General features: G+C 60.1%; 48 protein-coding genes and 1 pseudogene (1 of these 49 only partly in view). 18 read left to right on the plus strand and 31 right to left on the minus strand.

From position 1 onward, the window contains the following. From C4J93_RS04870 to C4J93_RS04890, 5 genes are all read right to left on the minus strand, one after another. Positions 1-89: the 5' end (the start) of an OprD family porin gene (locus C4J93_RS04870; protein ID WP_124428718.1), read on the minus strand. Its footprint begins 1,234 nt before the window's first position; only the first 89 of its 1,323 coding nucleotides appear in the window; the start codon lies at positions 87-89; its stop codon lies off the left edge, out of view. Between the two features lie 385 nt (positions 90-474). Continuing rightward, positions 475-1,839 (minus strand): heavy metal sensor histidine kinase, encoded by a 1,365-nt coding sequence (locus tag C4J93_RS04875; RefSeq protein ID WP_124428719.1) that lies wholly within the window; start codon positions 1,837-1,839, stop codon positions 475-477. Then, positions 1,829-2,506, minus strand: coding sequence for a heavy metal response regulator transcription factor (locus tag C4J93_RS04880; RefSeq protein ID WP_124361366.1), 678 nt, complete (start codon positions 2,504-2,506; stop codon positions 1,829-1,831). Before C4J93_RS04880 ends, C4J93_RS04875 begins: the two co-directional genes overlap by 11 nt. Before the next feature lie 31 nt (positions 2,507-2,537). Continuing rightward, positions 2,538-5,633, minus strand: coding sequence for a multidrug efflux RND transporter permease subunit (locus tag C4J93_RS04885; RefSeq protein ID WP_124428720.1), 3,096 nt, complete (start codon positions 5,631-5,633; stop codon positions 2,538-2,540). Next, positions 5,630-6,796: an efflux RND transporter periplasmic adaptor subunit gene (locus C4J93_RS04890; protein ID WP_124428721.1), complete on the minus strand. Its 1,167-nt coding sequence runs from the start codon at positions 6,794-6,796 to the stop codon at positions 5,630-5,632. Before C4J93_RS04890 ends, C4J93_RS04885 begins: the two co-directional genes overlap by 4 nt. Before the next feature lie 214 nt (positions 6,797-7,010). Between C4J93_RS04890 and C4J93_RS04895 the strand changes: the two genes are divergently transcribed. Continuing rightward, on the plus strand, positions 7,011-7,244 hold the full coding sequence (locus tag C4J93_RS04895) for a hypothetical protein (protein ID WP_124369695.1): 234 nt from the start codon (positions 7,011-7,013) through the stop codon (positions 7,242-7,244). A 165-nt stretch (positions 7,245-7,409) separates the two neighbouring features. Next, on the plus strand, positions 7,410-8,219 hold the full coding sequence (locus tag C4J93_RS04900) for a transporter substrate-binding domain-containing protein (protein ID WP_124365885.1): 810 nt from the start codon (positions 7,410-7,412) through the stop codon (positions 8,217-8,219). Here the strand turns inward: C4J93_RS04900 and C4J93_RS04905 are convergent. The 5 genes from C4J93_RS04905 to C4J93_RS04925 all read right to left on the minus strand — a co-directional run bounded on the left by C4J93_RS04905 (position 8,197) and on the right by C4J93_RS04925 (position 12,696). Then, complete coding sequence (locus C4J93_RS04905; RefSeq protein WP_124428722.1) at positions 8,197-8,940, minus strand: YkgJ family cysteine cluster protein; 744 nt, start codon at positions 8,938-8,940, stop codon at positions 8,197-8,199. The genes C4J93_RS04900 and C4J93_RS04905 overlap by 23 nt on opposite strands. 107 nt (positions 8,941-9,047) lie before the next feature. Then, the gene (locus tag C4J93_RS04910; RefSeq protein ID WP_124428723.1) at positions 9,048-9,527 is read right to left on the minus strand and encodes an N-acetyltransferase; all 480 of its coding nucleotides are present in this window, start codon (positions 9,525-9,527) and stop codon (positions 9,048-9,050) included. A 3-nt stretch (positions 9,528-9,530) separates the two neighbouring features. Continuing rightward, entirely contained in the window at positions 9,531-10,433 is a 903-nt protein-coding gene (locus C4J93_RS04915; RefSeq protein WP_124361373.1) for a chemotaxis protein CheV, read from the minus strand. A 198-nt stretch (positions 10,434-10,631) separates the two neighbouring features. Beyond that, positions 10,632-11,606 carry a D-glycerate dehydrogenase gene (locus C4J93_RS04920; protein ID WP_124409084.1) on the minus strand — a complete coding sequence of 325 codons (975 nt, stop codon included), beginning with the start codon at positions 11,604-11,606 and terminating at the stop codon, positions 10,632-10,634. A gap of 121 nt (positions 11,607-11,727) precedes the next feature. Beyond that, positions 11,728-12,696: a LysR family transcriptional regulator gene (locus C4J93_RS04925; protein ID WP_124361375.1), complete on the minus strand. Its 969-nt coding sequence runs from the start codon at positions 12,694-12,696 to the stop codon at positions 11,728-11,730. A 182-nt stretch (positions 12,697-12,878) separates the two neighbouring features. Between C4J93_RS04925 and C4J93_RS04930 the strand changes: the two genes are divergently transcribed. Genes C4J93_RS04930 through C4J93_RS04945 form a run of 4 tightly spaced genes read left to right on the plus strand, consistent with a single transcriptional unit; the run spans position 12,879 to position 17,639 of the window. After that, positions 12,879-14,390, plus strand: a complete 1,512-nt coding sequence (locus tag C4J93_RS04930) for an efflux transporter outer membrane subunit (RefSeq protein ID WP_124428724.1) — start codon at positions 12,879-12,881, stop codon at positions 14,388-14,390. A gap of 10 nt (positions 14,391-14,400) precedes the next feature. Then, positions 14,401-16,578: an FUSC family protein gene (locus tag C4J93_RS04935; RefSeq protein ID WP_124428725.1), complete on the plus strand. Its 2,178-nt coding sequence runs from the start codon at positions 14,401-14,403 to the stop codon at positions 16,576-16,578. Continuing rightward, on the plus strand, positions 16,568-16,768 hold the full coding sequence (locus tag C4J93_RS04940; protein WP_124361378.1) for a DUF1656 domain-containing protein: 201 nt from the start codon (positions 16,568-16,570) through the stop codon (positions 16,766-16,768). Before C4J93_RS04935 ends, C4J93_RS04940 begins: the two co-directional genes overlap by 11 nt. 10 nt (positions 16,769-16,778) lie before the next feature. Further along, the gene (locus C4J93_RS04945) at positions 16,779-17,639 is read left to right on the plus strand and encodes an HlyD family secretion protein (protein ID WP_124428726.1); all 861 of its coding nucleotides are present in this window, start codon (positions 16,779-16,781) and stop codon (positions 17,637-17,639) included. A 104-nt stretch (positions 17,640-17,743) separates the two neighbouring features. Here C4J93_RS04945 and C4J93_RS04950 read toward each other — a convergent pair whose 3' ends face one another. From C4J93_RS04950 to C4J93_RS04960, 3 genes are read right to left on the minus strand one after another with little or no spacing between them, the layout of a single operon-like run. After that, positions 17,744-18,145: a DUF4440 domain-containing protein gene (locus C4J93_RS04950; RefSeq protein WP_124428727.1), complete on the minus strand. Its 402-nt coding sequence runs from the start codon at positions 18,143-18,145 to the stop codon at positions 17,744-17,746. Continuing rightward, positions 18,146-18,958 carry an SDR family oxidoreductase gene (locus C4J93_RS04955; protein WP_124428728.1) on the minus strand — a complete coding sequence of 271 codons (813 nt, stop codon included), beginning with the start codon at positions 18,956-18,958 and terminating at the stop codon, positions 18,146-18,148. It abuts the gene before it with no gap. A gap of 14 nt (positions 18,959-18,972) precedes the next feature. Continuing rightward, the gene (locus tag C4J93_RS04960) at positions 18,973-19,437 is read right to left on the minus strand and encodes a multidrug transporter (protein WP_124428729.1); all 465 of its coding nucleotides are present in this window, start codon (positions 19,435-19,437) and stop codon (positions 18,973-18,975) included. Between the two features lie 207 nt (positions 19,438-19,644). Here C4J93_RS04960 and C4J93_RS04965 point away from each other — a divergent pair, with 207 nt between their 5' ends. Next, positions 19,645-20,100 (plus strand): hypothetical protein, encoded by a 456-nt coding sequence (locus tag C4J93_RS04965; protein ID WP_124403141.1) that lies wholly within the window; start codon positions 19,645-19,647, stop codon positions 20,098-20,100. Between the two features lie 188 nt (positions 20,101-20,288). On the opposite strand, the gene C4J93_RS04970 is transcribed toward C4J93_RS04965, so the two are convergent. From C4J93_RS04970 to yaaA, 14 genes and pseudogenes are all read right to left on the minus strand, one after another. Continuing rightward, on the minus strand, positions 20,289-21,740 hold the full coding sequence (locus C4J93_RS04970) for a mannose-1-phosphate guanylyltransferase/mannose-6-phosphate isomerase (protein ID WP_124406321.1): 1,452 nt from the start codon (positions 21,738-21,740) through the stop codon (positions 20,289-20,291). 94 nt (positions 21,741-21,834) lie between these two features. Continuing rightward, positions 21,835-21,921, minus strand: a pseudogene (locus C4J93_RS27295) (outer membrane lipoprotein carrier protein LolA); the annotation flags it as partial. Between the two features lie 40 nt (positions 21,922-21,961). Further along, positions 21,962-22,618: an alginate O-acetyltransferase AlgF gene (locus C4J93_RS04975; protein ID WP_043049782.1), complete on the minus strand. Its 657-nt coding sequence runs from the start codon at positions 22,616-22,618 to the stop codon at positions 21,962-21,964. A gap of 16 nt (positions 22,619-22,634) precedes the next feature. Continuing rightward, on the minus strand, positions 22,635-23,822 hold the full coding sequence (locus tag C4J93_RS04980) for an alginate O-acetyltransferase (protein ID WP_124428730.1): 1,188 nt from the start codon (positions 23,820-23,822) through the stop codon (positions 22,635-22,637). Positions 23,823-23,833: 11 nt separating this feature from the next. Continuing rightward, on the minus strand, positions 23,834-25,366 hold the full coding sequence (locus tag C4J93_RS04985; RefSeq protein ID WP_124361386.1) for an MBOAT family protein: 1,533 nt from the start codon (positions 25,364-25,366) through the stop codon (positions 23,834-23,836). Between the two features lie 213 nt (positions 25,367-25,579). Next, on the minus strand, positions 25,580-26,689 hold the full coding sequence (locus C4J93_RS04990; RefSeq protein ID WP_124361387.1) for a mannuronate-specific alginate lyase: 1,110 nt from the start codon (positions 26,687-26,689) through the stop codon (positions 25,580-25,582). Positions 26,690-26,697: 8 nt separating this feature from the next. Beyond that, positions 26,698-28,146, minus strand: a complete 1,449-nt coding sequence (locus C4J93_RS04995) for an alginate O-acetyltransferase (protein WP_124430841.1) — start codon at positions 28,144-28,146, stop codon at positions 26,698-26,700. An 11-nt stretch (positions 28,147-28,157) separates the two neighbouring features. Continuing rightward, entirely contained in the window at positions 28,158-29,726 is a 1,569-nt protein-coding gene (gene algG, locus C4J93_RS05000; RefSeq protein WP_124428731.1) for a mannuronan 5-epimerase AlgG, read from the minus strand. Next, the gene (locus C4J93_RS05005; RefSeq protein WP_124428732.1) at positions 29,726-31,213 is read right to left on the minus strand and encodes an alginate export family protein; all 1,488 of its coding nucleotides are present in this window, start codon (positions 31,211-31,213) and stop codon (positions 29,726-29,728) included. Before C4J93_RS05005 ends, algG begins: the two co-directional genes overlap by 1 nt. Continuing rightward, the gene (algK, locus tag C4J93_RS05010) at positions 31,210-32,589 is read right to left on the minus strand and encodes an alginate biosynthesis TPR repeat lipoprotein AlgK (RefSeq protein ID WP_124365904.1); all 1,380 of its coding nucleotides are present in this window, start codon (positions 32,587-32,589) and stop codon (positions 31,210-31,212) included. Before algK ends, C4J93_RS05005 begins: the two co-directional genes overlap by 4 nt. Positions 32,590-32,759: 170 nt before the next feature. Further along, a complete protein-coding gene (locus C4J93_RS05015; protein WP_124365905.1) occupies positions 32,760-33,926 on the minus strand; it encodes an alginate biosynthesis protein Alg44 in 1,167 nt (388 codons plus the stop codon). Between the two features lie 37 nt (positions 33,927-33,963). Then, on the minus strand, positions 33,964-35,433 hold the full coding sequence (alg8, locus tag C4J93_RS05025) for a mannuronan synthase (RefSeq protein ID WP_124428733.1): 1,470 nt from the start codon (positions 35,431-35,433) through the stop codon (positions 33,964-33,966). 104 nt (positions 35,434-35,537) lie between these two features. Continuing rightward, positions 35,538-36,854, minus strand: coding sequence for a nucleotide sugar dehydrogenase (locus C4J93_RS05030; protein WP_124361395.1), 1,317 nt, complete (start codon positions 36,852-36,854; stop codon positions 35,538-35,540). Positions 36,855-37,731: 877 nt separating this feature from the next. Beyond that, entirely contained in the window at positions 37,732-38,511 is a 780-nt protein-coding gene (yaaA, locus tag C4J93_RS05035) for a peroxide stress protein YaaA (protein WP_124428734.1), read from the minus strand. A gap of 132 nt (positions 38,512-38,643) precedes the next feature. Here yaaA and C4J93_RS05040 point away from each other — a divergent pair, with 132 nt between their 5' ends. The 7 genes from C4J93_RS05040 (at position 38,644) to C4J93_RS05075 (ending at position 49,950) form a co-directional block, all read left to right on the plus strand. Then, positions 38,644-39,768, plus strand: a complete 1,125-nt coding sequence (locus tag C4J93_RS05040; RefSeq protein ID WP_124428735.1) for a polysaccharide deacetylase family protein — start codon at positions 38,644-38,646, stop codon at positions 39,766-39,768. Between the two features lie 341 nt (positions 39,769-40,109). Next, positions 40,110-41,504: a PhoH family protein gene (locus C4J93_RS05045; RefSeq protein ID WP_057724660.1), complete on the plus strand. Its 1,395-nt coding sequence runs from the start codon at positions 40,110-40,112 to the stop codon at positions 41,502-41,504. 144 nt (positions 41,505-41,648) lie between these two features. Beyond that, positions 41,649-42,122 (plus strand): cyclic pyranopterin monophosphate synthase MoaC, encoded by a 474-nt coding sequence (gene moaC / locus C4J93_RS05055; RefSeq protein ID WP_124428736.1) that lies wholly within the window; start codon positions 41,649-41,651, stop codon positions 42,120-42,122. Further along, entirely contained in the window at positions 42,119-42,361 is a 243-nt protein-coding gene (gene moaD, locus C4J93_RS05060; RefSeq protein ID WP_124403149.1) for a molybdopterin converting factor subunit 1, read from the plus strand. Before moaC ends, moaD begins: the two co-directional genes overlap by 4 nt. A gap of 2 nt (positions 42,362-42,363) precedes the next feature. Beyond that, the gene (gene moaE / locus C4J93_RS05065; RefSeq protein ID WP_124428737.1) at positions 42,364-42,816 is read left to right on the plus strand and encodes a molybdopterin synthase catalytic subunit MoaE; all 453 of its coding nucleotides are present in this window, start codon (positions 42,364-42,366) and stop codon (positions 42,814-42,816) included. 237 nt (positions 42,817-43,053) lie between these two features. After that, the gene (locus C4J93_RS05070) at positions 43,054-45,021 is read left to right on the plus strand and encodes a hypothetical protein (RefSeq protein ID WP_124369717.1); all 1,968 of its coding nucleotides are present in this window, start codon (positions 43,054-43,056) and stop codon (positions 45,019-45,021) included. Between the two features lie 39 nt (positions 45,022-45,060). Continuing rightward, the gene (locus C4J93_RS05075) at positions 45,061-49,950 is read left to right on the plus strand and encodes an RHS repeat-associated core domain-containing protein (RefSeq protein WP_124428738.1); all 4,890 of its coding nucleotides are present in this window, start codon (positions 45,061-45,063) and stop codon (positions 49,948-49,950) included. A gap of 61 nt (positions 49,951-50,011) precedes the next feature. Here C4J93_RS05075 and rhlB read toward each other — a convergent pair whose 3' ends face one another. Next, positions 50,012-51,478 carry an ATP-dependent RNA helicase RhlB gene (gene rhlB / locus C4J93_RS05080; protein WP_124428739.1) on the minus strand — a complete coding sequence of 489 codons (1,467 nt, stop codon included), beginning with the start codon at positions 51,476-51,478 and terminating at the stop codon, positions 50,012-50,014. Between the two features lie 95 nt (positions 51,479-51,573). Continuing rightward, entirely contained in the window at positions 51,574-52,230 is a 657-nt protein-coding gene (locus C4J93_RS05085) for an alpha/beta hydrolase (RefSeq protein ID WP_124428740.1), read from the minus strand. Between the two features lie 345 nt (positions 52,231-52,575). Between C4J93_RS05085 and C4J93_RS05090 the strand changes: the two genes are divergently transcribed. The 4 genes from C4J93_RS05090 (at position 52,576) to C4J93_RS05105 (ending at position 56,745) form a co-directional block, all read left to right on the plus strand. After that, positions 52,576-53,607, plus strand: coding sequence for an amino acid ABC transporter substrate-binding protein (locus C4J93_RS05090; protein ID WP_048723770.1), 1,032 nt, complete (start codon positions 52,576-52,578; stop codon positions 53,605-53,607). A 72-nt stretch (positions 53,608-53,679) separates the two neighbouring features. Next, the gene (locus C4J93_RS05095) at positions 53,680-54,861 is read left to right on the plus strand and encodes an amino acid ABC transporter permease (RefSeq protein WP_124361405.1); all 1,182 of its coding nucleotides are present in this window, start codon (positions 53,680-53,682) and stop codon (positions 54,859-54,861) included. 10 nt (positions 54,862-54,871) lie between these two features. Then, complete coding sequence (locus C4J93_RS05100) at positions 54,872-55,969, plus strand: amino acid ABC transporter permease (RefSeq protein ID WP_124361406.1); 1,098 nt, start codon at positions 54,872-54,874, stop codon at positions 55,967-55,969. A gap of 11 nt (positions 55,970-55,980) precedes the next feature. Next, positions 55,981-56,745 carry an amino acid ABC transporter ATP-binding protein gene (locus tag C4J93_RS05105; RefSeq protein ID WP_003171943.1) on the plus strand — a complete coding sequence of 255 codons (765 nt, stop codon included), beginning with the start codon at positions 55,981-55,983 and terminating at the stop codon, positions 56,743-56,745. 50 nt (positions 56,746-56,795) lie between these two features. Here the strand turns inward: C4J93_RS05105 and C4J93_RS05110 are convergent, their stop codons facing one another. Next, entirely contained in the window at positions 56,796-57,278 is a 483-nt protein-coding gene (locus tag C4J93_RS05110) for a type II toxin-antitoxin system MqsA family antitoxin (RefSeq protein WP_124428741.1), read from the minus strand. Then, on the minus strand, positions 57,275-57,586 hold the full coding sequence (locus C4J93_RS05115) for a type II toxin-antitoxin system MqsR family toxin (protein ID WP_124428742.1): 312 nt from the start codon (positions 57,584-57,586) through the stop codon (positions 57,275-57,277). Before C4J93_RS05115 ends, C4J93_RS05110 begins: the two co-directional genes overlap by 4 nt. Positions 57,587-57,671 lie beyond the last annotated feature (85 nt).

The raw sequence follows: 57,671 nt of genomic DNA on the forward strand, positions 1-57,671 counted from the left end.
TTGGGCGTGGCGTCTGCCCCATGGGCAAGGGGAGTGATCGTTGCTGCGATGGCGAGGAATAACGGGGTAAATGTCAGCGTGTTCTTCACCGGTGGAGCTCCTTTGGTCAATCATGAACGGCCAGTGTCGTGGGGTGTGCCTGGCCTTTTTTACGGCAAAAAAAAAGCCGCTGAAGTCAGCGGCTTTAAGACAGATTCCCAGTGTAGAGCCCTGGAAATAAGTCGAGGGAAATTCGGGTGAGGGTTCGGCTGTCTTTACCGTCGCGCTCATCGATGCGTCAAAGTAACGCAGGCGAGCGGTGCGATACAGAGTGTAACAAGATAATGACTGTTGCCCAAATCGTAACAGTTGGCTGCCGGTGGTACCCATTGTGGGAGGGGGCTTGCTCCCGATAGCGGTGGGTCAGTCGGCTCATCTGTAGCTGACCCGCCGCCATCGGGAGCAAGCCCCCTCCCACATTTTGATCGCGGCGTGTTAGACGGGCAGGGTGATGCCGAAGGTATTTTCGCCGCCTTCGCTGCGCACGAACACATCCCCTCCATGCATCAACGCAATCGCCTTGACGATAGCCAGCCCCAACCCGTGATTGGCCCCGCTGTTGCTGCGCGACGCATCCACCCGATAGAAACGTTCGAACAGTCGAGGCAGGTGCTCGCTGGCAATCACCTCGCCGGGGTTGGTCACGCCGATCGTTACCTGATGCTCCAGCATATCGATGTTCACGTCGATGACCTGCCCAGGCGCGGTGTGCTGCACCGCATTGCTCAACAGGTTGATCAGTGCGCGGCGCAGGTGGGCTTTTTCGATATGCACCTGGGCGTCGCCCTGTACCCGCACCTGAACCTGGGCATCTTCGAAGATAAAATCCAGGTAGTCGAGGGTGGTGGCGACTTCATCGGCCAGGGAGCTTTCAATCAGCTTGGTAGCCTTGCTGCCCTGGTCGGCACTGGCGAGGAACAGCATGTCGTTGATAATCGAGCGCAGCCGTTCCAACTCTTCCAGGTTCGATTGCAGCACCTCGAAATAATGCTCGGCCGAACGCCCGCGGGTCAGCGCGACCTGGGTCTGGCCGATCAGGTTGGTCAGCGGCGAGCGCAGTTCATGGGCCACGTCGGCATTGAAGGATTCGAGGCGCGAGTAGGCGAGTTCGACGCGGTCGAGGGTGGCGTTGAACGAGTTGACGAACTGGCTCAGTTCCGGCGGCAGCGGTGACAGTTGCAGGCGCCCGGAGAGTTTGGGCGGCGCGAGTTTCTGTGCTTCGTCCGAAAGTTTTTCCAGTGGCTTGAGGCCGATGCGCGACACCCAGAAGCCCAGCAACGAGGCCATCACCACGCCGACCAGCGCCAGGCTGATCAGCGCTACCAGCAGATGATGCTGGGTGGCGCGGAAATTCTCGGTGTCGATGGCGATCATGAAGCGCAGCGGTGGGCGTTGGTCCTTGGCGGCGAACTGGCTCACCAGCACCTTGAACGGGTAATCGTGGCCGGGCAGGTGCAGGTCGCGTTTACCGGTCGGGCCCTGGGCAAAGGCGCGAATCTGCGCATCCGGTTCACCGTATTCGTAACTTGGATCGCTGCTGACCACCCAGAAGCGAATGCGCTTGTCTTCCTCCCCCAGCAGCTTGAGCTTGGCCTTGATCTTGACCCAATGCTCGGGCGTGCCGAAGCGGTTCACCGAGGATTCGAGCACGCTGTAGCGCGCATCCAGCTCGGCCCCCGGCAACAACCCCAGGCCGCGATCCACTTGCTGGTACAGCGCGCCGCCGATCAGCACGAAGATCAGCAGCGCCACCAGGGTGAACATCCCGCTCAGGCGCAGGGCGATGGAGTTAGTCGGCACTGCGGTTCTCCAGCACGTAGCCCATGCCACGAATGGTGTGCAGCAGCTTGTGCTCGAACGGCCCATCGAGTTTGGCGCGCAGGCGCTTGATCGCCACTTCGACCACGTTGGCGTCGCTGTCGAAATTGATGTCCCAGACCATCTCGGCAATCGCCGTCTTGGACAGGATTTCGCCCTGGCGCCGCGCCAATACGCTGAGCAACGAGAACTCCTTGGCGGTCAGGTCCAGGCGCACACCGTTGCGACTGGCCTTGCGGCTGATCAGGTCGATCCACAGGTCGGCAACCGTCACCTGCACCGGCTCGTGGCCGCCACTGCGGCGGGTCAACGCCTGCAGGCGCGCCACCAGTTCCAGGAAGGAAAACGGCTTGCCCAGGTAGTCGTCGGCGCCTTCGCGCAGGCCACGGATGCGGTCTTCCACGCGCTCGCGGGCGGTGAGCATGATCACCGGTGTCTGTTTGCGTGCGCGTAAAGCACGCAATACGCCAAACCCGTCGAGCGCCGGCAGCATCACGTCGAGCACGATCACCGCGTAGTCGTTCTCCAGCGCCAGGTGCAAACCCTCGACGCCCTCGCGCGCCACGTCGACGGTGTAGCCTTGCTCCGTCAAGCCACGGTGCAGGTAGTCCGCGGTTTTTTCTTCATCTTCAATAATCAGGACGCGCATCAGCCATTTGTTCCAGGGCGGGGCCTTGGCCTCAGTGTGTGGTCGCCAGCGCGAGCGCTGGTTTGGGCCTGTGGAAGAATCGTTCAAGGTACAAGTATATGACCGGCGTGGTGAACAGCGTCAGCGCCTGGCTCACCAGCAAGCCGCCGACCACGGCGATGCCCAGTGGCTGGCGCAGTTCCGCGCCAGGGCCTGAGCCGAGCATCAACGGCACCGCGCCAAGCAGGGCGGCGAGGGTGGTCATGATGATCGGCCGGAACCGCGTGACGCAGGCTTCGTAGATCGCGTCCTCAGGCGCCAGGCCGCGTACGCGCTGGGCCTCCAGGGCGAAGTCGATCATCAGGATGCCATTTTTCTTGACGATGCCAATCAGCAGCACCAGGCCGATCAAGGCCATGATCGAAAAGTCCTGGCCCAGCAGCCACAGCATGACCAACGCGCCCAGGCCCGCCGAAGGCAAGGTGGAAATGATCGTCAGCGGGTGCACGAAACTCTCGTACAGCACGCCCAGGATAATGTAGACCGCGACCAGTGCCGCGAGGATCAGCCACGGCTGGCTGGCCAGCGAGCTCTGGAAAGCCTGGGCCGCGCCCTGGAAGTTACCGATGATCGTACTGGGCATGCCGATGTCATTCTTGGCCTGGTTGAGCATGATCACCGCATCGCCCAGCGCCACGCCGGGGGCCAGGTTGAACGACAGGTTGGCGGCCGGGAACATGCCGTCATGGCTGATGGACAACGGCCCCACGCTCGGTGGGTCGACCCTGGCCAGCGCCGACAGTGGCACCATTTCGTTGGTCAGCGGCGAGCGCAGGTAAAAATAGTTCAGGCTCTCGGCCTTGCCGCGCTGTTGGCGGTCCAGCTCCAGCACCACCTGGTACTGGTTGATCTCGGTCTGGTATTCGTTGATCTGGCGCTGGCCGAACGCGTCGTACAGCGCCTGGTCGACGTCGGTGGCGGTCAGGCCAAAACGCGCCGCGGCCTGGCGGTCGATGGTGATGTGGGTGATGCTGCCGCCCAATTGCAGGTCGTTGGACAGGTCCCGAAAGGCCGGGTTGCTGCGCAGTTTTTCGGTGAGGCGCTGAGTCCAGGTGTTCAGGGTCGGGCCGTCGTTGCTCTTGAGTACGTATTGGTACTGGGCGCGGCTGGGGCCGGAGCTCAAGTTGATATCCTGGCCGGCGCGCAGGTACAGGACGATGCCCGGCACCTTCGCCAGTTGCGGGCGGATGCGGTCGATGAACTGGCTGGCCGACACATCGCGATCACCCCGGTCTTTCAAGGCGATCCAGAAGCGCCCGTTGGCGATGGTCTGGTTGCTGCCGGTTACCCCCACCGAGTGGGAGAAGGCTTGCACCGCCGGGTCGGCCTTGACGATGTCGGCCAGTGCCTTGTGCTTGGCGACCATGTCCGGGTACGACACATCGGCTGCCGCCTCGCTGGTGCCCAGCACGAAACCGGTGTCCTGCACCGGGAAGAAGCCCTTGGGGATAAACACATAGCCGACCACGGCCAGGGCCAGGGTCACCACGAAGATCGCCGCCATGCTGCGTTGATGGGCCAGGGCACGCCGCAGGTTGCGCGCATAGCCGGCCAGCAGGCGCTCGCTGAAGGTGGGTTTGGCATGGGCGCGATGGGTTGGCGCACGCATGAACAGTGCGGCGAGGGTGGGCGCCAGGGTCAGCGAAACCACCACCGAAATCAGGATGGTCGAGGTGGCCGTCAGCGCAAATTCCTTGAACAGCCGCCCGACCACGCCGCCCATGAACAGCAGTGGAATAAACGCCGCCACCAGCGAGAAGCTGATGGACACCACGGTAAAGCCGATTTCGCCGGAGCCTTTGATCGCGGCTTCGCGCTTACCCAGGCCGGCCTCCAGGTGACGGTGAATGTTTTCCACCACCACGATCGCATCGTCCACCACAAAGCCCACGGCAATCACGATGGCGACCAGGGTCAGGTTGTTCAAGCTGAAGCCCATCACATACATCAGCGCGAAACTGGCCACCAGCGACACACCGAGCACGGCAGACACAATCAACGTCGCCGACAGCTGGCGCAGGAACAGCGCCATCACCGCCACCACCAACAGGATCGCGATCAGCAGGGTCATTTCCACTTCATGCAACGAGGCGCGGATGGTCTTGGTGCGGTCGGTCAGTACACTGACCTGCACCGAGGCCGGCAGCATGGCTTCCAGGCGCGGCAGTGCTTGCTGGATGCGGTCGACCGTGTCGACGATATTCGCCCCCGGCTGGCGCGAAATCACCAGGTTGACCCCCGGCGTATCGCCGGACCAGGCCTGCACGTAGGCGTTTTCCGAACCGTTGACGACTTTGGCGATATCCCGCAGTTGCACGGGTGCACCGTTCTTGTAGGACACGATCAACTGACCGTACTCGTCGGGGTGAAACAGTTGATCGTTGGTCGACAGAGTCGACACGCTGTTGGCCCCATAGATCGCGCCTTTGGCCAGGTTCAGGCTCGATTGCTGGATGGTCAGGCGGATGTCCGCGAGCGTCAAGCCGACTGCCGCGAGCTTGTCGGGGGAGGCCTGCACACGAATCGCTGGGCGCTGCTGGCCGGTGATGTTGATCTGGCCGACACCGTCGATCTGGCTGATCTGACGCGCCAGCAGGGTTTCCACGTAGTCGCTCAGTTCGGTGCTCGGCATGCTCGCGGAGCTGACGCTGAGGATCAGCACCGGGCTGTCGGCCGGGTTGACCTTCTTCCAGGTCGGCAGGCTCGGCATATCGCTGGGCAGCTTGCCGGAGGCGGTATTGATCGCGGCCTGCACTTCCTGGGCGGCGGTGTCGATGCTTTTGTCCAGAGTGAATTGCAGGGTCAAGAGGCTTGAGCCCAAGGCGCTGCTGGAGGTCATCTGGGTCATGCCGGGGATGGCGCTGAATTGCACCTCGAGCGGCGTCGCCACCGATGAGGCCATGGTGTCCGGGCTGGCGCCGGGCAGTTGGGCGGTGACCTGGATCGTCGGAAATTCCGCTTCCGGCAGTGGCGCAACGGCCAGCCGGGGGAAGGCAATGATCCCCAGCAGCACCAAGGCAAAGGTCAGCAGCAGGGTGGCGACCGGGTGATCGACGCACCAGGCCGAAGGCGAGCGGCTGCCGCTCATGGCTGCACCTTGGCGTCGACGGTCTGGATCACCTGCGGCGGCTCCTTGAGCACCTGCACCTGGGCGCCCGCCTTGAGCCGCGACTGGCCATCGCTGACCAGCACGTCCCCGGCCTGCACGCCCTTGATGATGTTCAGCGCGCTGTTCTGGTAGGTGACTTGCACGGGCACCACCTCCACCTGCTCACCGTTGAGCCGGTACACGAAATGTGAGTCCAGGCCACGCTGCACCACCGTCGGCGGCACCACCAAGGCGTTCCTGTCGAGGGCGGTCTGGATCTTGATGGTCACCAGTTGCCCCGGCCACAGCTTCTGTGTGCCATTCGGGAACTCGGCCTTGGCGCGCAGGGTGCCGGTGGTGGAACTGATCTGGTTGTCAATCAGGCTCAAGTGGCCTTCCCCCAGCAGGTCGCCGGTCTGGCCGTCGGTATCGGCCCCCAGGTAGGCATCGACGCTGGCTTTTTGCGGGGCGGCGATCAGGCCTTGCAAGGTCGGCAACATCTGCTGCGGCAGGGAAAACTCAACCGCGATCGGGTCGATCTGGGTGACCGAGAACAACCCTTGGGTATCGCTCATGCGCAGGAAGTTGCCTTCATCCACCGTGCGAATGCCCACGCGACCACTGACGGGAGAGCGAATCTGGGTGTAGGAAAGTTGTACTTGAGCCGAATCAATCGCCGCCTGGTTACCCTGCGCGGTGGCCTTGAGCTGGTTCACCAGGGCTTGTTGCTGGTCGTAGGTCTGCTTCGATACGCCGTCGTCGATACTCAGTTCCTTGTAGCGTTTGAGGTTGACCTGCGCTACTTGCAACTGCGCCTGGCTTTCCCCCAACTGCGCCTTGGCCTGGTCGAGACTGGCGCGGATCGAACGGTCATCGATGGTTGCCAGCAAGTCACCGGCCTTCACCCGTTGGCCTTCCTTGACCAGCAAGCGGGTGAGGATGCCGTCGATCTGCGGGCGGATCACCACGCTGTGCAACGACAACACCGTGCCAATGCCGCTGACGAACCGCGGGACATCCTGTTGCGCCACGCTTACCACTCGCACGGGAATAGCGCTGGGTGCCGCCAGCCGGGTCTTGGCGGGCCGAGTCAAGGTCCAGGCTGCCAGCGCCAGGACCAGAAGGGCGCCCACCAGCAGGGCCGTGTTTCGTTTTGTGGGCATAGAGGTGGCGCCAGGCAAAGGATCGGAAACGTGGAATGACCGTTATAGCCTTTTGATCGGGTCAGCAGAGTGACGGCTATCTGACAGCGCTGTCAGTTAAGCGGCGACCATTCGTACGACGACGCTTAAAGATCCGGGGCGCGCAGGTATACTGCGCGCCACTGTGGCCCGCTTGCCGGGCCCGCTTCATCTTTTGCGCACCTCGGAGCACCCCATGACTTCCCCGATCCAACCCGCCGTTGAAGCGGTCGACCTCGTCGATTCGGTCGATGCCGACGGCGTTGAAAAAGCCGAAATCCCGGCGTTCAAGTTCCCTTTCAATCCGGGTGAACTGGCCGGGGCCAAGCAGGCCGCCCAGCCCTGGTACAAAGGTGGCGCGAAGAATGGCCATACCAAAACGCCAGGCATGGCGCCGCCGGGTACGCGTCGTTCGATGGGTAAACGTTGAGAGTAATGCGCATATTCGCCGTATAGGCAGTTGCCTACAGCTCGCGTCGATATTTCTTATTGTAGGTCCGCGACCGTTTCTTGAAAGCTTGCGCAGCATCGCCTTGCCCTGATCATTTGTATCGGGACATGGCGACGCAGCTCTCTCCGGAAAAGGACGTTTCCCGTGGCTTTGATACATCTCTGTGTGGCGCTTGCCCTCCTGTTATCGGTGGAGGCCGTGGCCGCCGCCGAGCCGCCGCGACGCGAAATCCGCTTCGCTGTCGCGGCGCATTTTCCCCCCTTTCAAAGCCGTAATCCGCAAGGGCAATTGGTGGGGCTCAATATCGAATTGGGTAACGCCCTGTGCGTGCAGCTCAATGTGCATTGCACCTGGGTCGACCAGATCGTCATGGAAAACTTCCCCGCCCTCGATGCCCGGCAATTTGACGCGATCATGGGGATGGCACCGACCTTGAGTCGACAACAGAGAGTCAATTTCAGCGATGACCTCTACCCGATCACCACCTGGCTGGTGGCCCGCAGAAACTCTGGCCTGAGCCCGCACAAGCGGTTACTCAAGGGCAAGCGGGTCGGGGTGTTGGTCAGGAGCAATCGCGAAGCCTTTGCCCGGTCGCAGTGGGCGCCGGCTGGCGTGATCATCGAGAGCTACTGGCTCAACGACCAACTGGTGCGCGGCCTGGTTGCGGGCGAGATCGATGCGACGCTGCAGGGGGCGGTGGAAATCCGAGAGGCCTTGCTCGACACGCCTGAAGGCATGGATTTCGATTTCATGGGCCCGCCGGTATCGTCTGACCTGTTGGGCAACAGTGTCGCGATTGCACTGCGCAAAACCGATACCGTGTTGCGTACCGAACTCAACCATGCCCTTGAGCAACTCAAGCAGAACGGCGAGTACCAGCGCATCCTCCAGCCCTACCGCCTCGACACCGCGCCCGTGAACCCGTCGAGCCTCAAGCCGCCCGCAACGGGATAAACGCGTAATTGGCCGGCACTTCGGTAGCAATCTGCGCGCCGGCATCCAGCAGTTGTTCGGCAATCTCCATCCCGGAGACGTGAAACACCCACTCGTTGGCCGTAATCGGCTGGTCAGTTGCCAACGCAATGGCTTGGGCAAACGCATTCATATCCGGCAAATACGCCGTGAACCCGTCGCCCTTGAGTGCGGTGGTACGAATCCCCAGCAAGGCACACACGGCCTCCTTGGTTTGCACATCGTCACGGTCGGCCTGGCGTGAACGGCGGATCAGTTCAGCCAGTTCAGCATCCATCAATTCCCCGCCCACGATCAACGCCGGCCCCTGTTCCCAGGATTCCGGCGGGCAATCCTTGGCGCTCGGGTTCAGCGGGATGTGCGGATTGATCTCCATCGGATAGATCCGGCACACCAGCGGACGTCGTTCGTAGATGCCGCAGCGATTGTCTTCGTCAAGATTCCGACAGCGCCCGGCGTTGTAGGCCGCAAAGGTGATCGCCACGAATGCCTGGGTATTGCCGCTGGGCACCACCACTGAACGGCGTTCGGCATGTTCACGCTGCTGCTGGGGCAAACCCAGGCCGCTGGCGAGAAAACCTTCTACCAGAACAATGACATTGCCACCGTCCGCCGCCCACTGCCGGGCTTCGTCGAGGGTCAGGGGTACGTGGTGATCGGAGCAGCATTTGCCACAACCTACGCAGGAAAAGTGAGTGTTCATGGCGGATCTGTCACCAGGCAAAGTCAGAGGGCAAGCATGGGCGGTGACGGGTTTTTACCTCTATCCACCGCTTGGGCTCTCTGGAAGCAAGTTGTGCGCCAGTGACGTCAGTCCTCAACCACGTCGCGCAGGACGAACCGCATGCCTGCGCTTTCATACAGCTGCCGCGCGCGCAGATTGCTCTCCAGCACCTTGAGATCCACATAGGGTTCGCCACGCTGCTTGAAAACGTGGAAGGCATGCAGCAGCAACGCTCGGCCAAGCCCCTGGCCCTGGGCGCAGGGGTGTATCGAGAGGTTCTTGATAAAGGCACTGGTCCAGCATTGCGCCACGCCGAGAATGCCCTCGGCGTTACTGGCTACCAGGCACAACGAGGGGTCGAACTCGGCATCGGCAACGAATTGCCGGCGCCATTGCTCAAGGCCCGCGACACGGCCACCGCCCTGATCCTGGGTCATGCGCAATACCGCGTGAATCGCCGGGGCCAGTTCATCGCGATAGTGATCCAGCTGGGTAGCGGCCGGCCACTGCGGTGCCGGCAGGCTGCCGGTCAGTTCGCGTCGCAGCAGCTGGAAATACTCAGCCAAGGCTCACAAACCCTTTTGCGCCACGGTTTGCGCAGCCACCACCAGGCACTTGGTCAGCTCGGGGGAGGAAAACTTGGTCAGCACCGCATCGGCGCCGGCCAGGCGGGCTTTTTCACTGTTCATCGCGCTGTCCAGGGAGGTGTGCAACAGCACGTAGAGCTGCTGGAAGTCCGGGGTTTCGCGCAGCGTGCGGGTGAGGGCATAACCGTCCATCTCGGACATTTCGATGTCCGATACCACCACATTGATTTGCTCGCCCGTGCCTTGCAGCTCCAGCAGCACATCAATGGCCTCCTTGGCGCTGCGCGCGGTGTGACAGGTCAGCCCGAGGTTGCGCAGCGTATGCACCGATTGCTGCAGCGCCACTTGGCTGTCGTCCACCACCAGGATGCGTGCATGGCCGAGGACTTCGGCTTCTTCCATGGTCAGGTCGGTCGGTGCGGCTTCTATCGGCGCCGGGGCGATGCCATGGATGACTTTTTCGATATCCAGCACCTGCACCAGGCCGCCTTCCACCTGGGTCACCCCGGTGATGAATGCGCGATTGCCGCCGGAGCCATAGGGCGGTGGGCGGATATCGGTGGTCAGGCAATGCACGATCTTGCTCACCGCCTGCACATGCAAGCCCTGCTTGGAACGGCTGACATCGGTGACGATCAGGCAGCCACCGTTCGGGTCCTGCAACGGCATCTCGCCCAAGGCGCGGCTCAAGTCGATCACCGCCAACGAGTTACCGCGCAACGTGGCGATGCCTTTGACGTGAGGGTGCGACTCCGGCAGCTTGGTCAGCGGAGGGCAGGGGATGATTTCGCTGACTTTCAGCAGGTTGATCGCCATCAGCTTGCCGCTGCGCAAGGTAAAGAGCAGAAGCGAAAGTGAGTCTGCGCGGGCTTTGGTGGTGGACATAAAAACCTTCTGTGGATCAGGGGTGGCGATCTATGGAAGGTTATCGACCCTCTCACGAAAAACTAAAGGTGTGACCTGTGGCGAGGGAGCTTGCTCCCGCTGGGCTGCGAAGCGGCCCCAAAAAGCCTGGGAGCGCTACGCACTCCAGCGCGAGCAAGCTCGCTCGCCACAACAAGCGGGTTCCAACAGGGCGGGGTGTCAGCCTTTCCACACCTGTGGGTTCACCAGGTCCTGCGGGCGTTGGCCGAGCAGGGCGCTGCGCAGGTTGTCGAGCGCGCGGTTGGCCATGGCTTCGCGGGTTTCATGGGTGGCCGAACCGATATGCGGCAGCGTCACCGCATTGCTCAACTGGAACAGGGGCGACTCGGCCAGCGGTTCCTTTTCATACACATCCAGCCCGGCGCCACGAATGCGCTGGGTTTGCAAGGCCTGGATCAGCGCGGGCTCGTCCACTACCGGGCCACGGGAGATGTTGATCAGGATCGCACTGGACTTCATCAGCGCCAGCTCCCGGCTGCTGATCAGGTGACGGGTCTTGTCGCTTAGCGGCACCACCAGGCAAACGAAATCCGCCTCGGCCAGCAGCTGGTCCAGGCTGCGAAACTGTGCGCCCAGCTCTTGTTCCAGCGCGCTCTTGCGGCTGTTGCCGCTGTACAGGATCGGCATATTGAAGCCCAGGCGCCCACGCCGGGCCACGGCCGCGCCGATATTGCCCATGCCGACGATGCCCAGGGTCTTGCCGTGTACATCGCAGCCAAACAACGGGGCGCCAACGCTGGCTTTCCATTGGCCGGCCTTGGTCCAGGCGTCCAGTTCGGCCACGCGGCGTGCGCTGCTCATCAACAGGGCGAAGGCCAGGTCGGCGGTGCTTTCGGTGAGCACGTCGGGGGTATTGGTGAGCATGATCCCGCGCTCATTGAAGTAGGCGACATCGTAGTTGTCGTAGCCCACCGACACACTGGACACCACCTCCAGCTGGCGCGCGCCTTCAAGCTGTTCGCGGCCCAGCTTGCGGCCCACGCCGATCAGACCGTGGGCGTGGGGCAGGGCTTCGTTGAATTGGGCGTTGATGTCCCCCTGCTTGGGGTTGGGCGCAATCACCTCGAAATCCTGTTGCAGGCGTTCGATCATTTGCGGGGTGACACGGCTGAAGGCAAGGACAGTCTTTTTCATGGCAGGCGGGCTCATCGACTACGGAAGAATGCCAAGCAACCTAACATATTGTCAGGACCCCGTTGAACCCATGTGGGAGGGCAAGCTCCCTCCAACAAGGTTCTTTATTGTCTGCCAGGAATCAGTTGGCCAAACGCGCACCGCTCAGGGTGCCGCTCAACTCGTATGCCACCAATTCCGCTTGATGAGCCGCGAGAATCTCCGGCAGCGAACCGCGCAAGTATTCCACCCAGGTCTTGATCTTCGCATCCAGGTATTGGCGCGACGGGTAGATGGCGTACAGGTTCAGCTCCTGGGAACGGTAGTTGGGCATTACCCGCACCAGCGTGCCGTTACGCAAACCTTCTATCGCGGCATACACCGGCAGCAGGCCGACGCCCATGCCGCTGGTGATCGCGGTTTTCATCGCGTCGGCCGAGTTGACCAAAAACGGCGAGCTGTTCACCGCAACGCTTTCCTGGCCTTCGGGCCCGTTGAAGGTCCATTTATCCAGCTGGATCACCGGGCTGACCAGGCGCAGGCAGGCGTGATTGAGCAAATCCTGGGGCCTTTGTGCGCAACCCTTGGCCTTGACGTATTCCGGCGAGGCGCAGGCGATGCTGTAGGTGATGCCCAGGCGTTGCGAGACGAAACCGGAATCCGGCAGTTCGCTGGCCAGCACGATGGACACGTCATAGCCCTCATCGAGCAGGTCCGGCACGCGGTTGGCGAGCGTCAGGTCGAAGGTCACGTCGGGATGGGTGCGGCGGTAGCGGGCAATCGCGTCGATCACGAAGTGCTGGCCGATACCGGTCATGGTGTGCACTTTCAATTGCCCGGCGGGACGCGCATGGGCGTCGCTGGCTTCCGCCTCGGCTTCCTCGACGTAGGCGAGGATCTGCTCGCAGCGCAGCAAATAGCGCTTACCGGCCTCGGTCAGCGCGATGCGGCGAGTGGTGCGGTTGAGCAAGCGGGTTTGCAGGTGGGCCTCAAGGTTTGAGACCGCGCGCGAGACGTTGGCGGTGGTAGTGTCCAGCTGCGCGGCGGCGGCGGTGAAGCTGCCGGCCTCTGCAACGCAACTGAACGCGCGCATGTTTTGCAAAGTGTCCATGGGGTGTTCTCAAGGGAGATGGCAAATTGTGACAGAAAGTTGCGCCGTCCAGTGATCCCTACCAACGGATTATCGCCTTAACGGTAACAAAGATTCACAGGAATGACAGCTTATCGGCGCCCATTGCGGGCCCTAGAATTGCGCCACCTCTCCCCGTAACACCCTCTCAGGAATTCGTCAGCGTGCCGCGTCGCATCAGCAGAGAGCTGAAGACTCTCAGTGTTTGGGCCTTTACGCTCGCCATCAGCGGCTGTATCGGAACCGCAGGAATCGGCCCCCAGGGCCAATCCTTGATTGCCAACGAGCTGGCCACGGACGAAGCGATCCAGAACGCCGCCAGCGACGCCCACTGGCCCACCGCCCGATGGTGGCAGGCCTACGGCGATCCGCAACTGAACCGCTGGGTCGAACTTGCCACGCAAAACAGTCCGAGTATGGCCATGGCCGCCGCACGGGTGCGTGAAGCGCGCGCCATGGCCGGGTTGGCGGAGTCTGCCGAGTCCCTGCAGATCGACAGCGACACCACCCTCAAACGCCACAACTGGCCGAAGGATCAGTTCTACGGCCCCGGCGAATTGAGCGGTGCGAACACCTGGGATAACAATTCATCCCTGGGCTTGAGTTACGCACTCGACCTGTGGGGCCGCGAAAGTAACGCCACCGAGCGTGCCGTCGACCTGGCCCATATGAGCGCAGCCCAAGCGCGCCAGGCCCAGCTCGAGCTGCAGAACAACGTGGTGCGGGCCTACATCCAGTTGTCGTTGCATTACGCCGATCGCGACATTGTCGCGGCCACCTTGGCCCAGCAACAGCAGATGCTGGATCTGGCCAACAAGCGCCTGGACGCCGGGATCGGCACGCACTTCGACGTCAGCCAGGCACAGACCCCGCTGCCTGAAACCCACCGTCAGTTGGACGCGCTCGATGAGGAAATCGCCCTGAGCCGCAACCAGCTGGCGGCGCTGGCCGGCAAAGGTCCGGGGGAGGGCGCCCGGTTGCGGCGCCCCAGCCTGTCGCTGGCCGCTGCGTTGAAACTACCTTCGAATTTGCCTGCGCAATTGCTCGGCCAGCGACCGGATGTGGTCGCCAGTCGCTGGCAGGTGGCGGCGCAGGCGCGTGGCATCGATGTCGCCCATGCAGGTTTCTACCCCAACGTCGATCTGGTCGGCAGCCTCGGTTTCATGGCCACCGGTGGCGGCATGCTGGAGTTCCTTGCGGGCAGCAAATTCAATTACAACGTCGGCCCGGCCATTACCCTGCCGATCTTCGACGGTGGGCGTCTGCGTGCGCAACTGGGGCAAGCCAGCGCCGGTTACGACATCGCCGTGGCGCATTACAACCAAACCCTGGTCAATGCGCTCAAGGGCATCAGTGACCAACTGATCCGTCGCGAGTCCATGAACAAACAGGCGGCGTTTGCCGCGCAATCGGTGGCGTCGGCGCAGAAAACCTACGACATCGCGATCATCGCCTATCAACGCGGCCTCACCGACTACCTCAATGTGCTGAATGCCCAGACCCTGCTGTTTCGCCAGCAGCAGATAGAGCAACACGTACAGGCCGCACGCCTGAGTGCTCACGCCGAACTGGTGACTGCCTTGGGCGGTGGCCTCGGTGCCGACGACGATGTACCGCGCAACGACAAGACCCTCCCCGGCAAGCCCCCTGCGGCGCTGGCCGTGTTCGATCACTGAGTAGATGGCCATGATTCCCTTGCCTGCACCTTTGCGCTGGCTGCACGCCCTTGAGTGGCGCCGTGGTTTTTTCGACTGGGCGCGTAGCGATGGCGTGACCTGGGTGTATATCTTCAAGGTGCTGCTCGCTGCGTTCCTCACGCTGTGGCTGGCGATGCGCCTGGAACTGCCGCAGCCGCGCACCGCGATGATCACGGTGTTCATCGTGATGCAACCGCAGAGCGGTCAGGTATTCGCCAAGAGTTTTTACCGCTTTCTCGGCACCTTGGCCGGGTCGGCGGTGATGGTGTTGCTGATCGCGTTGTTTGCGCAGAACACCGAACTGTTCCTCGGCGCCCTGGCCATTTGGGTCGGCATCTGCACCGCCGGCGCCACGCGTAACCGTAACTTTCGCGCCTACGGGTTTGTACTCGCCGGCTACACGGCGGCGATGGTCGGCTTGCCGGCGCTGGCCCACCCGGACGGCGCCTTTATGGCGGCGGTGTGGCGCGTGCTGGAGATTTCCCTGGGCATTCTCTGCTCGACGCTGGTCAGCGCCGCGATACTGCCGCAGACCTCCAGCGCCGCGATGCGCAATGCGCTGTATCAACGCTTTGGGGTGTTCGCGCTGTTCGTCACCGACGGTCTGCGCGGTCGCAGTCAGCGTGAAGGCTTTGAAAGTACCAACGTGCGCTTTATCGCCGAGGCAGTGGGCTTGGAAGGTTTGCGCAGCGTCACCGTGTTCGAAGACCCACACATGCGCAGGCGCAACGGTCGTCTCAATCGCCTCAACAGCGAGTTCATGAGCATCACCACGCGCTTCAACGCCTTGCACCAGCTGCTGGCACGGCTGCGCGCCGACGAAGCCGATCATGTGGTGGCGGCGATCAAGCCCGGCCTGCAGGACCTGGCCGAAGTGCTCGACGGGTTTTCCGGCCAGGCGCTGACCAGCCCCGACGCGGCACGGTTGGTCAACTTGCTCAGTGCCTATAAGGACAGCTTGCCTGCCAAGGTGCGCAGCCTGCGCGCCGGCTTCCAGCAAAGCGCTCCCACCGAAGCCGAACAACTGGATTTTCATACCGCCTACGAGCTGCTGTACCGCTTCGTCGACGACCTGCACAACTATGCGCAAACCCATGCGTCCCTGGCCGATCACCGCCACGCGCGGGAAGACTGGGACCAGGCCTACACGCCGAAAACCAACTGGCTGGCCTGCGCCGCGGCCGGGATACGCGCCTCGTTCATCCTAGTCGTCCTCGGCAGTTATTGGGTAGCCACGGCCTGGCCCAGCGGCGCCACCATGACCTTGATCGCGGCCGCCACCGTCGGCCTGTCCGCCGCCACGCCCAATCCCAAGCGCATGGCCTTCCAGATGGCCTGCGGCACCATGATTGGTGCGCTGGTGGGCTTCGTCGAAATGTTCTTCGTGTTTCCCTTGATCGATGGCTTCGCGCTGCTGTGCGTGATGCTGGCGCCGGTGATCATTTTCGGCGCCTTTCTCGCCTCACGCCCGCAGTACGCCGGGGTCGGCGTGGGCTTGCTGATCTTCTTCAGCACCGGCTCGGTGCCGGATAACCTGACGCTCTACAACCCTTACAGCTTTATCAACGACTACATCGCCATGGTCATCGGCATGCTGGTGTGCGCGGCGGCCGGGGCAATCATCCTGCCGCCCAATAGCCGCTGGCTGTGGCGTCGCCTCGAGCAAGACCTGCGCGAGCAAGTGGTGTACGCGATCAGCGGCAAGCTCAAGGGCCTGGCGTCGAGTTTCGAAAGCCGCACCCGTGACCTGCTGCACCAGGCCTATGGCCTCGCCGCCGGCCAGCCGCAGGTGCAGCGCGCTCTGTTGCGTTGGATGTTCGTGGTGCTGGAGGTCGGCCACGCGATCATCGAATTGCGCAAGGAACAGGCGATCCTGCCGGTGCACCCGGCGTACGCCGAATCCCAGCCCTGGCGCCAGGCAATCCGCGTGATGGGGCGCTCGCTGGTGCGGCTGTTCCTGCAGCCCAGCGCCAGCAACCTGGAGCGCGGGCTGATCGCCGTCGACCATGCGATCAGCCGCGTGCAGGCCACAGACGAACCGTTCGCGCCGCACTTCGACACCTCGGCCCTGCGCCGCGTGAAAAGCTACCTGCACTTTATCCGCACCTCGTTGTTGGACCCGCAATCGCCGCTGGCGGCCCTTAAAGGACATTCGAATGCCCCGTGAAATCGCCTTCCACGGCCTCTACATGCCGAGCATGACCCTGATGTTCCTGATCGCGGCTGTGCTGGCCTGGGCCCTGGACCGTTTTCTGGCCGGGTTCGACCTGTACCGGTTTTTCTGGCACCCGGCGTTGCTGCGCCTGAGCCTGTTCGTTTGCCTGTTCGGCGCCCTGGCGCTGAGCGTCTACCGTTGAGAATGCCCCGATGAAAAAGTTTTTCAGCCTGCTCGCGACCCTGCTGGTGCTGGCGTTGGCGATCTGGATTGGCCGCACGTTGTGGGTGCATTACATGGAAACGCCGTGGACCCGCGACGGCCGTGTACGCGCCGATATCATCAACGTCGCTGCCGACGTTACTGGCGAAGTGGTGGACGTGCCGGTGCGTGATAACCAGTTGGTGAAGAAGGGAGACCTGCTGATGCAGATCGACCCCGAGCACTACCGCATCGCGGTTAAGCAGGCGCAGTCGCTGGTGGCGTCGCGCAAAGCCACCTGGGAAATGCGCAAGGTCAACGCACACCGTCGCGCCGACCTCGATGCGCTGGTGATCTCCCGGGAAAACCGCGACGACGCCAGCAACATTGCCGACTCGGCCCTGGCTGATTACCAGCACGCGCTGGCGCAACTGGAAGCGGCTGAACTCAATTTGAAACGCACCCACGTCGTGGCGGCGGTAGACGGCTATGTCACCAACCTCAACGTGCACCGCGGCGACTATGCGCGCATCGGCGAGGCGAAGATGGCCGTGGTGGATATGAACTCGTTCTGGGTTTACGGCTTCTTCGAAGAAACCAAGCTGCCCCACGTGAAGGTCGGCGACACAGCCGACCTGCAGTTAATGAGTGGCGAGACCCTCAAGGGCCACGTGGAAAGCATCTCGCGCGGCATCTACGACCGCGACAACCCCGAGAGCCGCGAGCTGATCGCCGATGTGAACCCTACGTTCAACTGGGTGAGGCTGGCCCAACGCGTGCCGGTACGGATTCACATTGATGAAGTGCCGGAAGGCGTGCTGCTGGCGGCGGGCATCACCTGCACCGTGATCGTCAACCAGGCGCAAAACTAAAATGTGGGAGGGGGCTTGCTCCCGATAGCGGTAATTCAGTCATGGATTCAGTGGCTGGCACTCCGCTATCGGGAGCAAGCCCCCTCCCACATTCTTCAATCCAGTCAGGCCTTGATAAAAGTTTCATGCAAATGGCGCCACAACAGCGCACCACTGGCCTGCTTCTCGAACACTACCGTCGCGCGGCGATCAGTCTGGGTACCGCTGTCATCAACTTGGTGCTCGCGGTAGCTCACCGTGGCGCCACGCGCATGCCGGTCGATGCCGGTCATTTCGCTCAAGGTGATTTTCAACCCTGGCCGCATGCCACCCAGGCGCGTGAACAGGGCATTTACCCCGGCTGTGTTGACCCGCGTACCCGTGGCGGGCGCGACCATGCTGAATTCGGGGGAGAAGCGCGCGAGCAGACTCTGCAGGGTACCTTCGGGCGCGACGCCGGCAAACCATTGCTCGATTTCGACGTGGGTTTGGATCACTTCTTCGAAAAAGTCGCTGTAGTCGATCATTTATAAACTCCCATTCAAACCAAAGCGTTTTTTCAACACGGTTTCCAATAATCCTTTGGGCAGCAGGGCTGCCATCAACGGCAATGCCCGGCTGCCATTACCCGCACGCAGCAGGCGTGGCGGTGTCGGCTGTTGCGCGGCTTTGAGTACTTTGGCGGCAAATTGGTCAGCCGAAGTCGGCTTGTCCTGCGAGGCCTGGGAGCGCGCACGAATGCCCTCGCGCAACGGCCACCACGGCGACTGTTCATTGATCAACAGCTCGGCCTGGGCCCCGGCATTCTTTGCAAAGCGTGTATCGATCGCACCGGGTTGAACCTCCATGACGCGCACGCCAAACGGCGCCAGCTCCATGCGCAGGGCGTCGCTCAAGGCATGTACGGCGGCTTTCGACGCGCAGTAGGCCCCGGCGAAGGGTGTGACCAGCACGCCGGAGACGCTGCCGATATTGATGACCAGCCCTCTGCCGCGCCGCAGGGCAGGAAACAGCGCCTGCGTAACGCCGACGATGGAAAACACGTTGGTCTCGAATTGGCGTTGCATCGCCTCGGTGCCGCCATCGAGCAGCGGGCCCATGGCGCCGTAGCCGGCGTTGTTAACCAGCACATCGAGCTCGCTCAGTTGTTCGGCCAGGCGCTGCAAGGCGCCAGGATCGTTGACGTCCAGCTGTACGGCGTTGAAGCCGGCGGCGGCGAGGGCGGCGACATCGTCTGTGCGCCGGGCGCTGGCCCACACCTCGAAGCCGGCGGACTTGAAGGCATCAGCCAGGGCGCGGCCTATGCCGCTGGAGCAACCGGTGATCAGTACGTTGGGCATGCATCAATCCTTTGTCAGTCCGAGAAGCTGCCTTGCAAGTGCTCGGCGCGAAATTCCAGGGTTTGTGGGCGGTAGCCGGGGCGTAACGGCGGGACGGGCAGGCAGTCTTCCCAGGTGGCGCCGGCCTGCAATTCGCCGGGGCCGCGATAGCGTGGGGCCGCGTACACGTTGTCGGCCAGGTTTACGGTGTCGCCGGGTGCGTAGGCGGCGATACGCCAGCGCAGTTCGGTCAGCGGTACATCGTTGCCGTTGTTCAGCGTCAGCTTCAATGGGCGGTCGGCAGGGCATTCCTGCGCAGCGTAGCTGACGCGCAGTTCCAGGCGGGCCAGTTGCGCGGCTTCGCGGTTGTCGAGCCACGCCACCCAGACGGCCACCAAACCCAGGCCGACGGCAGCGGCCAGCGACACCGGCAGGGCCTTGGCCGGATAGCGCAGCAGCAGGACCAGCCAGGTGATGATCAGCAACACACCAAAGAACATACACACAACCTCGCATAGGGATAAAACATCCTACTCGGGGGGCGGGCCGATTGCCTATGGTGCAGCGCTGCTTTCCCTCGTGCGCAGGTATCTGTTCCCTCTGATGCAGGAACTGCATCGCTCTCTTTTGCCACGAAGTCTTTACAAGGAATGTCCTTGAAAGCCAGGAAGGTGCCCAACCGTAGATTCATGAAGTCAGGTGCTTTTATGACCGTCTCAAATATCGCCACACCCGTGTTGACCTCCCTCAGCGCACCTATGGCGCCGGTACCGCCCGCAGTGTCGGCAGCAATCAGTCAAGCGCCCAATCCAGAGGTCGGCTCAACATCATTGCCGCGTATGCAGAACCTGGGGCTGACGAGCTTGCGGCAGACTGTCATGCAAGGTATCAGCGACCAACTCAGTTCATACGTTTCCCCTAGGCTTTCGATGAACTCGGAACAAACCAAAGGGGCTGCCTTGACGCTGGCTGGGGGGATGGCAAAAGTGGTTGGACAGAGCATGACGAAATCAGGTGGTGCAAGCTCCAAAGCGGTGGGTACGGCCTTGATATGGGGAGGCAAAACGGCTGAAAAAATTGGCAAGGGCACTTATAAAGAGGCTGGCAAGGATCACGGGACGGGTGATTACAATGCCTTTGCCCCGCGGAACTGGGCCAAGTAATCCATGGTGGCCTGCTATTGAACTGCGGGCCCGCTGCCTGGGTCGGCATCTTGATGCACTGCACGGCCAACAGTTTGGGTTTGCAAGCTGCGACGCCGTGGGACATTCATTGCATTAAAAAGCCCCCGCCTGACCGGCTGCGGATAGGGGACGCAGCCGGCTGGGCGGGGGCTTTCTGTACGACTCCTTTATTGCGCGATAGTTTTCACGGAAACACCACGTTCGATCGGCGTCGAGCGGCCGTAGATATCTTCGAACCGCTCGATATCGTCTTCGCCCAGGTAGCTGCCCGATTGCACTTCGATGATCTCCAACGGGATCTTGCCCGGGTTGCGCAGGCGGTGCACCGAGGCAATCGGGATGTAAGTGGACTGGTTCTCGCACAGCAGGAACACGTTGTCGTCACAGGTGACTTCAGCGGTGCCGCTGACCACGATCCAGTGTTCAGCGCGATGGTGGTGCATCTGCAGTGACAGGCAGGCGCCCGGCTTGACCGAGATGTGCTTGACCTGGAACCGCCCGCCCATGTCCACCGAATCGTAGGAGCCCCACGGACGATACACTTCGCAGTGGTTCTGGGTTTCGCTGCGCCCCTGCTCATTGAGGGTGGCGACCATCTGCTTGACGCCCTGGACCTTGTCCTTGTGGGCAATCATCATCGCGTCCTTGGTTTCCACCACCACGATATTGTCCAGGCCGATCACCGAGACCAGCTTGCCGTTGCCATGCACCATGCAGTTGCGGCTGTCCTGAATGACCACGTCACCCTTGCTCACGTTGCCGTTGGCATCTTTATCGTTGACCGCCCACAGCGAGGCCCAGCAACCCACATCGCTCCAACCGGCGCTCAGGGGTACCACACAGGCGCGTTGGGTTTTTTCCATCACGGCGTAGTCGATGGAGTTGTCCGGGCAGCAGGCGAAGGTGGCTTCATCGAACGTCACGGTGTCGGCGGTCTGCTCGCTGCGCTCCAGGGTCAGGACGCAGGTGTCGTAGATGTCCGGGTCGTGCTTTTTCAGCTCTTCCAGGAAACGGCTGGCGCGGAACAGGAACATGCCGCTGTTCCAGAAGTAGCCACCGCTTTTGACGAACTCGACCGCGCGTTTTTCATCGGGTTTTTCCACGAACTGCTGTACGCGGCTCACGCCTTCGGGCAGCAGCGAATCGTTGGTGGACTTGATGTAGCCGTAGCCGGTTTCCGGGCGCGTGGCCGGTACGCCGAACAGCACCATTTCGCCGCGCTCGGCCGCCACGGTGGCCAGGGCCAGGGCGCGTTGCAGGGCTTTCTGGTCGTCGATGACGTGGTCGGCGGGCAGCACCAGCATCAACTCGTCACGGCCTTCATTGACCAGCATCATCGCGGTCAGGGCCACTGCCGGCGCGGTGTTGCGACCGAACGGTTCCATCAGGATGCGTTGGCATTCAAGTTTGCGCGCGCTCAACTGCTCGTTGACGATGAAGCGGTGATCCTTGTTGCAGACCACGATCGGTGAGTCCATGCCTTCGAACACCAAGCGCTCCAGGGTTTGCTGGAACAGCGTGTGCTCGCCGGTCAGGGCCAGGAATTGTTTTGGGAACTGTTTACGGGAAAGCGGCCAAAGACGTGAGCCGCTACCACCGGAAAGGATTACTGGGATCATGTGTTTCTCCTTGAATCAATTTGGGTCAGAGCTACGAAGGTTTGTCGTTTCACTCTTGTTTTTGTCTCGTGTCCGAACCGGCGCCTTGATCCCCTGTAGGAGCAAGCTTGCTCGCGAAAAACCTGAGAGCACCGCGATAAACCAAAGGCGCTGCGTCATCGTTGACGTTCTTCGCGGGCAAGCCCGCTCCTACAGTAGATTGCGTTCAGTCCGGGAAATAGTTAGCGGGTCGACACCGGGCGTTTCACCCAGACTGGCGACAGGCTCGAACCCGAACCGGTGACGTACAGCACCGCTGCTTCACCGCGCTCCAGGGCAACCGGCTTCACATCGCCGACCTTCTTGTCGCCGTCATACAACGCCAGGCTCACCTTCACCGGGTTGATTTCACGTTCGCCACGGCCTTTGGCGGCTACCGACTTGACCACGTCGGTCTTGCCATCGGCGGTTTTCAGGGTCAGGGCCTTGTCGCTGAGGTTCTGCACGCGAACCAGGGATTTCTGCTTGTTCTTGAACGGCGGCTCTTCGATCAGTTGCGGCTGGCCGCTGCTGTTGTTGACCAGGGTGTAGTAGTGATCGGCCGCAAGCTTGACCGGCACGGTCTGGCTGCCGACCTTGGCGCTGTAGTCGCCGCCGGGCATGAAGCTGAAGTCGCTGCTGGCCAGCGGTGCGACGTCACTGAGGTTGGTGCTGCCAACGGTGGCGCTGACTTCCTGGTTGCTGGCGTTGTAGATGCGCACGAAGCTCGAACCTTTTGGCGCGGTAGGGCCGTAGAGCGCGGCGTCACCACCGGCGAAGGCGGACATCGATACGAAGCTCAGGCCGGCAGCGATAGCCAGGGTCTTGGCGAGACGACGAGGAGTTGTAGTGAAAGTCATGTGAGTTACCTCTCTTTCAGTTTTGCGCCCGGTCGGGCGTCTCGGATTTCTGATTTTTAAAAGCGGGGATGTTCTGTGCCATGTTTTGTTGGCGCGAACCGGCTTCTTTAAGCTGCGCAACCCAGGCCGGGTCGGCATCACCGATTTCGTTATTGACGGGCAGATAGCGTTCAGGGAACTCCCAGATCAGCACCTGCGGCGGGCTGTTCTTGAAGTCATCACTTTTCAGGTAGCTGAGCATCGGCAGGATCGGGCCGTGGCCGTCTTCGGCGTAGCTGACCACGTCGCTGCCCAGGGCTTGCTTGAGGGCGCCGACGAAGTTCCAGTTGGGGTTGGCGCTGTAGCTGGTGCCGACCAGTGCCACCGGGGTTTCGCTGTCGCTGAACAGCGCGTCGTCGCCCTGGGTTTGGGCCAGGTGCGTCACGCGTTTTTCCAGCGGCTCTTTAGGCGGCATCAGGTTTTCGAACAGCGGGTCCAGCGGCAGGAACAGACGCAGGTCGCCTTTATGCGGCTCGGTCTTTTCCGCTTCGGTAACGAAGCGCTGCGGCTCGCCGCTGAGCGGAGTCTTGTCGGTAATTGCCTTGGCCAGTTGCTTGGCGGCGATTTCGGCACCGTCCGGGGTCCAGTGGGTGTCGGTGCGCAGGAACACTTGCTTGCCGCCCAGCTTGGCCTGTTGCAGCGGGCCGAGCAGGTCCGGGGCGATGATCTTGTCCGCCGCGACACGGGCGTGGAAGTCCTGGTACAGGTTGGCGTGAATGCTCGCCGGTTTCACTTCACCCAGATGCTCCGGATACAGGCGCACCTTGGCCGGCACGATCGCCATCACCAGTTGGATGCCCTGGGCCTTGAGCTTCTGGCGCACGCCTTCGACCAGCGCGTAATTGTCTTGCAGGTTCTGGTCTTCATTGACGGCAGGGTTGAACTCCTCGTCGCTGTACAACCAATGATCGCGGCCCAGCACTACGCCAGGGCGGCCTTCATTGAACAGCTTGTAGTCCAGCGCCGCCCAGAGGTTGGTGCCCAGGCGCTTGATCGGGAACTCGTCGTCGTAATGGGTCTCGACGGCTTTGGTCCAGCGACCGTTGAGCACAGTGGCATCGGCATTGGTGCTGAAACCGAAGAAACTGCGCAGCGACCAGGCGCCCAGTGCCAACAGCACCACCAGGAACAGGCCGATATAGAGGACGCGTAATGAACGGGTCATGGTCGGCTCCCTCAGAATTGGAAGTAAAGGAACGGCGAGAAACTCTGCGCCGACAGTTTCAGGATCGACGCCACGAACAGCAGCAGCACGGCGGCGCGCATGGCGTAGCGTGGCCAGTCAGCGGTCCAGTAGGCCGGTTGCACGGCGGCGTCACGGCCCACCGTGAAGCCCGGTTCGTGGATGCTGCCGGGGTTGTCGCCCGGTACGGCCTTGATCAGGCTCGGATCGCTCGGCTTGGTCTTGTCGGCAGGGCGATTGCGGTAGAAATCGCGCAGGCCGAAGAACGCCAGCGTTGCGTAGGCCACCACCAGGGTCGCCACTTGCAGGCCGGTGAGGCTGGCGCGGTTGAGTTCCGACAGCGACCATTCGCCAAAGCTGAACATCGCACCGTACATACGGCCTGCGACGTGCAGGTTTTCCGCACGGAAGATCACCCAGCCCATCACCACCAGCAGGAAGGTGAAGGCCCAGCGCAGCACATTGAAGCTGCGCGGCGCGGTGTTGAGGCCGATGGCTTTTTCAATCGCCAGCCACATGCCGTGCCAGGCACCCCACACGATGTAGGTGATGTTCGCACCGTGCCACAGGCCACCGAGCAGCATGGTCAGGAACAGGTTGCGATAGGTGGTCAGCGTACCTTTACGGTTGCCGCCCAGGGTGATGTACAGGTAGTCGCGCAGCCAGGTCGACAGGCTGATGTGCCAGCGCCGCCAGAACTCGGTGATCGACTGGCTGATGTACGGCTGTTTGAAGTTTTCCATGAAGCGGAAACCCATCATCAAGCCCAGGCCGATCGCCATGTCGCTGTAGCCGGAGAAGTCGAAATACAACTGTGCGGTGTAGGCCAGCGCACCGAGCCAGGCGTCGCCCGTGGTCGGGTTTTGCAGGGCGAAGCAGTGGTCCGCGACTACCGCCAGGGTGTCGGCGATAAACACCTTCTTGATGAAACCCTGCATGAACCGCGTGCAGCCCTCGGAGAACTTGTCGAGGGTGTGGGTGCGGTTGTTGAACTGGTCGGCCAGGTCACGAAAACGCAACACGGGGCCTGCGATCAGGTGCGGGAAGATCGCCACGAACGCCGCGAAGTCGATCAGGTTGCGCGTCGCCGGCGTATCGCCACGGTACACGTCGATGATGTAGCTGATGGACTCGAAAATGTAGAACGAGATACCAATCGGCAACAGCACGTGGGTGAGGATGAACGGCTCCAGGCCCATCGACTTCATCATCACGTTGATGCTGTCGACGCCGAAGTTGGCGTACTTGAAGTAGCCGAGGATGCACAGGTCGACCGCCACGCCGAGCAACAGCCAGCGTTGGGCCGGCTTGGTGCGCACACCAGCGGCACCGACCTTGAGGCCGATCCAGTAATTCCACAGGGTCACTGCGGCGAACAAAGCCAGGAAGTCCACTCGCCACCAGGCGTAGAACACATAGCTGGCAATCAGCAGCAGCAGGTTGCGATAGCGTTGCCCGCTCAAATAGTACAAGCCGAGAAAGATCGGCAAGAACAGAAACAGGAACACATTGGACGAGAAAACCATCCCGATCTCTCCATGTTTAACCAACAGTCAAGGGCCAGAGCCCCCCTAACCCCCAGGAAAAAACGGGAGGTTTTATTGCAATCTCGCTGAAGGAACCGGCTTCAAATGTGGGAGGGGGCTTGCCCCCGATAGCGGTGTGTCATTCAACACAGATGGCGACTGATACACCGCCATCGGGGGCAAGCCCCCTCCCACATTTTTTACCGCGTTCGCTCAGGAACCTTTGTTGCCTTTTTCGTGCGTCGGGTCGTAGACCTTGGTCAAGTCACCACCCAGGCGGAACGTCTTGAATGGCTGCATGCCATGCTTGCGTTCGAGCACATCCGGGGCGCAGGTGTAGAGGGTGCAGAACGGCTCAAGCCAGGCGAATTTCATCGCCTGCTTCAAATCCTTCATGTCCTGCTCCTTGCCGTTCTTCTGTTCGAAGATGTCCGGGTCTTTCACCCCGGCCAGTACCTTGTCGCCCAGGCGCTTGAGCGCACTGTTGTTTTCCTGGCGCAGGTCCACACCGTTGACCAGGGCAAAGCTTGCGATCATCGACAGCGGCGGCAGGGCGTAGTTGTGGTACGACAACGCCCGTTGCTGACGCTTCAGTTCGTTGGGCAGGAAGCCTTGGTCGTCGACCTGGTTCACCCCGACCTTGTATTCCTTGACAGCCCAATCGAACAGGTCGCGACGGTTAGTGGCGATGGACGTTGCCATCACCGACCAGGCGGCCCAGTACGAGTGGTTGTTGGTTTTTTCCAGCGGCAGGTTGTCCCAGTCGCTCACCACTTGATCGGCCAGCTTGTTGAACCAGGCCTCGATCAGTTGCGATTCCTGCTGATGGTTGGCCAGCGGGTGCGAGTCGGAGAATTTCAAGCGCACATAGGCCGAGGCCATGCTGCCCAGCGCCCATTTGCGCATGGACTTGCCGGTGTGGTTGAAGTCCTTGGACATCAAGGCGTCGGCCTTGGCCCACGACACCAGCCAGTTCAGCGTGCATTCAAGTTGCTGCGGACGACCGTCGCGCATGAACTGCATCACGCGCTTGCTGGTGTCTTTTTCCAGCTTGGTGATGTCGGCGGTGCTGTCGCGAAAGGCCTGTTCCGATTGCACGTTCAGGGTCGAACGCGCCTTGTCGGAGCCTTCGTACTTGCTGCGAAATTGCAGAGGCCCGGTGTAGGGCGTCGGCATGGCGTCGCAGTTTTCCTTGAAGTCGCCGGTCTTGAACGCTTCGATCGGTGCGAAATAGCCCTGAGGCGGCCGCAGGGGTGCGGCGGCGTTGACGGAGCCGGCAAACATCGCCAGGCCTAGCAGGGTGGGCAGCAATAACTTTTGCATAAGTAACCTCACTTCCCGAGCTGGGCGGTCTGCTGACCACCGCTTGGGAATACGTTGCGTGTGCAAATTTTCGCTTCGACCTTCTGCGCCGCAGCACCCTTTTCCGGGCCCTGCACTTCCACGGCCAGCAAGTTCTGCGAGGCCCAGTCTTCATCGGTGCGCAATTCAAAGGCGAAACGCCCGTCTGTATCGGATGTCTCGGGTTTTTCGATCTTGATGTCCTCGTGGCGCCCGTTCATGTACCAGAGGGTGGCTTGCAAGGTTTTCACCGAAGGATCGGCGAAGCGGATATCGACCTGATGGTTGGCGTTGCGCAGGTCTTTGTTCGCGCTGTTGACCATCAGTTCGTTTTTGCCTGGTTTGAGCGTGGTGCTGGCTGACATCTGTGCGGTCTTGCCCTCACAGCCGTTGTCGAGCAGCGCCATCATCTGGCGGTAGATGGTTTCCTGGTCGAGACGGTACAGCGGCGAGAATTCCCAGATCAGAATCTTTGGCGGGTTTTTCTGGAACTCTTCGCTGCCCAGGTACTGGATCATCGAGCCTTCCAGACCACCGCCGGGGAAGGCGACGTTGAGGATGTCGGCACCGATTTCCTCCTGCAGGAAGCCGGCGAAGTTGTAGTTCTTGCCGCTGTGGCTGGTGCCCACCAGGGTGATCTGCGGGTTGCCCGAATCGCTGAACAGGTCACCGTCACCGGCTTCGCCCTTGGGCTCGGTGGTGAATTGGTCCATGTACTGGATCGCATAGCTGGTGCCGCACAGCTGCCCGGCCATGTTGTGCAGGGTGCCGGTCTTGCCCATGCGGCCCGAGCGCTTGGTCTCGAATTCGCGCTTGGGAATTTCCGCGTATTGCGGCATCTGCTTGACCTTGGCTGCCACGATTTTCGCGGTGCGCTGGGCGCCGTAAGGGGTCCAGTGCTGGTCGCCACGAAAGTAAAAGTCGTGGGCCGGCAGTTCATCCGGCAACTGCTCGTTGGTCAGCGGCGAGAGGTCCGGCACCACGTAGCCCATCTTGGCGAAACGGCCGAGCATGGTCTTGTAGTTGGTCAGGGCCTTGTCGAAATCGTACTTGGCCTTTTCCTCGGGGTTGAGCTTGTTGCGGTTCACCAGGCCACGGGTCGGCTGGTAGACCACCACCAGTTCCACGCCCTTGCTCTTGAACGCATCGTGCAACTGCTGCATGCGCTTGTAGCCGGCCGGGGTGGTGTCGAATTCGGTACGCAGGTCTTCCTGGGTCCGGAACAGCCAGTCGCCCTGGGCTTGCACCAGGGTGGTGAAGTTCTGCTGGTAGCGCGTGGTGTAGTTCTTCGCGTCATGGGCCGCCGGGCACAGGCTGCAGCACGGCTCGGCGGTGAACGTCGGTGCTTTCACCTCGTCGGCGCGCACGCCCTGGCTGGCCGCGAGCAGGCCGAGGGTCAGACCCGAGAGGCTCAGCAATTTGATCATGTGTGGGTGCATAAGGGTCATCCTCAGTCCTGCATTTCGGTCTGGCGTTCGACAGGGTCGATCAGCACGGCTTTCTGCTGGCGTACCAGCAGGTCGAGAATCTCTTCCTGGCGCTCGCCAAGGACGCCGGAGAAGCTGATGCCGCTGGATTTGGTCGGCGCCAGCATCGACACGCGGTACAACTCGATACTCAGCGGCGAGTCGATGGACAACGGCCCGCTGCCGTTGCCCGCCAGTTCACCACCCACCACGATCAGCGAGACCTTGGCGTCGAACGGGTCAAGGGCGATGTCGCGGTCGGTGTCGGTCAGATCCTTGATGTGGCCGTACACACCGGTCAGGCCGTTGGCCATGGCGGTGTTTTCGTACAGCTTGATGTTCACGCTGTTACGTATGCGGATGCCGTGGCGACGGTTGCTGATCACCTTGTTGCCCCACAACAGGTTGTCACCGCTCTCATAGAGGGTGATGCCGTCGGTGTGGTTGCGGTAGATCTCGTTGTCGGCGATCAGGTTGTTGACGCTGTTACGGTCGATCACCAGGCCCGAGAGCTTGTTGTCATAGCTGCGGTTGTTGAAGATGAAGCTGTCGTTCACTTCCCGGGAAATGATGATGCCGTGCTTCTTCTTGGTGCCGTACACGGTGTTGTCGGCGATGATCAGGCCGTGGGAACGGTCATGGGGGTCGATGCCGTAGACGATGTTGTCTTTGTAGGTATTGCCCTTGATCACAAAGCCCGTGGTTTCGTAGCAGTAGAAGCCGTACCACATGTCCGAGAACTCGGAATCGATGATCCAGCCGGTCGGTTCAGGACGCTTGAGCACCTTGGCCATGTTCGGCGTGTACTGGGAAATACTCACCCCGTACGACTTACTGTTGGCGTAGCCGAAGCTGGCCATTTTGGTCTTGGAAATGTAGGTCTCGGTGCCGCCCCAGGCCAGCAGGAACGGGCGGAATTCCTTGGGCGACTTGAACAGTGCCGGGCCGTTGGTTTTTTCATCCCAGCCGGTGACCTTGGTGTCACGCACGAACAGTTGGCCGTCGTTGATCAGAAACGAACCGGCTTGCTGGGACAGGCGCAATTCCTGGGTCTGTTTGTCGATATCGAGGATGCCTTTACGGCCGACCACGATTGGCAATTTGGCCAGGAACACACCCGGCGACGTCTCGCTGAAGTACTGCTTGGGCACCTTGCCCAGCAAGTCCTTGAGGTTCATGTAGCCATCGTCGACGAAGATTGCCTGGGGAATGCCGTGCTGGCGCACCACCCATTCGGCCATCTTGTTATCGCCGCCGATAAAGTCCTTGAGGGCGTCTTCCTGCATCATGCGACGGATGCTGACCTTGCCCGCCTTGGTCTTGACGATTTTCTTTTCCATGGCCGCAGCGGTGTAGCCCGACAGATCGGGCAGCGCCGGCTTGGCCATTTCCAGCGGCGCGGTCGGCGGGCTGGAAATGGTGTAGGTCTTGGCCTGTTGCAGTTCCTTGGCGATGGTCGGCGCCTTGGCCGCCGTATCGGCGAACGCTGGGGCACTGGCCACCAGCATTGCCGCGACGAGTAGGCTTTGAGCATTCATTGCGCAGGCTCCCATCAGAATTTCCAGATCACGTCGACAAAGGCGCGGTGCATGTACGAGTCGACCTGGCTGCCATAGGCATCGCCCGGTTTGAACACACCGGCGCGCAGGCGCACCAGCGCCGACGGCTCGTCGATCGACTGGCTGAGCGCGGCCGGCAACAGGCCTTTCTTGAAGTACTTGGTGACGACCAGGTCCATCTCCTGACCCAGGTCTTTCTTGCCATCTTCAAGGGGCAGGGACGTGCTGGACAGGATCGCGCCGGTCACGTCATCGGTGTTGTTCTGCACCGCATCGATGCCGTTGCTGCCCACCGGCTTGTTGCCGTCGACGCGCCAGAACTTGTGGTACACCAGGCTGGCGTCGTAGTCCTCGCGCAGCTGCCAGGAACCGAACAGGCTCATGGACTGCATGTTGTTCATTTCGCCGCGAAACGCTTCGCCGAAGCGATGCACGCGGGACTGGGTACCGGTCCAGTTCGAACGGTTGCTTTGCAGGCCGTTCTGTTCGTATTCGGCACTGGCGCGCGAATAGGCCGCACCCACTTGCCACTGCGGGTCGAGACGCAGACGCACGCCGATATCGGTGGCCCAGCCGCTCACGTCATCGTTGCGCTTGGCGTTGGTCGGGCGGGTGCCGTCGGCGTTCAACGCGTTGACCGTGTCGCGGTCGCCACGCATGCCGGTGATGCTCGCCCAGTAGTTGACGGTGTTGGTGTTGCGCCAGTTATAGGCGTCGCTGTTGGCTTCGATGCCGAGCCAGGTCAGGTCGCCGTTTTCGCGCTTGTCCAACGGGTCGCTGGCCACGCCCGGTTCGGCGTAGTCGAGCTTGCCGTCGTCATGGGTGTGGTGGCCGCGCAGGCCGATCCACTGCCCCGGCGTCCACTGGTAGGCGGCGTCGGCGTAGAAGTGCTGGCGGTCCTTGTCCTTGGGCGACAGTTCCTTGAGGTCGGTGCGGTATTCGCTGAAACGCTCGGCGGCGCCGACGTTAGCCTTGAGCAGGGTAGTGTCGAAGGTCCAGTTCAGCGCTTCGATATTGGTGTCGCGCCATTGGCCGTCGTCATTGCGCAGGCGCTGGCGACCGAACTTGAGGAGCTCGCCGGGGTAGGGCGTGAAGCCGCTGTAGCCGACCCAGAACTCGCGCAGGGCCAGGTAGTTTTTCTTGGCCTTGCGGTCGTCGTTGCTCGATTGTTCGGTGGTGTCATCCGCCGACTGCTGCAGGGTGTCGGTCTCGATGATGTCGCTGGACACCACCGCCTGGCCCATGGCGTAGGCGCTCCACGCGCCGCTTTCGGCGTAGATCCACGGGCGCAGGTCGAGGCCGATGCCGTTGACGTCGCCGCCTTTCTGGGTACCCAGGTCGCGGTCGTCTTCGGACTGCGCGGTGGCTTTGACTTCCAGGCCGAAGTTCTTGGCTTCGGTCAGCGCGGCCAGGGTCGGGCACGACCACAGCAGGGCGAAGGACAGGCCGATGCCGGCCTTGACGAATGGGTTGAGCTTCATAGGGATTCCTCGCCGTCTTCTTCTTGCAGGGCGTGCAGTTGCAGCGTGCTTTGGGCCAGGGTGCCGCGGGCGGCCAGTTCCTGCTGCACCAGGCGTTGGCCTTCGGCGCGTTGCTCAGGCGTCAGCGGGGCTTCGAGCTGGGTGGCCAGCTCATTGGCCTCTGGCGTGTCCTGGGCCTTGGCCAGCTGGCTGAAGACATAGGCGTTCAGCGGGTCGGGCTTGGTGCCCTTGCCTTGGGAAAACAGTTGGGCGATAGCGAAGTCGGCGCTGTTCTGGCCGTTGCGCGCAGCGGTCAGCAGATGGTCCAGGGCTTTTTGCGGGTAAACCTTGCCCAGGTAGCCACGGCGGTAGATCTGGCCGAGGTAGTAATCGGCGGCCACTTCACGGCCCACGGCTTTTTCGAAATGGGCTTCGGCGGCCTTGGCGTCGGCCGGCACCCACTTGCCTTCGTAGTAGAGCTTGCCCAGCAGCAATTCGGCGCGCGGCTGGTCGGCGGCGCGGCCGTTGTCGAGGTACTTCATCATCTGGTCGACGTCGCCCAGTTCGGGGAAGTCGTAGAGCAGTTGCGCCAGGCTGACCCAGGATGCCGGGTAGCCAGGGGCGATTTTTTCCAGCAGGGCCTGGGCGGTTTTCTCGTCCGGCGTGCCGAGGGTGGCATCGCCCAGCACACGGGCGACGCTGTCGACACGTTGGGCGGTGACGGTGCCACGGCTGTAGCCTGCTTCCATCTGCTTGAGCAGTTCGGCCTGTTGTTCCGGCTGAGCTTTTTTCTGATAGACCGTGGCCAGTTCGACGTAGCAGATATCGGTAGTGTTCAGCGCGGCTTTGCAGATGCGCTCCACATCATCCAGATGCTGGTCGTAGGTGCCCTGGGTGCGGTACAGCAGCACCTGGGCCAGGCCGGCCTCTGGATAGCCCGCTGCTTGCCATTTGCTGATCTGCTGCTGGGCATTCACGTTGGGGAAGCTGTGCGGGTATTGCAGGTACAGCATCGCCAACGGGATCAGGGTGTTGCCTTCGCCATTGGCAAAGGCTTTTTTCAGCAGGCTTTCGGCTTCGTGGTGCTCGGCTTCGGTGGCGCCGGGCTTGGCCACCAGCAGGCGGCCAAGGCGTGCCTGGGCGCGGGGCGAGGTGTCCGCCGCAGCACGGTAAGTGGCTTCGGCCTGTTTGATTTGCGCCGGGTCACGGGTGCCTACCTGGATGTCGGCCAGGCCTACTTGGGCCTCGCTGTAGCCCAGGTCGGCCAGTTGCTGGTAATTCTGTTGCGCGGTGACGGTGTCGCCGCGTTTCAGTGCTTCGTTGGCCAGGCGTTGGTCAGGCAGGCCGGCACAACCGGCCAGGCTCACCGCAATCGCCAGCAACGCCACCGAACCCATGTGGGACCGGCGTTTATGGCGAGGGAGCTTGCTCCCGCTGGGGTGCGAAGCGCCCCCAAGAGCCGGCTCCAGCTGCGCTGTCGAGCGGGAGCAAGCTCCCTCGCCACAGCAAGCCCGCTCCCACAGGGATTGTGTTGTTCTTGAAATAGGGTTCACAGGCATGTCCTCGCTTACAGACCGTGAGCCATGGCTTTATCGATCAGCCAGTTCAGCGAAGGGCCACGGTCGCTGGTGACTTCTACCGGGCGGCCGGCGTAGGTGCTGTCCAGCGGGGCGTCAGGCTTGATCTGCACGCGGATGTCCGAAGACAGGTCGGCGCTGTTCAGGCTGGTGCTGCTGACGATGGTGCCGGTGCGTACCTGTTCTTCGTCGGCGACCTGGAAGCTCACCGGCGTGCCTGGGCGCACATCACCGAACTGGCGATAGCTGAAGCGGGCTTCCACATTGGCCTGGCTGCCGCGTGGCACCAGTTGGAAGATCACATCACCCTTGCTGGCGTACTGGCCGTCGGCGACCAGTTGCTGGGCGACCACGCAGTCGCATGGCGAGGTCAGGGTGCCGGTCATTTGCTTGCCGAACAGCTCTTCGACCTTGGCCGGTTGCAGTTGGTCTTCGTCCAGGTGGCCCTTGAGCACATCGAGCATGCTGGTGCTGAAGGTGGCCAGTGGCGCGCCTTTGGCCGCTACCGCGTCACCTTTGAGCAGGCTTTGCACGGTGCCGTCGCGCGGCATGGTCACGTTCATGCCCGGCACGCTGACAAGCCCGGCCTGGGCGTGGCTGACGAAGTACATGCCGTACAGCGACTTGAAGACAAAACCGAAGGCCGCCAGGCCCACCAGGAAGATCGCCAGGCTGAACGTCACGGCGCGCAGGCGCCCGAACGCGGTCATGCCGCTGCCGCCGTCCTTGACCTTGCGCGCCTTGGTGAAGTTGTCGCGTTGCAGGGTGGCGAGCACGTCGCCCATGGTCACGATGTCGCCCGACAGGTGCGAGGTGATCAGGTGGCGCAGGGTGGAAATGTCCTGGGCATCGAGGTTCTGGAACTGGCAACCGGTGCGGCCGGTCTGGCGGTCGTAGGAGCGAATCTGCAGCTCCACGTCCATCGCCAGGCCGAGGTTATCGATGACGAATTGCAGACGACCCTTATGCACTTGGCCGACGGTGAGCGGCTGGGTGGCGGTGAACGCCAGGCCGCCGGCGGACAGGTCGATGACCTTGGCCTCGGTCGGCGTGCGGTCGCTGTTGAAAAAGCGCAGCTTGGCCGGGATTTTTACCCGGGCGTGCTGGCGCTGGGCTTCGGATTCGTGGACAACGTTGGCGTTTACTTGGCTGTTCATAATGTTCGATTTCCTAGTTAATTCAGGCTTGGCAGGGTCAGACCATCATCAGCAACACGGCAACGAAGATGCTGCCGGCGGAGAAGGTCATGGTCCGAGACGACCAGGTGTTGAACCAACGTTGAAAGCTGGCCAAATCGCGGGTCAGTTTGGTGTCCTGGCGGGTCCAGGACTGTTGATCAAGGCGGAAGAACACGTAGATCTTCACCAACGCGCCCATGATCTGGTTGTAATAGAGAATCAGCGGGTAGGCCGGGCCGATCTTGTGGCCTGAGCACGACAGCAGCAGGGTGAGAATCAGGCGGGTGATGCCGATCCACAGCAGGTACGCGAGGATGAACGCGCCGCCGTACTTGAAGGTGGCGATGATCGCCACGGTCAGGCCGAGCAGGGAGGTCCACATCGACACGCGCTGATCGAACAGCACCACGCTGGTGAACAGACCGAGGCGGCGTACACCCAGGCCCAGGGCGCGAGAGTTCTGGCGCAGGTTATTGCCGTACCAGCGGAACATCAGTTTGCGGCTGGCCTTGATGAAGCTCTTTTCCGGCGGGTGCTCCACGGTATTGATCGCGGCATCGGGCACGTAGAAGGTGTCGTAGCCCAGGCGCATCAGGCTGAACCAGCTGGATTTATCGTCGCCGGTCAGAAACTTGAAGCGGCCCAGGCGCCAGTGTTGCAGCGAGTCGCTTTCCACGTCGGCGATGAAGCCTGGGTCGGTCACCACGCTGGCGCGGAACACCGACATCCGCCCGGTCATGGTCAGCACGCGCTTGGACAGGGCCATGGAGCACATGTTGATGTGGCGTTGGGCGAAGCGCAGTTTGTGCCATTCGCTCATGATGTAGCCGCCGCGCACTTCGCAGAACTCGTTGGTGGTCAGGCCGCCGACATTGCCGAACAGCTGGAACCACGGCACGGTCTTGCGCACCACGCCCTCGGCGAGCACGGTGTCGCCATCGATCACGGCCACCACGGCGCGGTCATCCGGCAGGTGGCGCGAGATGGCACGAAAACCGAAGGCCAGGCCGTCACGCTTGCCGGTGCCGGCGATGCGTACGAAGTCGAGCTTGACGTGATCCGGCGGGTTGAGTTTTTCCCACAGGCTCTTGACCAGCAGCTCATCGGACATTTCCACCAGCGAGCAGACCACGGTGGTGGGGAAGCCACATTCGATGGCTTCGCGAATCACCGAGCTGTAGACCTGCGCGGTGGTCAGCGCGTCGATACGAAAGCTGGTGACCATCAGGAACACATGGGATGGGTCGGCGGCCTTGCCCAGCTTGCGCACTTTGCGGCGCAGGTGCGGGTAGACCACGTAGAGGAACAGCATGCCGCGAAAGAAATGCGTTGCACCCATCGAGTAGCGCCAGATACCGACGGCGCCAATCAGGAAAATAAAGTTCTTCGATTGCGAATCGAAGGTGCTGGCTGGCAGAGCCAGAGCTAGAAGCGCTAAAAACCCCAGAAAAAATAGCCAGCCAGTCGCTTGGTTTAACCGTTGCATATTTGTGTCCGTCACGGGGGAGTAGGGCCACAAGCTGCAAGCTACAAGCTGAAAAACGATCGCTTCTAACTTGCAGCTTGACGCTTAAAACTTACCGCTGCTCCTTACCAGCAAATACCTTCGGTACGGCCGCTTACGCTGGTGGCCTTGGACATGAAGCCCACCAGGTCGACCACTTGCTTGCCATCCGGGGCGTTGTGCGCCAGGGCACGGAATTTCTCGTCGCGGTTACCCAGGATGATCACGTCGGAGTTGTTGATCACTTCGTCGAAGTCCGAGTTGAGCAGGGACGACACGTGAGGGATCTTGCCTTCGATGTAGTCCTTGTTCGCGCCGTGTACGCGGGCGTATTCGACGTTGCTGTCGTAGATGCTCAGGTCGTAACCCTTGCCGATCAGCATTTCCGCCAGTTCCACCAATGGGCTTTCGCGCAGGTCGTCGGTACCGGCCTTGAAGCTCAGGCCCAGCAGGGCGACTTTGCGTTTGTCGTGGCTGGAAACGATGTCGAAGGCGTTCTGCACCTGGGACTCGTTACTGCGCATCAGCGAGTTGAGCAGCGGCGCTTCCACGTCCAGGGAACCGGCGCGGTAGGTCAGGGCGCGCACGTCTTTTGGCAGGCACGAGCCGCCGAACGCGAAGCCTGGGCGCATGTAGTACTGGGACAGGTTGAGGGTCTTGTCCTGGCAGACCACGTCCATCACTTCACGGCCATCGACGCCGACGGCCTTGGCGATGTTGCCGATTTCATTGGCGAAGGTGACTTTGGTGGCGTGCCACACGTTGCAGGTGTACTTGATCATCTCGGCGACAGCGATGTCCTTGCGGATGATCGGCGCGTCGAGTTCTTCGTACAGCGACTGCAGGACATCGCCGGAGGCTGTGTCGAATTCGCCGATAACGGTCATTGGCGGCTGGTCGTAGTCTGCGATGGCGGTGGATTCGCGCAGGAATTCCGGGTTGACCGCAACGCCGAAGTCGACACCGGCTTTTTTGCCGGAGCAGTCTTCGAGGATCGGGATCACCACGTTGGCCACGGTGCCGGGCAGTACGGTGCTGCGCACCACGATGGTGTGGCGGGTGGTCTTGTCACGCAGGACAAAGCCGATCTCGCGGCATACCGATTCGATGTAGTTGAGTTCCAAGTCGCCGTTTTTCTTGCTCGGCGTGCCGACGCAAATCATCGACAAGTCGGTATCGCGAATGGCTTCGGCGAAGTTGGTAGTGCCACGCAGCCGGCCCGTCTGGATACCCTGGCTCAACAGCTCGCCCAGACCCGGTTCAACGATCGGCGATTTGCCGGCGTTGATCAGGTCGATCTTTTCCTTGGAGATGTCTACGCCGACCACTTCGTGGCCACGGGCAGACAGGCAACCGGCACACACTGCGCCAACGTAACCCAAACCAAATATGCTGATGCGCATCGCAATTACCTCTGTATTTAAATCATGCCATTAGATGGCCGGAGTTCATGTTTGCAAGCGTCACTGATGCCGCGAAAGTTGGGCGAATAGACGCCGACTTACCGCGTGCAGGCATGTTGAATAACGAGTGACTAACTATTGCACTCAAGTTGTGCGCGACCAGGCCTTATTATTGGGGCTTGCCCTGAAATGCAGCCGGGCTCCCTTGGAGGAAGGCTCCGGCGCCGGTGCCGCAAGGTTTTGATGTAGGCAAAACGCCTTTTTTATCAATGCCTTGAGTGCATGCACGGCTCATTTAGGTCATGCGCTGCCTTGGCCTGTAGGGGATAGCAATGCGTACTTATCGCCACCCTTAACTCGATCAGTTGATGTTGTGACCATAGAGTCAAAGTGTTCTGTGACAACTTGACTACTTCCGTTGGTCGTTATGTAAGTCATCTCTTACAGCAGCAGAGAATTTCGTTACCGGTGGTATGAGCGGTGCTTCAGGATGAAGTTCCTGGCCGCTCATCCTGTTTCCGGAAATTTTTTGAAATATTAGGAAAGATGGCACTGGTACTATAGTGATAGCACTTGCTATTTAGGCCAGTAGTTGTAGGGAGTTGGCACGTTGAGATAGTTTTGTGCCACTACTGTTTAAAAAAAGTGGTGCCACTACGAAAAAAACCGACGAGTGTCGAGTGAAGAATTTGTTAGAGTTGTGTCTGGGTGTTTTTCTGACGCCAAATAAATGACGATTTGCCGGTCTGGAATACTATCAAAATGTGGGAGGGGGCTTGCTCCCGATAGCGGTGTATCAGTCCCTGTAGAGGTGACTGTTGCATAGCCATCGGGGGCAAGCCCCCTCCCACATTTGGTCCTCAGTGCCTGGCTGGCCTTATTCCGGTGCGTGATCGCGCAAAAACACCAGGTTGTCCGGCTTGGACTGCTCCGCATTGAAGCGATAACCCTGCGCATCGAACTGCTTGAGCCTGGCCGGGTCGTTGATCCGCTCTTGAATCACAAACCGGCTCATCATGCCCCGGGCTTTTTTCGCGTAGAAGCTGATGATCTTGTACTGGCCGTTCTTCAGGTCCTTGAACTCGGTGTTGATGACCCGTGCGTTCAGGGCCGTGCGCTTGACCGCCGAGAAATACTCGTTGGACGCCAGGTTGAGCAGCACATCGTCACCTTGTTCGGCCAGCGCCTCATTGAGCCACTCACTGATGCGCGTGCCCCAGAAGGCATAGAGGTCCTTGCCACGGCCGTTGGCGAGTTTGGTGCCCATCTCCAGGCGATACGGCATCATCAGGTCCAGCGGGCGCAGCAGGCCGTACAGGCCGGAAAGCATGCGCAAGTGATCCTGGGCATAGCTGAAGTCGGCGTCGCTGAAGGTTTCGGCGTTGAGGCCGGTGTATACGTCGCCCTTGAACGCCAGCAGCGCCTGTTTGGCATTGGCCGGCGTGAAAGCGGGCGTCCAGCTGCCGAAACGGGCGGCGTTGAGGCCACCGATCTTGTCGGACACGTGCATCAACTCACTGATCTGCGCCGGGCTGAGTTCGCGCAGTTGCTCGATCAGTTCTTGGGAATGGTCGAGGTACTGCGGCTGGGTGAAGCGCGGGGTTACCGGCTTTGACTCGAAGTCGAGGGTCTTGGCGGGGGAAATCACCATCAGCATGAAGTTGGCTCCAGAAATCGTGGCGTGTAGCGTGGACGCGATTCTAGGGGTTGGGGCGGTTTGACTCCACCTATGATGGTGATAGGCGCGATCCGCTATGATGGCCGGCAACTCTGGAGAGGGAGACCCCAAGTGCGATTAGCGCTTTTTGTGACGGCGTGCCTGTGGTGCCTGAATGTGCAGGCCGCGCCGGTTGATGTCGCCAGCCTCGACCGCGCCACCTGGCCGGAAAAACTCGGCAGCCCGGCGCTGTTCGACGTCGCCTCGCGTGCAGAAATCCTGATGTTTGCCCATGGCTTGATCCTCAGCGAAGCCCAGGACGAAACCGCGCTCAAGCAACGCCTGGGGCTGAAAAACATCAACCTGGCGGCCATCGACGACCTGCGCCGCCAGCTCTGGCAACGTTTGCTGGAGAACTACACGTTTGCCCAGCAGAGCTGCGAGCAAGACGCCTCGTTCTGCTACCTGGTGGAAAACATGGACGACCTGCGCGAGCAGGCCGGCAAATTCGAAGTCAGTGACAACTCTTTCTATATAGGCTGGGCCGCCCCCAGCCGGCAGTTCCATGGGCGCTATCTGGACGAACTGCTGCGCAAGGCCGCGTTGTTGCCGCAGATCAGCAGCGAAGTCGCGCGCTTCGGTGATCATGAACGCAATGGTGACGAGCTTAATGACCGGATGTTCCTGTTGACCTTCGACGGCGGGCCGGCACCGGTCGGTGGCAATACCGACTGGCTCGCCGACTACCTGCGCCAGCAAAAGATGAATGCCACCTTCTTCGCCCTCGGCAGCAGCCTGCAAACCCGTGTGGAACGCAGCTCGGCCGCCGATGTGCAGGCGCTGTACCAGGGCCAGTGCGTTGGCAGCCAGGGCTGGCAATATCGCTCCCACAGCCATTGGGTCGACTGGCAAGACTCAATCATCCGCAGCACATCGTTGGTGCAGAACCTGCTGCCGGAAAATTATGTGCCGCTGTTCCGGCCGCCTTACGGGCAGCGCCGTGCGGACAGCCAGGGGTTCTTTCAGGCGCAAGGTCTGCAGGTGGCGTTATGGGACATCGACTCCCAGGACGATCCGGGCAAGCTCAAGGCCGAGGAATCGGCGCAACGGGTGCTGACGCTGATGCTGCTGTGGCGCAAAGGGGTGATTGTGTTTCACGACACCCAGGACAAGGCGCGGGTGGCATTGCCGCTGCTGTTGCAGGCAACGGCGCAAAGTGGCTTGGGTTGGCAGGAGTGCCGCGAGGCGTTTCGCTGAAAATGCCCGGCCCTGTTGGGCGAGAGGCATTTTCGGGGTGATTTGCTGCGACATTTCGCAGCAGGCGGACTTCCGACTTTAACGGCCTGCCTGGCACTCGGCTAGTGCTATTCGTCATCCTGAAAAATAAACTTCAAAAAAGCGTCAAAGTGCTTTTTCCTGTCATGGGTTTTGCGGTATTACGAAGTCAGATCGCCGAACCCTGCAACACAGGTGGCGTCTTCCAAGACTCCTCATGTGGGCACCGCACTTGATGTCACTCAAGCTGCGGTCGGTGGTCGAATCGAGGCGCAGCACCGCCCAGGTATTGCGTCGACTGGCTCCCACAAAGGTGACCGAGTATGGATGATCATGGACGCACCCCTTCTTCCGACCAGCCAATCCTTTATGTGCTTGATACCAACGTACTGATTCACGATCCAAACGCACTGCTTAACTTTGAAGAACACCATGTCGCCATCCCGATGATCGTGCTGGAGGAACTCGACAAACTCAAAAGCGGCCACCACAGCGTCGCCGCCGAATGCCGCCAGGCCATCCGCCTGATCGACAAGACCCTGGGTGAAGCCTCGCCCGAGGACGTTGAAGTCGGCGTACCGATCCAGCGCGGCAAAAGCGGGCCCAAGGGTTTGCTGTCGATCCTGATGAGCAAGCGCAACGAGCCCAACAGCCTGCTGCCGGAAAACCTTAACGACAACAAGATCATCAACCAATTGATCGACCTGCACGCGCGCGACAAGGACCTGCGCGTGGTGCTGGTGACCAAAGACATCAATATGCGCCTCAAGGCCCGAGCGTGTGGGATCGCGGCCGAGGACTACAGCACCGACCAACTGGTTGACGACGTGTCGATGTTGTCGCGCGGTTATCACATGATGACCGGCTCGTTCTGGGACCGCGTCAGCAAGGTCGAAACCCGCCAGGACCATGGCCGCACCTGGCACCAGGTGCAGTTGATCGACAACCTGCCGGCCGTGCATATCAATGAATTCATCGTCGACGAACAGGGCTTCGTGGGCTGGATCAAAGAGATCCAGGTCGACAAGCTGCTGATCCTCGACCTGCATCAGGAACCCCTGTTGCACCAGGAAGCCTGGGGCCTGAAACCGCGCGATATCTACCAGAGCCTGGCGCTGTACGCGCTGCTCGACCCGGACATCCACCTGGTCAACCTGACCGGCGCCGCCGGCTCCGGCAAAACCATCCTGGCCCTGGCGGCTGCTATCGAGCAGACCATGGTGACCAAGCGCTATCGCCGCATCATCGCCACCCGTAGCGTGCAGGGCCTGGACCAGGAAATCGGCTTCCTGCCCGGCACCGAAGCGGAAAAAATGGAACCGTGGCTGGGGGCGATCACCGACAACCTCGAAGCCTTGCACATGGATGACGAAAACACCCATGGCAGCGTCGACTACATCCTCAGCAAAGTGCCGTTGCAGTTCAAATCCCTCAACTACATCCGAGGCCGCAGCTTCCAGCAAAGCCTGATCCTGATCGATGAGTGCCAGAACCTCACCCCGCACCAGATGAAAACCATCATCACCCGTGCCGGCGCCGGTTCCAAAGTGGTGTGCCTGGGCAACCTGGCACAGATCGACACCCCTTACCTGTCCGCGACCAGCTCCGGGCTGACCTACCTGACGGAACGCTTCAAAGACTTCCCGAACGGCGTGCACATCGCGCTGCAAGGGGTGCCACGTTCGATCCTGGCCGAATACGCCGAGTCGCATCTGTAACCATTCCTGTAGGAGCGAGCGTGCTCGCGAAGAACGTTAACGATAACGCGGGGCATCTGCTGCCCCGCGTTGTTCTCTGGTTTTTCGCGAGCAAGCTCGCTCCTACAAGGTTTACAATCAGTGCTCCTGATCAGGAGTATCCCTGTGCTGACTCATCTAGATTCCCAAGGTCGCGCCCATATGGTCGACGTCACCGACAAAGCCGTGACGTTCCGTGAAGCGGTGGCCGAAGCGCGGGTGCGCATGCTGCCCGGCACCCTGCAAATGATTGTCGACGGCGCCCACCCCAAGGGCGACGTGTTCGCCGTGGCCCGCATCGCCGGGATCCAGGCGGCAAAGAAAACCAGTGACCTGATCCCTCTGTGCCACCCGCTGATGCTTACCGGCGTCAAGGTCGAACTGCGTGCCGACGGCGCCGATGCCGTGTACATCCTGGCGCGCTGCAAACTCTCCGGCCAGACCGGCGTGGAGATGGAGGCCCTGACCGCCGCCAGCGTCGCGGCGCTGACGATCTACGACATGTGCAAGGCCGTGGACCGGGGCATGACCATCGAAAGTATTCGCCTGCTGGAAAAGCTTGGCGGTAAAAGCGGGCATTTCAAGGCGGACCAGGCATGAGCATCAACGTATTGTTTTTTGCGCGCTACAGCGAAGCGATTGGCCTGGATTCGCTGGAGATGGAAGGCGACTTCGCGACGGTCGACGCCGTGCGCCAAGCGTTGGCGGTTGAGCCGGACTTTAAAGTGCTCAACGAAACCAGCCTGATGTGTGCTCGCAATCAGGAGCTGTGCTCCCTCGACGAGCCGTTGCAGGCCGGTGATGAAGTCGCCTTTTTCCCACCCGTGACCGGAGGCTGAACATGGCTATTCGTGTGCGGGTCGAAGCCTTTGATCCCGGCGCCGAGGTCAACGCGATGCATGCGGCCAATGTGGGCGTGGGCGCGGTGGTGAGCTTTGTTGGCTATGTGCGCGATTTCAATGATGGCCGCGAAGTGGCGGGGATGTTCCTGGAGCATTATCCCGGCATGACCGAAAAGGCCCTGGCCAAGATCGCCGTCGAGGCCGAGCAACGCTGGCCGCTGCTCAAATTGGAGGTGCTGCACCGCATCGGTGCCCTGGAACCCGGCGAGCCCATTGTCTTTGTAGCCGCCGCCAGCGCCCACCGCCAGGCCGCATTCGATGCCTGTGCATTTGTGATGGACTACCTGAAGACCCGCGCGCCGTTCTGGAAGAAGGAAAACACCAGTGAAGGGCCGCGCTGGGTGGAAGGGCGGGACAGTGATCATGTGGCGGCGGATCGTTGGAAAGCCTGACTTTCAGTCGGTGGTGCTTGCATAAATAAGTAGCCATCGCTGGTGTTTACGATTATGACGCCTTATTAAACTATTTCGATTTGATCTATCTGACTGTCAATTCTGACAGTTACCTTTGTTTTTTTATTGATCTCTAATCTCCTTAAACACCCCGCATTTAAGTGTGTGATGTTTCTCAATCGAATTGATTTTGACCAGTCTCTGTGCGTCGGCTGATATTGAGTTTTGGAGAGTAAAATGATCAGACAATCAAATAATATGAGACTTTCACACTTTAAAGTCAGGTTTGCTGACGGTACCGACTATACGGATGCGCTGTATGCCAATGGGCATCATCAGGTTGAAATTGTTGTTGAAGTTTTAAAAGAGGTTATAGGGAGGCTGGGTTCATGGAACAATGTCGCGTTAACTGATAGCGAGCGCGCTAGTATAAAAATCGTACCTGTATTAATGTCGGTGGATCAAAGTGAAGCGGTCGGGTGGGCCTTCGATACCGAGAAAAATGAATACGATTCAGGGCTTTGGAATCGCACGGGGGAAGCACCAGGCGGGCCTGGGCCAAATAGTGTTATTGTTGATCCGCGTATAGAAATTATCCGCCGATATGTGCGCGTCGAGGAGATTTCATCACTTGAACCTATACAGTTAATGGCAACCATTATGTTGGATGGCGAAGGCGTCACCCGTAGCTATTCCGAATACCCGACTGACTTTCAGTCGTCGGTGTTTATTGCTCCCGTCGCGCCGCCCGTATTGCTCTCTACAGAACTTGACTTGATAACTGACTACGACGCTTTGAGTGCGTATGCCGTTGATGTGGATATGTACTACTGGGAGGGTGTGAACGGCTTGTATTTTGTTCATAGTTATGGATTGGTCGAGCCGTTGCAGGTACCAAATGAAGGGACTTTTTTTCAAACGTCTTATGGTTTGGCGGGAATATTCAAAGGGGGCGTCTTCAAACACCGACCCGATGAAGAATTGCGTTTGAATATGATCCACCAGAATCTTCCGTCAGTCGATCCGAATGTAAATCCGATTGTTCGACGATTGAATAGTCGCGTCATGTGCGCCGTTAAACTTACTACTCCGATACCGGACCTTCCGCAGCGCGATACACAGAGTAGATGGTACCTGCGAGATAATTTCGGAACGACTCATGCGTTCAAGATTGTGCCTGCTGAAGGTGGTAACCGCCTGACAGTCGAACCCGTTCAATTGAAACGGCGGCCTAGACACTTAAAAATCATCCTTACCAATGGCCAGGATACAACTGATGCGCTATATGCCAATAGCCGCCACCAATGCAAAGTTTCTATTGAACTCAGTGTGGAGCAGGAAGGAGTTGATGGACTTTGGGAGGAAGTACGGCCACGGGCGGATGAGAAAGACAGTGCTACGATCACGCTGTATTCGGCTAATGCGAATGAGCCTTTGCCTGCCGGGTGGGCGTGCGATACAGCTCGAAATATATATGAGATCGGACTGTGGAATCGAAGTGTAGAAGGCGGAAAAGGGGATGAGGCAGAGGAGCAAATTACGCAAAAAATGGGGTTGCCGAATGCTATAGAGATAATTGATCGTTTTATGCGTTTAGAGACGGGCGCCTCAATGGAGGCCAGAAGGTTAATGGCCAGAATCGTTATAGATGGCAAGGTTTATACTACAAACTTTTCTGATGCTGAAATCAATTTCGATAGTTGGGTGCATATTTCGCCTCGGCAACCATTTCGAGTAAGGGTTGCTGATCTTGTACGTACTGTGGATCATGCTTATTGGGAGTTTAGTACGGATACCGATATTGATGTTTGGTATTGGCTGCCACCGCCGGGATTGAAGTTTGTCTCCCAAATGGGGCTGGACTCACCTATGTGGCTCTTTGATGAGGGAATATACTTTCAGACAACCTTCGTTCATAGAGCTGACAAGCATTATAGAAAGGTTGGCGTCGTCATAGGGCACGATATCCCTGGAGCAAATCCTAAGATTTATGATATTCACAGAACATTGCCAGATCCTACTCACAGAGTGCCATTTAATCGAGTAAATACGATTATGCGTGCGATGTGGGTTTCCGGTAAGAAAGGCATGCCTGAGGGAGACGCCAGAACACCTTGGCGCCTGCTGGATAATTATGGTTGCATGCATGCATATACGATGCAACGACGTGGAAATAATATTGAGTTGTTGGATTATGAGAACTGATTAAATTGCCGTGATTTTTCTTGAGCGCAGGAGCTTGACATGAATGTCTATTCCAATGCATTTAATTTTTCCTCGTACTTAAGCGGTTCAGTCGATCCGCGTACAGGTCAATATGGATGCCAGATCCGTTTGGCGCAATTCTCCCCTCAAGGGCCTATTGAAGTCAGTCGCAGCATTGTTTTGTCATTCTCCATGCTCAGCTCTGAAAGTACGCCATATGGATTGGGTTGGCGGCTGAGTAATACGCAGTTTGATCTCAGCAACGCCCAACTTACCTTGCTCAGCGGCGAGCAGTTTAAAACACAAGGTATGCCTTCAGTTGGCGGCGTGATGGTGTTCAAAGATCGAAAACTTAAAGATCTGGTAGTAAGACGCACAGATGAAACCACACTCCATGTGATTTATCGGGATGGCACTGTCGAAGTTTTGCAGCGTACCAGCAGCACACTCCCTTATCGGATCACTTCCATACGATTCGAAAATGGTGAAGTGTTCACCTTCCGCTACGCCGCGGGCGGCGCTCTCGAGCGGGTTCTCAATCACAAGCAGGAAGAGTTGCTGGTGCTGACCTATGCGAGTGGAGCCCTGCAAACGGCTGATGCGCGAGTGGAGGGTGGTCGTTACGCGCGCATGCGGTTTACTCAGACCAATGCTCGCCTCACCAGTGTTACCGCACCTTATGACCGTAGTGGCCCACCTGAGATCGCGGCCTATCAATTTACCTACCGGACACCGTTTCGTAATGGCCTGGTGGCGATCGAGCGGATGCAACTGCCTATGGGCGGGGATGAACGGATCAGCTACACCGAGAACGGCCATCAATATGGCAATAACCAGTTCATCCCTCGGGTGTCCAGTTGGACGCAAACCCCAGGTGCCAATCAACCTCCCATGATCCGGACTTATAGTTATAGTTCTGGCACAAATTTTACCGGGTTCCCCTATTCCGCTGGTTTTCATGAAGGGGAGGACAATCTGTATCTGATTGGCGGCGCCTATGACTATTGGACTAAGGAGCAAGTCATCGACTCGGCAAATGACAATGCCGTGCTGACCGTTACCTATACCACCTACAACAAGTTCCACCTGCTGACCGAAGAATCGGTATTGCGTGAAGGTACGCGGGCCAAGACTACCATCGCCTATAACGTGGTCCCCGGCCTGTTCCCCGCCCAGCCCCCCAACCTCCAACTGCCGAAAACCATCACCAAGCGCTATGAACTGGTGGCCGGTGGCACGGCGCGTGAAGAAATCCAGCAGATCGAGACAGACGACTACGGCAACGAACTAAGCCGCACCGAGGCATCCGGGATTCGCACCGAATACACCTATTACCCGATTGCCGGCGAGAGCGGCAAGTGCCCGGCTGACCCTCATAATTTATTCCCGCGCTACCTCAAGCAAGAGCGCCTCATACCTGTGGGAGGCACGCCTGCACCCGTGCTCACGGAGTACACCCATACCCGCGTGCCGCAGACGGGCAGCAGTTACTTTGTTCTGCAGCAGTCGAGCAGCCAGGCCGGTGTATTTTCGATGCAGCAAAGCTACTACGAAACCCCCGGCGAGTTGGCTGGCCGGCTGAAGAGCAGCATCAGTACGGTCGACGGGCAGGTATTGGTCAGTGATTTCAGTTACACCGTTACAGGTGACAATCTTGTGGAAACCCGACGCCTGACGGGGCGCGAGGGGCAGTGGCTTGAGGCGGTACGCACGCTTTCGCTGCTCAATCGACGCCTGCTGTCGATGGCGCGAGACGGTGGCAGCACTCTCGCCTTGGCGTTTGATATAAGCGGCCGGCTGACGGAAGAAACGGTTTCCCCTGGAAAACCACTGCAAGCGAGTCGACGCTATGCCTACCATTTTGCGACGCAGGCTAAACGGGCCCATCTGATCACCACGGATGCACAAGGTAACAAGGCCATTACCTACTTCGACGGCGCTGGTCGTCAGGTATCCGAGGCTCAACTGATTGGCCCGAACCAGGACCAGGAGCGTGCCACCGCAACGTGGCGGTATGACGCGCTTGGGCAAACCGTGGAGACGGTCAATTTCGATTACCTGGCCGACCGACAGATTTCACTGAAGAGCACCCATTCCTACAACCGTTGGGGCAATGCCAGCCGTGTGGCTCGTTCTGATGGCAGCGTCGAGATCAATGAGTACGACCCGCTGCTGAATCAAACAGAGGAAGGCGTTGCAGGCGGTGAGCGGCTGGTGAGCTATTTCAATGCGCATAACCAACCGATAAAGGTGGAACGGCTGGACGCCAATAATAATAAAGTCGAAGTGGAGTCGCGCACCTACGATGGCCTGGGCCGATGCCTGTCGGTACTGGACGTCAACAAAAACAGTACTGAATATGCCTACGATACGTTTGGCCGACTGCAGACGGTTCTTCAAAAACCGGTAGATGGTACCCCGCAGCGGCTGCGCAAAACGGACTATGCCCCAGGTACCAGCGCTGAACTGGCCACTGCGATTACAGTCGATGGCAGGCGGCTGGGGACGCGCACTTACGACAGCCTGGGCCGAATGACCAGCCAGGCGCGAGGGACGGGGCAGGCTACGACCTGGGAGTATGAGGCGGGGTGGATCGAGCCGATCGCCATGGTGACCCCCCGTGGAGTTCGTCAGAGCCTGACCTATGACAAGGAGTTGGATGTAGCGAGTCGGATTGAGATGACAGGGCTCCCCGTGAGCACCTATCGGCATGACCCGATTAACGGAGCGTTGACCCGTTCGGAGACCAATGGCCTTATCCATGAGTTCTTTCTGGATGCCAACGGCCATACCGAAAAGGACGTTCAAACCGCCAGCGGCACCACCTTGACCGCGCAGTACAGCTATTCCCCGGCAGGGCGCCTGCTTCATCAAACGGCTGCCGATGGCCAGAGCAGCCTACTTGAGTACGATACCCACGGACGATTCTCCCGGATGACCACCGGACCCATGGTCATTGAACAGTCCTACGATACGTTGGGCCGACCCGATAGCCTGACCACCGCCTATGACAATACGCGAGTCGTTACCAAGGTGTCCTACGATTCGCTGGGGCGGGAAGCCGAGCGCCGCTTTGAGCAAAACGGCGCGCTGTTGCAGGTGATGAGCAGCACCTATCACACCAACAGTATGTTGGCGACTCGGTTTCTCCGGAATGCAAGTTCGCAGGTGGTGATCGGTGAAACCTTCGCCTACGATGCCTACCTGCGACTTAGAACCTACCGCTGTGAAGGCCTTGAACATCCGAAGGATCGACTGGGGCGTGCCATCACCGGGCAAGACTTCAGCTTTGATAACCTCAATAACCTCAATAACATCACACGGGTAGTGACCACTTTTGCCGATGGCACCCAAGATACGTGCGAGCGTTTTTTCACCGGCGCCGACCCCACCCAACTGACCCGCCTGACCCACACGCTTCCGGTACAGAGTTTCACAGCGGCCTATGATGCCGCCGGCAACTTGCAGGCGAGTCCTGCAGGCCAGGCCTATACCTATGATGGTTTCGAGCAACTGACTGCTGTGCAGGCCAATGCCTTCAATTATAGCTATCGGTACGATGCCGAAGCCCGGCAGGTCGTCGCTGCCCGCAGCAATGAGCCGCCCGTGATGCTGGCATACGCCGGGGACCGCCTTGATACCCTGGTTGAAGGCAGCAGGAAGATTCGCTACTTCGACGGTGCGGACCAAGTGATGGCGCGTACTGGCGGGGTGGAAGGCCCGCAACTGCATATGAACGATGCCGCCGGCAGCGTCCGCGGGATTTCGTCCCCGGGCCAGCCACATGTGGGTCGCCACTACACGCCTTATGGTGATACGCAGATCCCTCTGGATGACGGTAAACCCCGCACCATGGCCGATTTGCAACTGCCTGCATTCAACGGCCAGCGCCTGGATGCGGCGATCAACCTGTATTTCCTGGGCAACGGGCAGCGTGCCTACGACCCAGACCTGATGATGTTCTTGCAGCCCGATCCGTTGAGTCCATTTGATGAGGGGGGAATCAATAGCTACGCCTATTGTGCCGGTAACCCGATCAACCTGATGGACCCCAGCGGGTTGTTGCCAACTTGGTTGAAGTGGACGTTGACCGGCGTTGCGTTGGCGCTGTCGGTAGTAACACTGGGGTTTGGGGCAGTTGCTCTTTCGGGAGCGGTGGCGGTGTATGGGGCAGCGTCTATGGCTACGGGACTCGCAGCGGCTCTAACGACGGCGACGGCTGTGGCGGTGCCAGCCGCTACCGGAACTTTGGCCGGGGCGGGCGCCGCAGCCGCTGCGACTGCCGTTGCGGCTACGGCAGCCGCAGCGGCGTGGGTTATTGCCTCCAAGACAGCGCTTACTGTCGGGGCGGGGCTTGGTCTGGTAAACGGGACGCTGAGTATCACAGCGATGACTATTGCCGAGGTCGACAAAGCCATGGGGTGGGACCGTTCGGGCCACATCCGAAATCTTGGTTGGGCATCCTTCGGATTCTCTTTGGCCTCATTGGCAGTGAGTGTGGCGGGGGCCTATACCTCGGCGCATATGGCCTACAGTTCTGCTGCTGCAAAGTTTTCAGGTGTCGGCACACTGAAAAACGCACCCATCGGCACTGCGCTATCCGCCGCAGGCAAGCGTATGGTGGGCTTAACCTACAAGTTCACTGATAAAACCGGCATCACCCGATTCAGCCAGACTTTCGGGGCTACGCGGGCGGTGTTGAGGTTTACTAACCTTGGTCGCTCGATCGAAAGTAGATTCTTCTCGCCGGTCACACCCGCATCGCAGGGGGGCGGGGATGGCGGGGCTGATTCGACCCAGCCCCAATCGCAACCTGCTGTTAGGCGGTTGGTCGATATGCCGAGCGGCACTGCCGGCTACTACCAGGCATTCAGAGACGAGGCGTCGCGCGTTCGCCAGCCCATCATGGGGGAATTGTATCGGGGGTAGTGCCAGCATTTGTCGGCGTGGCGCCCCTGTGGAGCGAGTTCGCTCCACAGGGGCATGTTCCTTACGGGTGCTTACGTTCCACAGCCCGCAACAGATGCGTCGGTGGCGTCTCGCAACTGATCTTGCGCCCCAGCAGCGTCTCGATCGACGGCAGCTGATACGAGTCATCTTCCCCGGCAAAGCTGATCGAAACGCCCGCCGCACCCGCACGGCCGGTGCGGCCAATGCGGTGCACATAGTCGTCCGGCATTTCCGGCAGGGTGAAGTTGATCACGTGGCTGATGCCGTCGATGTGAATCCCGCGGCCCGCCACATCGGTGGCCACCAGCACGCGGATCTTGCCTTCGCGAAAGCCTTCCAGGGTCTTGATGCGCTTGTGCTGCGGCACGTCGCCCGACAGTTGCGCGGCGTTGACGCCATCACGCACCAGGCGCTCTTCGATGCGGCGCACTTCGTCCTTGCGGTTGGCAAATACCATCACGCGCTCCCAACCGTTGTCGTTGATCAGGTTGTAGAGCAGCTTGTACTTGTCGGCACCGGCGACGGCGTAGATGTGTTGTTCGACGTTTTCGCTGGCGACGTTGAGTGCTTCGATTTCGACGATGGACGGGTCGGTGGTCCACTGCTTGGCGAGGTTCATCACGTCTTCGGTGAAGGTCGCGGAGAACAGCAGGGTCTGGCGCTCGGCCTTTGGCGGGGTCTGGCGAATGATCTGACGCACCTGTGGGATGAAGCCCATGTCGAGCATGCGGTCGGCTTCGTCCAGCACCATCACTTCGACCATGTCCAGGTGCACGTCGCCGCGCTGGTTGAAGTCGAGCAGGCGGCCTGGGGTCGCGACGAGGATGTCGCAATGACGGGCCTCGAGGTGCTTGAGCTGTTTGTCGAAGTCCATGCCGCCGACGAACGTCATCACGTTGAGGCCGGTGTACTTGGTCAAGTCGGCAGCGTCTTTGGCGATCTGCACCACCAGCTCCCGGGTAGGGGCGATGATCAGCGCGCGCGGCTCGCCCATGTAGCGCTCTTTCGGCGGCGGCGTCTGCAGCAGCTGGGTGATGATCGAGATCAGGAACGCGGCGGTCTTGCCGGTGCCGGTCTGGGCACGGCCGATGGCATCTTTGCCGGCGAGGGTAAAGCCCAGCACCTGCGCCTGGATCGGCGTGCAGTACGGGAAGCCCAGGTCCTGGATGGCGTGCATCAGTTCCGGGGCCAGGTTGAAGTCATGGAAGCGGGTTTTGCCTTCCTGGGGCTCGACGACGAAGTCTTCGAGTTTCCACGGCGTCACGGGCGGCTTGGGCGCGCGTTCGCGGCGTGGTTTGGCGACAGGCGCGGCGAGGGTCTCTGCGGGCTCGGCCTGTTCGGGCGGCGTCACCGAGACTGTTTTCGGTGCGGCGGCAGGTGCGATCCGCTCGGGCTGCCTGCCGTCATTGCGGTTGCCGGGCTTGGGAGCGGGAGCACTGGGAACAGGCGCGAGCGGCTCAGCCTCGCTTTTGCCGAACATTTTCTTGAGTGCTTTGAGCACGGTCATCTCATTAATTGGTTAAGGAATGTACGCCGGCCAGTGTAATGCAAGAATCGGGCGCGGCGTAGTGCGTCTGTCATACAACTACATCAACGCGGGTTTCAGCGCAGGCGCTCGGTCAGCCAGGTGCGGATATCGCGTATCTCTTCGGGTAACACTTCGTGGCCCATTGGGTATTCCTGCCATGTCACGGTGACACTACGGTGCTTTAAATGCTCGTAGGCGCTGCGGCCCATGGCGTTTTGCACCACCTCGTCATACTGGCCATGCAGGCACAGGACAGGGATGCGTTGCTGGCTGGCGGATAATTCCAGCGTATCGTCGAAGGTTGGCGCGTAAGTGGAGAGGGCGATCACGCCACCCAGCGGGCCCTGCCATTGTTTAAACGCAGTGTGGAAAACCACTGCGCCGCCCTGGGAAAAGCCCGCCAGGAAAACCCGCGAAGCGTCTATCCCGGTTCTCTTCTGCGCCTCGATCAAATCCGTGACCATTGTGGTCGACGCTTCCAGTTCTTCCAGGCTGATGGAACGGGCTGGGCTCATGGCCCTGATGTCGTACCAACTCGGCATCTCGTAGCCACCATTGATCGTCACCGCACGGGTGGGCGCCTGGGGCAAAACGAAGCGGGTGGTCAGTAAAGTTTGCTGCAGTGCTTCGGCTACGGGCAAGAAGTCGTAGCGGTCGGCGCCAAGGCCATGCAGCCAGATAACACAGGCATCTGCGGGCTTGGCGGGCTCAAGGATCAAGGGTTCGGTCATGTCTGCTCCATAGCTGTGCGGGCGCTCCGATTGAGTGCGTCGGAACGGTGCGCGACAGGTTGATCTGTTAAGAGAATGTCGCAAGGGTGAATCTTTTGCCATTGAACATCGCCATCAGCGGCTCAGCCAGCACTCTGGTACGGGCCTTGCTATGTGTAGGTCGATGTCAGAACTCTCCTAGGGCGGTAACACTATCAGTGACTGCCGCTTGTGGGAAAGCAACTGGAATTACCGCAAAAATCTCATGCTGCTCGACCCCAAAAAAAGCCAACACGGGTCGATATCGCCTCATAAGGGTGCGCTGAGGTTGGAGCTCCGACACAACAAGAGCAACTGGAGGTTTGAATGAAGGTATTGAAATCCACTCTGGCCATCGTGACCGCGGCCGCTGTATTGGGTGTCAGTGGTTTTGCCCAAGCTGGCGCCACCCTGGATGCCGTGCAGAAGAAAGGCTTCGTGCAATGTGGCGTGAGTGACGGCCTGCCGGGTTTCTCGGTGCCGGATGCCAGCGGCAAGATCCTCGGGATCGACGCTGACGTGTGCCGCGCCGTGGCCGCCGCCGTTTTCGGTGACGCAACCAAGGTCAAGTTCAGCCAGTTGAACGCCAAGGAGCGTTTCACCGCGCTTCAATCGGGCGAAGTCGACATCCTGTCGCGCAACACCACCATGACCAGCTCCCGCGATGCGGGCATGGGCCTGAAATTCCCGGGCTTCATCACCTACTACGACGGCATTGGCTTCCTGGTTAACAACAAGCTGGGCGTGAAAAGCGCCAAGGAACTGGACGGTGCAACCATTTGCATCCAGGCCGGTACCACCACCGAGCTGAACGTTTCCGACTACTTCCGTGGCAACAACCTCAAATACACCCCGATCACCTTCGACACCTCCGATGAAAGCGCCAAGTCGCTGGAATCCGGGCGTTGCGACGTACTGACCTCCGACAAGTCCCAACTGTTCGCCCAGCGCAGCAAGCTGGCCGCGCCGAAGGACTACGTGGTCCTGCCGGAAACGATTTCCAAGGAACCGCTGGGCCCGGTCGTGCGTAATGGCGACGACGAGTGGCTGGCCATCGTGCGCTGGGTTGGCTACGCCATGCTCAACGCTGAAGAAGCCGGCATCACGTCGAAAAACGTCGAAGCTGAAGCCAAGTCCACCAAGAATCCGGACGTCGCGCGTCTGCTCGGTGCTGACGGCGAATACGGCAAAGACCTGAAAGTGAAGAAAGACTGGGTCGTACAGATCGTCAAGCAAGTCGGTAACTACGGGGAAGTGTTCGAGCGCAACCTGGGCAAGAGCACCCCGCTGGAAATCGACCGTGGCCTGAACGCCCTGTGGAACGCCGGCGGCATTCAATACGCACCTCCTGTGCGCTGATCGCTGATGGTTCTGTCACCCGGTGGGCCAACCGCCGGGTGATGTTCTGTTCCATTCTTTCCGGGGCACTTCATGCAAAATCAAATCGGCGCACCCAAGCAGAAGCTCAGCTTCAGCGATCCCAAAGTGCGTGCGTGGCTCTTCCAGATCATCACGATAGTGGCGGTGGTCTCGCTGGGCTGGTACCTCTTCAATAACACCCAGACCAACCTGCAGCACCGGGGTATTACCTCGGGTTTCGACTTCCTTGAGCGCAGTGCCGGCTTTGGCATCGCGCAGCATTTGATCGACTACACCGAATCGGACAGCTATGCCCGGGTGTTTGTGATCGGTTTGCTCAACACCCTGCTGGTGACCTTTATCGGCGTGATCCTGGCGACCCTGCTCGGGTTCGTCATTGGCGTGGCGCGTCTGTCGCCGAACTGGATGATCAACAAGCTGGCGACGGTGTATGTGGAAGTGTTCCGCAACATTCCGCCGCTGCTGCAGATCCTGTTCTGGTACTTCGCGGTGTTCCTGACCATGCCGGGGCCGCGTAACAGCCATAACTTCGGCGATACCTTTTTTGTCAGCAGTCGTGGCCTGAATATGCCGGCAGCGCTTGCCGCTGACGGTTTCTGGCCGTTTGTGGTCAGCGTCGTGGTGGCGATTGCGGCAATCGTGCTGATGGCGCGCTGGGCCAACAAGCGCTTTGAAGCCACCGGCGTACCTTTCCATAAATTCTGGGTGGGCCTGGCGTTGTTCATTGTGATCCCGGCGTTGTGCGCATTGATCTTCGGCGCGCCGCTGCACTGGGAAATGCCGGAGCTCAAAGGCTTCAACTTCGTTGGCGGCTGGGTGTTGATTCCCGAACTGTTGGCACTGACCCTGGCGCTGACGGTTTATACCGCGGCGTTTATCGCGGAGATCGTGCGCTCGGGTATCAAGTCCGTCAGCCACGGCCAGACCGAAGCGGCGCGTTCCCTGGGCCTGCGCCCCGGGCCGACGTTGCGCAAGGTCATCATCCCGCAAGCGTTGCGCGTGATCATTCCGCCGTTGACCAGCCAATACCTGAACCTGGCGAAAAACTCTTCGCTGGCCGCCGGTATCGGTTACCCGGAAATGGTTTCGCTGTTTGCCGGCACGGTGCTCAACCAGACCGGCCAGGCCATCGAAGTCATTGCCATCACCATGAGCGTGTACCTGGCGATCAGCATCAGCATTTCCCTGCTGATGAACTGGTACAACAAGCGCATTGCGCTGATCGAGCGGTGAGGAAACCTGCATGAGTTCGCATACGTTCAAACCTGATATGCCGCCGCCGAGCAAAGTCTTCGGGCCGATGGCATGGATGCGCGCCAACCTGTTTTCCAGTTGGCTCAATACCCTGCTGACCTTGTTGGCGTTCTACCTGATCTACCTGGTGGTGCCGCCGATTCTGAGCTGGGCGATCATCGACGCCAACTGGGTCGGCACCACGCGCGCCGATTGCACCAAGGAGGGCGCCTGCTGGGTGTTCATCCAACAGCGCTTCGGGCAGTTCATGTACGGTTACTACCCCGGCGACCTGCGCTGGCGCGTGGACCTCACCGTATGGCTGGCCATCGTCGGCGTGGCGCCGTTGTTCATCTCGCGTTTTCAACGCAAGGCGGTCTACGGCCTGAGCTTTCTGGTGCTGTACCCGATCATCGCGTTCTTCCTGCTGCATGGCGGGATCTTCGGCCTGACCAACGTGGCGACCAGCCAATGGGGCGGCCTGATGCTGACCCTGGTGATCGCCACCGTCGGCATCGCCGGCGCCTTGCCCCTGGGCATCATGTTGGCGCTGGGGCGGCGTTCGAACATGCCGGCCATTCGTGTGGTCTGCGTGACCTTCATCGAATTCTGGCGCGGCGTGCCGTTGATCACCGTGCTGTTCATGTCCTCGGTGATGCTGCCGTTGTTCCTGCCCGAAGGCATGGGTATCGACAAGCTGCTGCGGGCGTTGATCGGCGTGATCCTGTTCCAGTCGGCCTATGTGGCTGAAGTGGTGCGCGGGGGTTTGCAGGCGATTCCCAAGGGCCAGTACGAAGCGGCCGCAGCGATGGGCCTCGGCTACTGGCGTTCGATGGGCCTGGTGATCCTGCCGCAAGCCTTGAAGATGGTGATCCCCGGCATCGTCAACACGTTTATCGCGTTGTTCAAGGACACAAGCCTTGTGATCATTATCGGCCTGTTCGACCTGCTCAACAGCGTCAAGCAAGCTGCCGCCGACCCGAAATGGCTGGGCATGGCCACTGAAGGCTATGTGTTCGCCGCCCTGGTGTTCTGGATTTTCTGTTTTGGTATGTCGCGCTATTCCATTCATTTGGAACACAAGCTCGACACAGGCCACAAGCGTTAGGAGTTGATGTGATGAGCGAAGCGATCAAACAGCCTGTGAGCCCTGAAGGCATTATCCAGATGCAGGGCGTCAACAAATGGTACGGCCAGTTCCATGTGTTGAAAGACATCAACCTCAACGTCAAGCAGGGCGAGCGTATCGTGCTGTGCGGCCCGTCGGGTTCGGGCAAATCCACCACCATCCGCTGCCTCAACCGTCTGGAAGAACACCAGCAGGGCCGCATCGTGGTCGATGGCGTGGAATTGACCAACGACCTCAAGCAGATCGAGGCGATCCGCCGTGAGGTCGGCATGGTGTTCCAGCACTTCAACCTGTTCCCGCACCTGACCATCCTGCAGAACTGCACGCTGGCGCCGATGTGGGTGCGCAAGATGCCCAAGCGCAAGGCCGAAGAAATCGCCATGCACTACCTTGAGCGCGTGCGCATTCCGGAGCAGGCCCACAAGTTTCCGGGGCAACTTTCCGGCGGCCAGCAACAGCGCGTGGCGATTGCCCGCGCGCTGTGCATGAAGCCGAAAATCATGCTGTTCGATGAGCCGACCTCGGCCCTCGACCCGGAAATGGTGAAAGAAGTACTCGACACCATGATCGGCTTGGCCGAAGACGGCATGACCATGTTGTGCGTGACCCACGAAATGGGCTTTGCCCGCACCGTGGCCAATCGCGTGATCTTCATGGACAAGGGCGAGATCGTAGAACAGGCGGCGCCGAATGATTTCTTCGACAACCCGCAGAACGATCGGACCAAGTTGTTCTTGAGCCAGATTCTGCATTGATCGATGCTTGAAAAAATAAACCCGGCCTGGCCGGGTTTATTTTTGTCTGTTCAGGAGGCCTTGAGCGCCTTATGCCCTGTGTTCACGGTATGAGTGAAGCCCCGCATGTCAGCGCCTTCGGCCAATATTCTGGCATCGGCAAGTAAGTGCGGGTATCGATCCAATAGCCGCATCAGCAGCACCAAGGGTTTGGAGGGCAGAAGCTCGCCGCGCTCGTAGCGTGAAAAAGCGTTGTGACCGCCACCGGATAGCAGCTCCACCGTTTCCTTTTGCGTAAGATGCAGCTTGCGACGGATGCGTTTCATTTCGGTGCCGATCATTTGCCGTGCGGCGTGGACGAGTTCATCACCGGCCGCGCCGTGGCGCTCAGCGCTGTCAGGATCATGCATGCCGTCCCCACACTGCTGGCATTCCCAACCCGACAAATTATCGACACGCCGCTCCATACCGTTGACACGCAGGGTTTCGCTGCGGTTTTCGAAGCGCGTCATAGCGTCGGGTGCACCGCAGATGAAGCAATGTTGAGTTCTCATGAGCTCTTCTTCTTAAAGGAGATCACTGGAGGGTTACCGACTGAGCAGTAAGTGACCTTGATGTAAATCTCCAGACCGTGTGAATTGATGTGATACACGTCCTGCCACACCCGATGATCGGCATAGGTGGTCATTGATTTGTACAACATCCTGTTTTGCAATTCGAAAATGACCTCTTGCATCTCAGGGATGTCGAGGCCGAGACGCCAACCCGTTTCCTTTGCCGCGAGCGTAAAGGCCCGCTTTCCGAGCCGCCTGACATCCGCCTTGATCACCGCCAGATCGTAATGAGGTGTGTACTTTTCCATAAGACACCTGAGTCCAATAATTACCCTCTGAGGGTAATTTTACCAATCGAAAATTCTGTTCTTTTTCCTGCCTGAAAATCCTAGT

It is taken from the genome of Pseudomonas sp. R2-37-08W, from assembly GCF_003851705.1.
In the GTDB taxonomy this organism is placed as follows: Bacteria; Pseudomonadota; Gammaproteobacteria; order Pseudomonadales; family Pseudomonadaceae; genus Aquipseudomonas.

What these genes read in the sequence shown, in the direction of transcription:
- alg8 (WP_124428733.1), bottom strand. Translation starts at nt 35,433, where the DNA reads ATGCAACGGTTAAACCAAGCGACTGGCTGGCTATTTTTTCTGGGGTTT.
- C4J93_RS04955 (WP_124428728.1), bottom strand. Translation starts at nt 18,958, where the DNA reads ATGCCCAACGTACTGATCACCGGTTGCTCCAGCGGCATAGGCCGCGCC.
- C4J93_RS05115 (WP_124428742.1), bottom strand. Translation starts at nt 57,586, where the DNA reads ATGGAAAAGTACACACCTCATTACGATCTGGCGGTGATCAAGGCGGAT.
- C4J93_RS04905 (WP_124428722.1), bottom strand. Translation starts at nt 8,940, where the DNA reads ATGAACACTCACTTTTCCTGCGTAGGTTGTGGCAAATGCTGCTCCGAT.
- yaaA (WP_124428734.1), bottom strand. Translation starts at nt 38,511, where the DNA reads ATGCTGATGGTGATTTCCCCCGCCAAGACCCTCGACTTCGAGTCAAAG.
- rhlB (WP_124428739.1), bottom strand. Translation starts at nt 51,478, where the DNA reads ATGACCGTGCTCAAAGCACTCAAGAAAATGTTCGGCAAAAGCGAGGCT.
- C4J93_RS05100 (WP_124361406.1), top strand. Translation starts at nt 54,872, where the DNA reads ATGAGTTCGCATACGTTCAAACCTGATATGCCGCCGCCGAGCAAAGTC.
- C4J93_RS04935 (WP_124428725.1), top strand. Translation starts at nt 14,401, where the DNA reads ATGATTCCCTTGCCTGCACCTTTGCGCTGGCTGCACGCCCTTGAGTGG.
- C4J93_RS05105 (WP_003171943.1), top strand. Translation starts at nt 55,981, where the DNA reads ATGAGCGAAGCGATCAAACAGCCTGTGAGCCCTGAAGGCATTATCCAG.
- C4J93_RS04985 (WP_124361386.1), bottom strand. Translation starts at nt 25,366, where the DNA reads ATGGTTTTCTCGTCCAATGTGTTCCTGTTTCTGTTCTTGCCGATCTTT.
- C4J93_RS05015 (WP_124365905.1), bottom strand. Translation starts at nt 33,926, where the DNA reads ATGAACAGCCAAGTAAACGCCAACGTTGTCCACGAATCCGAAGCCCAG.
- C4J93_RS04980 (WP_124428730.1), bottom strand. Translation starts at nt 23,822, where the DNA reads ATGACCCGTTCATTACGCGTCCTCTATATCGGCCTGTTCCTGGTGGTG.
- C4J93_RS04990 (WP_124361387.1), bottom strand. Translation starts at nt 26,689, where the DNA reads ATGCAAAAGTTATTGCTGCCCACCCTGCTAGGCCTGGCGATGTTTGCC.
- moaD (WP_124403149.1), top strand. Translation starts at nt 42,119, where the DNA reads ATGAGCATCAACGTATTGTTTTTTGCGCGCTACAGCGAAGCGATTGGC.
- C4J93_RS05085 (WP_124428740.1), bottom strand. Translation starts at nt 52,230, where the DNA reads ATGACCGAACCCTTGATCCTTGAGCCCGCCAAGCCCGCAGATGCCTGT.
- C4J93_RS04995 (WP_124430841.1), bottom strand. Translation starts at nt 28,146, where the DNA reads ATGCACCCACACATGATCAAATTGCTGAGCCTCTCGGGTCTGACCCTC.
- C4J93_RS04950 (WP_124428727.1), bottom strand. Translation starts at nt 18,145, where the DNA reads ATGATCGACTACAGCGACTTTTTCGAAGAAGTGATCCAAACCCACGTC.
- C4J93_RS04885 (WP_124428720.1), bottom strand. Translation starts at nt 5,633, where the DNA reads ATGAGCGGCAGCCGCTCGCCTTCGGCCTGGTGCGTCGATCACCCGGTC.
- C4J93_RS04880 (WP_124361366.1), bottom strand. Translation starts at nt 2,506, where the DNA reads ATGCGCGTCCTGATTATTGAAGATGAAGAAAAAACCGCGGACTACCTG.
- algK (WP_124365904.1), bottom strand. Translation starts at nt 32,589, where the DNA reads ATGGGTTCGGTGGCGTTGCTGGCGATTGCGGTGAGCCTGGCCGGTTGT.
- C4J93_RS05095 (WP_124361405.1), top strand. Translation starts at nt 53,680, where the DNA reads ATGCAAAATCAAATCGGCGCACCCAAGCAGAAGCTCAGCTTCAGCGAT.
- C4J93_RS04890 (WP_124428721.1), bottom strand. Translation starts at nt 6,796, where the DNA reads ATGCCCACAAAACGAAACACGGCCCTGCTGGTGGGCGCCCTTCTGGTC.
- C4J93_RS05090 (WP_048723770.1), top strand. Translation starts at nt 52,576, where the DNA reads ATGAAGGTATTGAAATCCACTCTGGCCATCGTGACCGCGGCCGCTGTA.
- C4J93_RS04895 (WP_124369695.1), top strand. Translation starts at nt 7,011, where the DNA reads ATGACTTCCCCGATCCAACCCGCCGTTGAAGCGGTCGACCTCGTCGAT.
- C4J93_RS04945 (WP_124428726.1), top strand. Translation starts at nt 16,779, where the DNA reads ATGAAAAAGTTTTTCAGCCTGCTCGCGACCCTGCTGGTGCTGGCGTTG.
- C4J93_RS05075 (WP_124428738.1), top strand. Translation starts at nt 45,061, where the DNA reads ATGAATGTCTATTCCAATGCATTTAATTTTTCCTCGTACTTAAGCGGT.
- algG (WP_124428731.1), bottom strand. Translation starts at nt 29,726, where the DNA reads ATGGGAGCCTGCGCAATGAATGCTCAAAGCCTACTCGTCGCGGCAATG.
- C4J93_RS04960 (WP_124428729.1), bottom strand. Translation starts at nt 19,437, where the DNA reads ATGTTCTTTGGTGTGTTGCTGATCATCACCTGGCTGGTCCTGCTGCTG.
- C4J93_RS05110 (WP_124428741.1), bottom strand. Translation starts at nt 57,278, where the DNA reads ATGAGAACTCAACATTGCTTCATCTGCGGTGCACCCGACGCTATGACG.
- C4J93_RS04975 (WP_043049782.1), bottom strand. Translation starts at nt 22,618, where the DNA reads ATGACTTTCACTACAACTCCTCGTCGTCTCGCCAAGACCCTGGCTATC.
- C4J93_RS05045 (WP_057724660.1), top strand. Translation starts at nt 40,110, where the DNA reads ATGGATGATCATGGACGCACCCCTTCTTCCGACCAGCCAATCCTTTAT.
- C4J93_RS04920 (WP_124409084.1), bottom strand. Translation starts at nt 11,606, where the DNA reads ATGAAAAAGACTGTCCTTGCCTTCAGCCGTGTCACCCCGCAAATGATC.
- moaE (WP_124428737.1), top strand. Translation starts at nt 42,364, where the DNA reads ATGGCTATTCGTGTGCGGGTCGAAGCCTTTGATCCCGGCGCCGAGGTC.
- C4J93_RS04965 (WP_124403141.1), top strand. Translation starts at nt 19,645, where the DNA reads ATGACCGTCTCAAATATCGCCACACCCGTGTTGACCTCCCTCAGCGCA.
- C4J93_RS05070 (WP_124369717.1), top strand. Translation starts at nt 43,054, where the DNA reads ATGATCAGACAATCAAATAATATGAGACTTTCACACTTTAAAGTCAGG.
- C4J93_RS04915 (WP_124361373.1), bottom strand. Translation starts at nt 10,433, where the DNA reads ATGTCCACCACCAAAGCCCGCGCAGACTCACTTTCGCTTCTGCTCTTT.
- C4J93_RS04925 (WP_124361375.1), bottom strand. Translation starts at nt 12,696, where the DNA reads ATGGACACTTTGCAAAACATGCGCGCGTTCAGTTGCGTTGCAGAGGCC.
- C4J93_RS05005 (WP_124428732.1), bottom strand. Translation starts at nt 31,213, where the DNA reads ATGAAGCTCAACCCATTCGTCAAGGCCGGCATCGGCCTGTCCTTCGCC.
- C4J93_RS04970 (WP_124406321.1), bottom strand. Translation starts at nt 21,740, where the DNA reads ATGATCCCAGTAATCCTTTCCGGTGGTAGCGGCTCACGTCTTTGGCCG.
- C4J93_RS04940 (WP_124361378.1), top strand. Translation starts at nt 16,568, where the DNA reads ATGCCCCGTGAAATCGCCTTCCACGGCCTCTACATGCCGAGCATGACC.
- C4J93_RS05030 (WP_124361395.1), bottom strand. Translation starts at nt 36,854, where the DNA reads ATGCGCATCAGCATATTTGGTTTGGGTTACGTTGGCGCAGTGTGTGCC.